Annotated in this window: 61 protein-coding genes (2 of these 61 cut by a window edge); 27 read left to right on the forward strand and 34 right to left on the reverse strand. The window is 68.5% G+C overall.

Annotated features, from left to right (window positions below; translation table 11 throughout):
- The 3 genes from QTI45_RS28725 to QTI45_RS28735 all read left to right on the forward strand — a co-directional run.
- Positions 1-236 carry the 3' portion of a universal stress protein gene (locus QTI45_RS28725; RefSeq protein WP_286656772.1) on the forward strand. It extends 208 nt beyond the left edge of the window, so only the last 236 of its 444 coding nucleotides appear in the window; its start codon lies off the left edge, out of view; the stop codon is at positions 234-236.
- A 7-nt stretch (positions 237-243) separates the two neighbouring features.
- Positions 244-1,482, forward strand: coding sequence for an NAD(P)H-dependent flavin oxidoreductase (locus QTI45_RS28730; RefSeq protein ID WP_286656773.1), 1,239 nt, complete (start codon positions 244-246; stop codon positions 1,480-1,482).
- A gap of 252 nt (positions 1,483-1,734) precedes the next feature.
- Positions 1,735-1,944: a DUF4287 domain-containing protein gene (locus tag QTI45_RS28735; RefSeq protein ID WP_286372266.1), complete on the forward strand. Its 210-nt coding sequence runs from the start codon at positions 1,735-1,737 to the stop codon at positions 1,942-1,944.
- A 52-nt stretch (positions 1,945-1,996) separates the two neighbouring features.
- Here QTI45_RS28735 and QTI45_RS28740 read toward each other — a convergent pair whose 3' ends face one another.
- The 3 genes from QTI45_RS28740 to QTI45_RS28750 all read right to left on the reverse strand — a co-directional run bounded on the left by QTI45_RS28740 (position 1,997) and on the right by QTI45_RS28750 (position 4,164).
- Positions 1,997-2,422 carry a hypothetical protein gene (locus QTI45_RS28740; protein WP_286656774.1) on the reverse strand — a complete coding sequence of 142 codons (426 nt, stop codon included), beginning with the start codon at positions 2,420-2,422 and terminating at the stop codon, positions 1,997-1,999.
- Positions 2,423-3,070: 648 nt separating this feature from the next.
- Entirely contained in the window at positions 3,071-3,496 is a 426-nt protein-coding gene (locus QTI45_RS28745) for a bacteriohemerythrin (RefSeq protein WP_286656775.1), read from the reverse strand.
- A 95-nt stretch (positions 3,497-3,591) separates the two neighbouring features.
- Positions 3,592-4,164 carry a helix-turn-helix domain-containing protein gene (locus QTI45_RS28750; RefSeq protein ID WP_286656822.1) on the reverse strand — a complete coding sequence of 191 codons (573 nt, stop codon included), beginning with the start codon at positions 4,162-4,164 and terminating at the stop codon, positions 3,592-3,594.
- A gap of 298 nt (positions 4,165-4,462) precedes the next feature.
- Between QTI45_RS28750 and QTI45_RS28755 the strand changes: the two genes are divergently transcribed.
- From QTI45_RS28755 to QTI45_RS28790, 8 genes are all read left to right on the forward strand, one after another.
- On the forward strand, positions 4,463-4,858 hold the full coding sequence (locus tag QTI45_RS28755; RefSeq protein ID WP_286656776.1) for a hypothetical protein: 396 nt from the start codon (positions 4,463-4,465) through the stop codon (positions 4,856-4,858).
- A gap of 32 nt (positions 4,859-4,890) precedes the next feature.
- The gene (locus tag QTI45_RS28760; RefSeq protein WP_286656777.1) at positions 4,891-5,253 is read left to right on the forward strand and encodes a VOC family protein; all 363 of its coding nucleotides are present in this window, start codon (positions 4,891-4,893) and stop codon (positions 5,251-5,253) included.
- Between the two features lie 53 nt (positions 5,254-5,306).
- Entirely contained in the window at positions 5,307-5,618 is a 312-nt protein-coding gene (locus QTI45_RS28765) for a hypothetical protein (protein WP_286656778.1), read from the forward strand.
- A 73-nt stretch (positions 5,619-5,691) separates the two neighbouring features.
- A complete protein-coding gene (locus tag QTI45_RS28770) occupies positions 5,692-6,081 on the forward strand; it encodes a GNAT family N-acetyltransferase (protein WP_286656779.1) in 390 nt (129 codons plus the stop codon).
- 92 nt (positions 6,082-6,173) lie between these two features.
- Positions 6,174-6,587 (forward strand): GNAT family N-acetyltransferase, encoded by a 414-nt coding sequence (locus QTI45_RS28775; RefSeq protein WP_286656780.1) that lies wholly within the window; start codon positions 6,174-6,176, stop codon positions 6,585-6,587.
- A 113-nt stretch (positions 6,588-6,700) separates the two neighbouring features.
- Positions 6,701-6,976: a hypothetical protein gene (locus QTI45_RS28780; RefSeq protein ID WP_286656781.1), complete on the forward strand. Its 276-nt coding sequence runs from the start codon at positions 6,701-6,703 to the stop codon at positions 6,974-6,976.
- 35 nt (positions 6,977-7,011) lie between these two features.
- The gene (locus tag QTI45_RS28785) at positions 7,012-7,455 is read left to right on the forward strand and encodes a DUF5990 family protein (protein WP_286656782.1); all 444 of its coding nucleotides are present in this window, start codon (positions 7,012-7,014) and stop codon (positions 7,453-7,455) included.
- Positions 7,456-7,715: 260 nt separating this feature from the next.
- Positions 7,716-9,182, forward strand: a complete 1,467-nt coding sequence (locus QTI45_RS28790) for a DUF1254 domain-containing protein (RefSeq protein WP_286656783.1) — start codon at positions 7,716-7,718, stop codon at positions 9,180-9,182.
- Between the two features lie 126 nt (positions 9,183-9,308).
- Here the strand turns inward: QTI45_RS28790 and QTI45_RS28795 are convergent, their stop codons facing one another.
- From QTI45_RS28795 to minC, 5 genes are all read right to left on the reverse strand, one after another.
- Positions 9,309-9,689 (reverse strand): RidA family protein, encoded by a 381-nt coding sequence (locus tag QTI45_RS28795; protein WP_286656784.1) that lies wholly within the window; start codon positions 9,687-9,689, stop codon positions 9,309-9,311.
- A gap of 438 nt (positions 9,690-10,127) precedes the next feature.
- Positions 10,128-10,367, reverse strand: coding sequence for a hypothetical protein (locus QTI45_RS28800; RefSeq protein ID WP_286656785.1), 240 nt, complete (start codon positions 10,365-10,367; stop codon positions 10,128-10,130).
- Positions 10,368-10,429: 62 nt separating this feature from the next.
- Entirely contained in the window at positions 10,430-10,702 is a 273-nt protein-coding gene (minE, locus tag QTI45_RS28805) for a cell division topological specificity factor MinE (protein ID WP_286372254.1), read from the reverse strand.
- A gap of 2 nt (positions 10,703-10,704) precedes the next feature.
- A complete protein-coding gene (gene minD / locus QTI45_RS28810; protein ID WP_286372253.1) occupies positions 10,705-11,517 on the reverse strand; it encodes a septum site-determining protein MinD in 813 nt (270 codons plus the stop codon).
- 66 nt (positions 11,518-11,583) lie between these two features.
- Positions 11,584-12,345: a septum site-determining protein MinC gene (gene minC, locus QTI45_RS28815; RefSeq protein ID WP_286372252.1), complete on the reverse strand. Its 762-nt coding sequence runs from the start codon at positions 12,343-12,345 to the stop codon at positions 11,584-11,586.
- Positions 12,346-12,648: 303 nt separating this feature from the next.
- Here minC and QTI45_RS28820 point away from each other — a divergent pair, with 303 nt between their 5' ends.
- On the forward strand, positions 12,649-14,727 hold the full coding sequence (locus QTI45_RS28820; RefSeq protein ID WP_286656786.1) for a carboxypeptidase regulatory-like domain-containing protein: 2,079 nt from the start codon (positions 12,649-12,651) through the stop codon (positions 14,725-14,727).
- Between the two features lie 83 nt (positions 14,728-14,810).
- Here QTI45_RS28820 and QTI45_RS28825 read toward each other — a convergent pair whose 3' ends face one another.
- Positions 14,811-16,175 (reverse strand): solute carrier family 23 protein, encoded by a 1,365-nt coding sequence (locus QTI45_RS28825; RefSeq protein WP_286656787.1) that lies wholly within the window; start codon positions 16,173-16,175, stop codon positions 14,811-14,813.
- 49 nt (positions 16,176-16,224) lie between these two features.
- Positions 16,225-16,653, reverse strand: a complete 429-nt coding sequence (locus QTI45_RS28830; protein WP_286372249.1) for a hotdog fold thioesterase — start codon at positions 16,651-16,653, stop codon at positions 16,225-16,227.
- Positions 16,654-16,769: 116 nt separating this feature from the next.
- Between QTI45_RS28830 and QTI45_RS28835 the strand changes: the two genes are divergently transcribed.
- Together QTI45_RS28835 and QTI45_RS28840 are read left to right on the forward strand one after the other, a co-directional pair.
- On the forward strand, positions 16,770-18,104 hold the full coding sequence (locus QTI45_RS28835; protein WP_286656788.1) for an AsmA family protein: 1,335 nt from the start codon (positions 16,770-16,772) through the stop codon (positions 18,102-18,104).
- A gap of 83 nt (positions 18,105-18,187) precedes the next feature.
- Entirely contained in the window at positions 18,188-18,580 is a 393-nt protein-coding gene (locus QTI45_RS28840) for a hypothetical protein (RefSeq protein WP_286372247.1), read from the forward strand.
- A 12-nt stretch (positions 18,581-18,592) separates the two neighbouring features.
- On the opposite strand, the gene QTI45_RS28845 is transcribed toward QTI45_RS28840, so the two are convergent.
- From QTI45_RS28845 to QTI45_RS28855, 3 genes are all read right to left on the reverse strand, one after another.
- On the reverse strand, positions 18,593-20,152 hold the full coding sequence (locus QTI45_RS28845) for a methyl-accepting chemotaxis protein (RefSeq protein ID WP_286656789.1): 1,560 nt from the start codon (positions 20,150-20,152) through the stop codon (positions 18,593-18,595).
- Positions 20,153-20,276: 124 nt separating this feature from the next.
- Positions 20,277-21,002: an OmpW/AlkL family protein gene (locus QTI45_RS28850; protein WP_286656790.1), complete on the reverse strand. Its 726-nt coding sequence runs from the start codon at positions 21,000-21,002 to the stop codon at positions 20,277-20,279.
- A 218-nt stretch (positions 21,003-21,220) separates the two neighbouring features.
- Complete coding sequence (locus tag QTI45_RS28855; RefSeq protein ID WP_286372244.1) at positions 21,221-21,679, reverse strand: FHA domain-containing protein; 459 nt, start codon at positions 21,677-21,679, stop codon at positions 21,221-21,223.
- 214 nt (positions 21,680-21,893) lie between these two features.
- Here QTI45_RS28855 and QTI45_RS28860 point away from each other — a divergent pair, with 214 nt between their 5' ends.
- Positions 21,894-22,535: a LuxR C-terminal-related transcriptional regulator gene (locus QTI45_RS28860; protein WP_286656791.1), complete on the forward strand. Its 642-nt coding sequence runs from the start codon at positions 21,894-21,896 to the stop codon at positions 22,533-22,535.
- A 111-nt stretch (positions 22,536-22,646) separates the two neighbouring features.
- Complete coding sequence (locus QTI45_RS28865) at positions 22,647-23,183, forward strand: DUF4136 domain-containing protein (RefSeq protein WP_286372242.1); 537 nt, start codon at positions 22,647-22,649, stop codon at positions 23,181-23,183.
- On the opposite strand, the gene QTI45_RS28870 is transcribed toward QTI45_RS28865, so the two are convergent.
- From QTI45_RS28870 to QTI45_RS28885, 4 genes are all read right to left on the reverse strand, one after another.
- Entirely contained in the window at positions 23,180-23,581 is a 402-nt protein-coding gene (locus QTI45_RS28870) for a surface-adhesin E family protein (protein WP_286656792.1), read from the reverse strand. The two genes, QTI45_RS28865 and QTI45_RS28870, sit on opposite strands and share 4 nt — an antisense overlap.
- 72 nt (positions 23,582-23,653) lie before the next feature.
- Positions 23,654-25,465: a feruloyl-CoA synthase gene (locus tag QTI45_RS28875; RefSeq protein ID WP_286656793.1), complete on the reverse strand. Its 1,812-nt coding sequence runs from the start codon at positions 25,463-25,465 to the stop codon at positions 23,654-23,656.
- Between the two features lie 38 nt (positions 25,466-25,503).
- Entirely contained in the window at positions 25,504-26,454 is a 951-nt protein-coding gene (locus tag QTI45_RS28880) for a 3-hydroxyacyl-CoA dehydrogenase NAD-binding domain-containing protein (protein WP_286656794.1), read from the reverse strand.
- 17 nt (positions 26,455-26,471) lie between these two features.
- Complete coding sequence (locus tag QTI45_RS28885; RefSeq protein ID WP_286656795.1) at positions 26,472-27,392, reverse strand: beta-keto acid cleavage family enzyme; 921 nt, start codon at positions 27,390-27,392, stop codon at positions 26,472-26,474.
- A gap of 102 nt (positions 27,393-27,494) precedes the next feature.
- On the opposite strand from QTI45_RS28885, the gene QTI45_RS28890 reads away from it, so the two are divergent.
- On the forward strand, positions 27,495-28,214 hold the full coding sequence (locus QTI45_RS28890; RefSeq protein WP_286656796.1) for a Crp/Fnr family transcriptional regulator: 720 nt from the start codon (positions 27,495-27,497) through the stop codon (positions 28,212-28,214).
- Between the two features lie 31 nt (positions 28,215-28,245).
- On the opposite strand, the gene QTI45_RS28895 is transcribed toward QTI45_RS28890, so the two are convergent.
- Positions 28,246-28,428 (reverse strand): DUF3606 domain-containing protein, encoded by a 183-nt coding sequence (locus QTI45_RS28895; protein ID WP_286372236.1) that lies wholly within the window; start codon positions 28,426-28,428, stop codon positions 28,246-28,248.
- Positions 28,429-28,609: 181 nt separating this feature from the next.
- Here QTI45_RS28895 and QTI45_RS28900 point away from each other — a divergent pair, with 181 nt between their 5' ends.
- Together QTI45_RS28900 and QTI45_RS28905 are read left to right on the forward strand one after the other, a co-directional pair.
- Positions 28,610-28,960 carry a hypothetical protein gene (locus tag QTI45_RS28900; protein ID WP_286372235.1) on the forward strand — a complete coding sequence of 117 codons (351 nt, stop codon included), beginning with the start codon at positions 28,610-28,612 and terminating at the stop codon, positions 28,958-28,960.
- Positions 28,961-29,007: 47 nt separating this feature from the next.
- Complete coding sequence (locus QTI45_RS28905) at positions 29,008-29,640, forward strand: class I SAM-dependent methyltransferase (protein ID WP_286656797.1); 633 nt, start codon at positions 29,008-29,010, stop codon at positions 29,638-29,640.
- A gap of 24 nt (positions 29,641-29,664) precedes the next feature.
- On the opposite strand, the gene QTI45_RS28910 is transcribed toward QTI45_RS28905, so the two are convergent.
- The 7 genes from QTI45_RS28910 to QTI45_RS28940 all read right to left on the reverse strand — a co-directional run bounded on the left by QTI45_RS28910 (position 29,665) and on the right by QTI45_RS28940 (position 36,689).
- Positions 29,665-30,015 (reverse strand): DUF3325 domain-containing protein, encoded by a 351-nt coding sequence (locus tag QTI45_RS28910; protein ID WP_286656823.1) that lies wholly within the window; start codon positions 30,013-30,015, stop codon positions 29,665-29,667.
- A 5-nt stretch (positions 30,016-30,020) separates the two neighbouring features.
- Complete coding sequence (locus QTI45_RS28915; RefSeq protein WP_286656798.1) at positions 30,021-31,643, reverse strand: PepSY-associated TM helix domain-containing protein; 1,623 nt, start codon at positions 31,641-31,643, stop codon at positions 30,021-30,023.
- On the reverse strand, positions 31,640-31,978 hold the full coding sequence (locus QTI45_RS28920; protein ID WP_444813320.1) for a DUF3649 domain-containing protein: 339 nt from the start codon (positions 31,976-31,978) through the stop codon (positions 31,640-31,642). The genes QTI45_RS28915 and QTI45_RS28920 overlap by 4 nt, the downstream gene beginning before the upstream one ends.
- Positions 31,975-32,601, reverse strand: coding sequence for a DUF4198 domain-containing protein (locus QTI45_RS28925; RefSeq protein ID WP_286656799.1), 627 nt, complete (start codon positions 32,599-32,601; stop codon positions 31,975-31,977). The genes QTI45_RS28920 and QTI45_RS28925 overlap by 4 nt, the downstream gene beginning before the upstream one ends.
- 38 nt (positions 32,602-32,639) lie before the next feature.
- On the reverse strand, positions 32,640-35,114 hold the full coding sequence (locus QTI45_RS28930) for a TonB-dependent siderophore receptor (RefSeq protein WP_286656800.1): 2,475 nt from the start codon (positions 35,112-35,114) through the stop codon (positions 32,640-32,642).
- Positions 35,115-35,212: 98 nt separating this feature from the next.
- A complete protein-coding gene (locus QTI45_RS28935; protein ID WP_286656801.1) occupies positions 35,213-36,163 on the reverse strand; it encodes a FecR family protein in 951 nt (316 codons plus the stop codon).
- Entirely contained in the window at positions 36,156-36,689 is a 534-nt protein-coding gene (locus QTI45_RS28940) for a sigma-70 family RNA polymerase sigma factor (RefSeq protein ID WP_286656802.1), read from the reverse strand. The genes QTI45_RS28935 and QTI45_RS28940 overlap by 8 nt, the downstream gene beginning before the upstream one ends.
- A 120-nt stretch (positions 36,690-36,809) precedes the next feature.
- Between QTI45_RS28940 and QTI45_RS28945 the strand changes: the two genes are divergently transcribed.
- The 6 genes from QTI45_RS28945 to QTI45_RS28970 all read left to right on the forward strand — a co-directional run bounded on the left by QTI45_RS28945 (position 36,810) and on the right by QTI45_RS28970 (position 42,396).
- A complete protein-coding gene (locus QTI45_RS28945) occupies positions 36,810-38,039 on the forward strand; it encodes an efflux RND transporter periplasmic adaptor subunit (RefSeq protein ID WP_286656803.1) in 1,230 nt (409 codons plus the stop codon).
- The gene (locus QTI45_RS28950) at positions 38,036-40,018 is read left to right on the forward strand and encodes a MacB family efflux pump subunit (protein ID WP_286656804.1); all 1,983 of its coding nucleotides are present in this window, start codon (positions 38,036-38,038) and stop codon (positions 40,016-40,018) included. The genes QTI45_RS28945 and QTI45_RS28950 overlap by 4 nt, the downstream gene beginning before the upstream one ends.
- A 20-nt stretch (positions 40,019-40,038) precedes the next feature.
- A complete protein-coding gene (locus QTI45_RS28955; protein ID WP_286656805.1) occupies positions 40,039-41,373 on the forward strand; it encodes an efflux transporter outer membrane subunit in 1,335 nt (444 codons plus the stop codon).
- A gap of 11 nt (positions 41,374-41,384) precedes the next feature.
- Complete coding sequence (locus tag QTI45_RS28960) at positions 41,385-41,576, forward strand: hypothetical protein (protein WP_286372225.1); 192 nt, start codon at positions 41,385-41,387, stop codon at positions 41,574-41,576.
- A 146-nt stretch (positions 41,577-41,722) separates the two neighbouring features.
- Entirely contained in the window at positions 41,723-42,067 is a 345-nt protein-coding gene (locus QTI45_RS28965; RefSeq protein ID WP_286372351.1) for a type II toxin-antitoxin system RelE/ParE family toxin, read from the forward strand.
- Entirely contained in the window at positions 42,064-42,396 is a 333-nt protein-coding gene (locus tag QTI45_RS28970; protein ID WP_286372224.1) for a helix-turn-helix domain-containing protein, read from the forward strand. The genes QTI45_RS28965 and QTI45_RS28970 overlap by 4 nt, the downstream gene beginning before the upstream one ends.
- A 23-nt stretch (positions 42,397-42,419) precedes the next feature.
- Here the strand turns inward: QTI45_RS28970 and QTI45_RS28975 are convergent, their stop codons facing one another.
- From QTI45_RS28975 to QTI45_RS29015, 9 genes are all read right to left on the reverse strand, one after another.
- A complete protein-coding gene (locus QTI45_RS28975) occupies positions 42,420-43,121 on the reverse strand; it encodes an ABC transporter ATP-binding protein (RefSeq protein WP_286656806.1) in 702 nt (233 codons plus the stop codon).
- A gap of 1 nt (position 43,122) precedes the next feature.
- Positions 43,123-43,869 carry an ABC transporter ATP-binding protein gene (locus tag QTI45_RS28980; protein ID WP_286372222.1) on the reverse strand — a complete coding sequence of 249 codons (747 nt, stop codon included), beginning with the start codon at positions 43,867-43,869 and terminating at the stop codon, positions 43,123-43,125.
- Positions 43,866-44,822, reverse strand: a complete 957-nt coding sequence (locus tag QTI45_RS28985; RefSeq protein WP_286372221.1) for a branched-chain amino acid ABC transporter permease — start codon at positions 44,820-44,822, stop codon at positions 43,866-43,868. The genes QTI45_RS28980 and QTI45_RS28985 overlap by 4 nt, the downstream gene beginning before the upstream one ends.
- On the reverse strand, positions 44,822-45,694 hold the full coding sequence (locus QTI45_RS28990) for a branched-chain amino acid ABC transporter permease (protein WP_286372220.1): 873 nt from the start codon (positions 45,692-45,694) through the stop codon (positions 44,822-44,824). The genes QTI45_RS28985 and QTI45_RS28990 overlap by 1 nt, the downstream gene beginning before the upstream one ends.
- A gap of 141 nt (positions 45,695-45,835) precedes the next feature.
- Positions 45,836-47,002, reverse strand: a complete 1,167-nt coding sequence (locus tag QTI45_RS28995; protein ID WP_286656808.1) for an ABC transporter substrate-binding protein — start codon at positions 47,000-47,002, stop codon at positions 45,836-45,838.
- A 109-nt stretch (positions 47,003-47,111) separates the two neighbouring features.
- Positions 47,112-47,912, reverse strand: coding sequence for an alpha/beta fold hydrolase (locus QTI45_RS29000; RefSeq protein WP_286656809.1), 801 nt, complete (start codon positions 47,910-47,912; stop codon positions 47,112-47,114).
- The gene (locus QTI45_RS29005) at positions 47,909-49,474 is read right to left on the reverse strand and encodes a benzoate-CoA ligase family protein (protein WP_286656810.1); all 1,566 of its coding nucleotides are present in this window, start codon (positions 49,472-49,474) and stop codon (positions 47,909-47,911) included. The genes QTI45_RS29000 and QTI45_RS29005 overlap by 4 nt, the downstream gene beginning before the upstream one ends.
- Before the next feature lie 40 nt (positions 49,475-49,514).
- Entirely contained in the window at positions 49,515-51,068 is a 1,554-nt protein-coding gene (locus tag QTI45_RS29010) for a 3,4-dehydroadipyl-CoA semialdehyde dehydrogenase (protein ID WP_286656811.1), read from the reverse strand.
- On the reverse strand, positions 51,065-51,529 hold the full coding sequence (locus QTI45_RS29015; RefSeq protein WP_286656812.1) for a 4-hydroxylaminobenzoate lyase: 465 nt from the start codon (positions 51,527-51,529) through the stop codon (positions 51,065-51,067). Before QTI45_RS29015 ends, QTI45_RS29010 begins: the two co-directional genes overlap by 4 nt.
- 159 nt (positions 51,530-51,688) lie before the next feature.
- On the opposite strand from QTI45_RS29015, the gene QTI45_RS29020 reads away from it, so the two are divergent.
- Together QTI45_RS29020 and boxC are read left to right on the forward strand one after the other, a co-directional pair.
- On the forward strand, positions 51,689-52,621 hold the full coding sequence (locus QTI45_RS29020; protein ID WP_286656813.1) for a helix-turn-helix transcriptional regulator: 933 nt from the start codon (positions 51,689-51,691) through the stop codon (positions 52,619-52,621).
- A gap of 132 nt (positions 52,622-52,753) precedes the next feature.
- Positions 52,754-54,157: the 5' portion of a 2,3-epoxybenzoyl-CoA dihydrolase gene (gene boxC / locus QTI45_RS29025; protein WP_286656814.1), read on the forward strand. The gene runs 264 nt beyond the window's last position; only the first 1,404 of its 1,668 coding nucleotides appear in the window; the start codon lies at positions 52,754-52,756; its stop codon lies beyond the right edge, outside the window.

Genomic DNA, 54,157 nt, shown 5'->3' on the forward strand with positions numbered 1-54,157 from the left:
ACGCGATGGTGGCCGCGATCGGCGAGCGGGCCAGCGCCAGCGGCGTCAGCTGCCAACCGCAGGTGGCGCACTCCAACCAGGTCGCCGAATCGATCATCGCCGCGGCCGAGAAGCACGCCAGCGACCTGATCGTGATGGCATCGCATGGCCGCAAGGGCATCGGGCGCCTGCTGCTCGGCAGCGAGACCCAGCACGTGCTGACCCATTCCACCCTGCCCGTGCTGGTGCTTCGCTAGGGGCCGGATGAGAGAGCCATCCAACGAAGCAGTCGACGCTGCCCGAAGCCTCGCGGCGCAGGCTTCGGCCTCGGGCCTTCGAAGCTGGACGCTGGCCGGCCGCGAGCTGCTGCCGGTGGTGCAGGGCGGCATGGGCGTCGGGGTCTCGGCGGGCCGGCTGGCCGGCACGGTGGCCGGCCTGGGCGGCGTCGGCACGGTGTCGTCGGTCGACCTCCGGCGCCTGCACCCCGACCTCTGGGCGCAGACCTCCGGCATCGAGGACGCTCCCGATGCCGGTCCCCGCATCGACGCCGCCAACCTCGAGGCCCTGGGCCGCGAGATCGCCAAGGCCCGGCAGCTGGCCGGCGGCCGCGGCCTGGTGGCGGTCAATGTCATGAAGGCGCTGACCGCCTACGAGGCGCAGGTGCGGCACGCGATGGCCTGCGGCGCCGATGCGCTGGTGGTCGGCGCCGGCCTGCCGCTGGACCTGCCGGAACTGGCGCGCGAGCATCCGGGGGTGGCGCTGATACCGATCCTGTCGGATGCGCGCGGCGTGCAGCTGGTGGTTCGCAAATGGGAGAAAAAGGGGCGGCTTCCCGACGCCATCGTGATCGAGCATCCGCGGCTCGCCGGCGGCCACCTCGGCGCTGCCCGGGTGGGCGACCTCAACGACCCGCGTTTCGAATTCGACGTCGTGCTGCCGCAGGTGCAGGCCTTCTTCAAGTCGGCGGGCCTCGAAGGCCGCATTCCCCTGGTGGCGGCCGGCGGCGTCGAGAGCCTCGAGGACATTCGCCGCCTGCAGTCGCTGGGGGCTTCGGCGGTGCAGCTCGGCACCGCCTTCGCGGTGACCACCGAATGCGATGCCGACCCGGCCTTCAAGCATGTGCTGGCCGATGCGGGCCCCGAGGACCTGGTCGAGTTCACCAGCGTCGCGGGCCTGCCGGCGCGCGCCGTGCGCACGCCCTGGCTCGACAAGTACCTGCGGCTGGAGCCGAGGCTGATGGCCAAGGTCCACCGTGAAACCGCGTGCACCATGCGCTTCGATTGCCTGGCCCACTGCGGCTTGCGCGACGGCACGCCGGGCTGGGGCAAGTTCTGCATCGACAAGATGCTGGGCCACGCGCTGGCGGGCCGCACCGGCCAGGGCCTGTTCTTTCGCGGCGCGGGCCGGCTGCCCTTCGGCAACCAGATCCGGCCGGTGCAGGACCTGATGCGCTGGCTGCTGGGGGGACTCGTGCCCGCAGAAACCTCCGGCGCTACTTTCTGAAATCGCTTCACGCGAACACAGCCTGTTCAAGCCTCCGGGAGTGCCGGCGCTGGGGATAATTTCCGCAGCGCCCGGTACGAGTCACCGGCTCGCGTGAGGCAGTAGCCTTCGGGTGCTTTCACAAAGACAAGCTTCGGGTTTGCAGCCTCGCTTGCGCGCCGGGTTCGTGAACACCCTGAGCCGACCGCCTGACCGGCCGGCTACAGTCAGCCCGAACCCGTCGTCCCTCTCACCTTTTTGAAGGAGTCCTCCGTGGTCGAGACAACCAAGGCAAAAGGACCTGCCTCGTACTTTCCTTCCATCGAAAAGACCTACGCCAAGCCGATCGCGCATTGGATGGATCTTCTTCAGAAGGCGGGTCCCCTGAAGCACATGGAACTCGTCAAGTTCCTGAAGGACCAGCACCAGATCGGACATGGGCATGCGAACGCCCTGGTGGCGGTGTTCCTGGCGAAGAAGTAGCGCGTCTGGCGCGAGGCGGGTACGTGATTGAGCGCTTCCGGCCGACCGCCGCCTACTTCTGCGAGGACCATCGGACCGTGAGGATGCATGCCGGCTGGACGCCAAAGGCACGATGAAACAGGCCTGGCCCCCAGATGACGAAGTCCCCGTGGCGACGCAAGGTGTGCGCCACGATGTCTGTCGCGAAGTCATCCGAGGCGGAGAACTCGATCCTGAATTCGCTGCTCGGGCTCACCAGGATCGACATCGTCCGCCCTTCGCTCAATGGCTTGTATTCGCCATTGGGATTCCCTGCCGGATGAGAGAACCACTTGACGCACAACCCGCCAGCAAGCTCCTCGGCCGGCACATGGCGAAGGTGGGTCGGAGGCTTCCGGGTCCAATCGCTGAACCCGACAAACCAGCCCGTTCCGTGGGTGTCCAGATCACCGGCGTTTCCGAACTCCACGTTCTGCGCGAGATGCTGCTTCGAGTGCATGCCGAATTCTGCCTCGGGACAGGACGCCTGATATCGGCTGGCTGCCGCGGCAACTAGTCCAAAGAGGCGCGTCGGTACTCCGCGTATGCCGTCGGTCGGAAGCTCGCCACCGGGACGGTTTGCTCCTCATCCGAAAGGACGACGCGGACGTTGGACTCTTCACGCGTCCAGCAACCACGCGCTGCCTGGCCATCCCAAGTCGCCAGGAAGCAGACTCGACCCGGCGCAGGGCATTCGCCTTGAGCATCGGTCAGTTGCAACATGCGAACCGGGCTTCCGTCGGCCACGAAGAGCACGCTGGGCGTGAGGTCGCAGCCGACCACACAGGCGCAACAGAGGCAAACGACAGGCCACAGAGTGGGGCTGCAAGCGGGGGTTGGGTCCGCTCGCGGCGGCCGATACAACCGTGCCAAAGAACCGAGATTGAACATGATTCAGGTCCAAAAAAGCAAAAAGGCAACGAGCTGAACTCGTTGCCTTTGAGGGGGCGACTGGCGAAGTGAGCGGGCTAACTGCCCAAGCAAATTCGACCGCGCTGCTCAAAGGCAACGAAGGTGCGAAAACTCGAAATCGACAGGTGCATGGACACGATGAATGCGTTCAATGTGACTGGGTTGCGGGCAGTCTATGCCGGCGGCAGGGAGTTGTCTACGTGAAAATTGCCACGCCACGCACACCTTCATCTCCCCGGTTCGCCGGCTCGAATCGCGCGCCCCGCAGATGCAGCGCCAGCGCCGCATCCATCGACTGCACGTGCTTGTGATACCAGTCGCGGAACTGCCAGGCCATCTGCCGGACTTGCAGCGACTGGCCCTCATGGGCCTGCACGATGCCTTCGCGCATGACCTCCAGCACCACCCGGTGCTGCAGCGTGTGGTCCTTGCGGCAGGAGAAGCGGGTGGCCTGCATCCACTCGTCCTCGCGCGCGAAGCTTTCGGCCGCCAACTCGACCACCCGCTGCCAAGCGGCCGGCAGCTCGGCGTCGCCGGCTTCGTCGACGCACTTCAACAGGACCGTGAACTGCTCGTGCGCCCGGTCCATGAAGGGCAATTCGAGCGAAAGCGAGGCTGCCATGTGAGATCTCCGCATTGAAAGACACAAGGCTAGCCCTCCCGTGCGCGGGACTCATTGACCTGCGACAAGCATCGCGGCTGGCCGCGAAAGCAGCCCTAGCTGCGCAAGGTGAAGACGACCGAGAGATACGACACAGGCTGCGTGCCGAGGTCCTCGATGCCGTGCATGGCGGCGGCGTCGAAGAGCAGCGAATCACCGACGCGCATATTCACGCGCCTTGGCCCATAGCGGTAGGTGACGTCGCCCGACAGGAAGTAGAGAAACTTCAAGCCCGGATGCTGAAAGGTCACATGGGGTTGGGCGTCGGCTTCGAGCATGACGAGGTAAGGCTCGACGAACAGGTTGCCCGAGAGCACATGGCCGAGCAGCTCGTAGCGGTAGTCCGCGACGGTGCCCAGGCGTTCGACCCGAAGGCCTTTGCCTGAGGGCACATGGCTGAAGTCGGTGCGGCAGCGCTGCTCGGCGAAGAGGCGCGACATCGGAACGCCCAAGCCGTCGGCCAGTCGAAGCAATGAGTGGAGAGAGGGCGATATCCGGCCGTTCTCGATGCGCGAGAGCATGGAGCGCGAGACGCCCGAGCGCTGTGTGAGCTGCTGACACGAGATGCCCGCGGCCTCGCGCAAGTGCCTCACCTGGGCACCCACGATCGCGGCGGCTTCGCTGCGGATGGGTTTGGCCTTGGGAGTGGGCAGGTAGAGCGACGGCGGCAGCCTGAGGGGGCGCGCGGTCGGGAAGGGGGAGGGGACTGGTTGGGTCTTCATGGCTCGGGCGTCCCTGTCCGAGCCTTGTCGTTGCAAGGCATTTGATCTCCTCCCTTTGGCACTGCTGGCAAGTCGCTTCGAAGGTCCGCCAACACGCGGGTGTTTGCTTGAGCGTCAAAGCATTCGATCTCACTCTAGCAGATGGATGGGAAATTTACCAATCTCGTGGGAATGATAAAAATCAACTGCTCATGACAATCGTCCGGTGCGATCCCGAGTCAAAGAAGCAGAATCCTTTTCCGAGCGCTTGCGTGTCGCGATGGCCAGGCGCGGCTACAAGGAATTCGGGGCAACGGCTCTCGCCGAAGCGTTGACGCCGGCTTTTCCTTCAGGGCTCAGCGTGCAGACCACGCACAACTGGGCATCAGGCAAGTCAGTCCCGCGACCGGATCGCATCGCCTTGATCGCGAAGATGCTCGATGTGTCGCCGCATTGGCTCCAGCACGGGCCAGATCCGCAAGGCGAACGAAAGAACCCCAAGACGCTGGATGGAGAGATCAGCGGGAAGGCGTTCGCTGAGCGGTTTCATGCGCTGACCGCAGAGCAGCGCCGGATCATGTTGGCGCTGCTGCATGAATTCGAGCGCGGCAGGTCCAGGTGAACTGCAACTCGGTCACTCAAAGTCCACGACCTATGGAAGCTTCGCTCGGTACCGTCATCATCTACGCGCGCGACATGCGGAAATCCGCGGACTTCTATGCCAGGCATTTCGGCTTCATCACCACCGGTGAAGTGATCGAGGGCCTCATCGAGTTGAATGCACCTCGTGCCGGCGCGGGGATACTCATCCACCAGGCGGCCAAGTCGGTACAGCTGGGCCAGGCCGGGGTCAAACTGAGCTTTCATGTACGTGACGTCGAAGCCTTCGTGGCCGAGGCCGCGGAGCGGGGACTCAAGTTCGGAGCTATCCACCGCGCGAACGGATATGCCTTCGCCAACTGCAAGGACCCGGACAAGAACTCTGTCAGTGTCTCCAGTCGCGCGCATCGGCTCTGATGTTCGTCGTCAGATGGTCACCACCAGACCTCCAGCAAAAAGAGGAGCCAACGATGCCTTCCGAACCGCGTGATTGGCCATTCGACAGCCCGCCCGACGTGGCTTGCCTGACGGTCCGGTCCATCGTCGAAGGCGTGAAGCCCGTTCTCATGGCTTCGAGAGACGCCAACGATGGCGCCTGGCAGCTTCTGACCGGCGACGCCTTCGACGCGGCGGAAGAGATGCGGGTCTCGTTGGCAAGCATGATTGGCCGCGACCCGACCCTGCTCCAGCTTGCCGACCTTCAGCCAGGCTGGATGGCATGGCGCGAGCATCTCGGAGCTCCCTGGAGTCGACACGCCGAGGCCGCGCAAACAGACGACTAGCACGGCGGGCAGGTTGCCGGAGGGCCAGACCTTCGCAAGCTCGGCCCAAGAGCGCATTTCCTGAGGAACAGCCATGCAAGTTCGCAGCACCACTGCTTCTGACCTCGATGCAGTGCATCGCCTGCTCTCGACCCATGGTTGGTCCCATCGGCTGGGTACGGTCGAAGACCTTGGCCGGCTGATTTCTGCATCCCAGAGGGCACTGGTTGCGGTGGAGGATGGCGAGATCGTCGGCTTCGCTCGCGCCATCACCGACGGCATCTCCAACGGGTACTTGTCCATGGTCGTGGTCGCTCAGCCCTTTCGTCGGCGAGGTATCGGACACGCACTCGTCGAGGGCCTCGTCGGGTCGGACCCGAACATCACATGGGTTCTTCGGGCAGGAAGAGAGGGCGCCGCCGAATTCTTCGCGAAGCTGGGCTTCAGCGCCTCGACCACTGCAATGGAGCGTCTGCGGCGCTGACCGCCTCTGGAAGGAAGGTCGATGCAGAAGCCAGGATGCTTGCAGGTGCGGACGTTCAAGACGTGGCTCCTGGTCGAGTTAGTCTCTCGATCATGAGCTACCAAATCTCGACCGCGCGAACGGTGACGTGGCAGGAATTCGCGGAGTTGATGGAATCGGTAGGCTGGGGCGGAGGCTATGACGAAGAATCGTTTGAGCGTTCGTATCGCGCCTATCCACTGGTCGTGCACGCTCGTGCAGATGACGGAGTGCTGCTGGGGTACGTCTCCGCTTTCAGCGACGGAGTGTTCTCCACGATGTTGGGCGAGCTTGTCGTGCGTCCGACTGCTCAGGGCTCAGGCATCGGACGCGCCCTCCTGAAGGCTGTGGAGGCAGAGTTTCCGGGTGTTCCCGTCTACGTGAAGGCCATGGGAGAGGCCAAGAGATTCTTCGAGGCATGCGGCTATCGCCGCCCGACCACCGAAATGACGGTCATGTTCAAGAAACCGTCGGCTGGCACGCGGTGAGCCGGGAGGGGCGACGACCTGAACCTGGTGAATGCGATGACCGTCGGAGTGCGGCCACGAGAGCTGCTGTGGCAGGATGCGGCCAGAACACTTTGCTCGACCAGGAATGGATGATGTCAATGCTCAAACGCCTCAGAGGTGAGCCCAGGGCTACCGTGTCCTTTCTCGGCCGGAACCTGACGCTCTATCGCCAAGGTTCCCGAGTTGGACTGTTCGCCGGACTCGCGACGTTCGTGGCCTTCAACTTGCCGTGGCATCTTCTTCCCGCCGGCGGTGAGATGCTTCGACTGCTGACGACGGTCGTCGGCTGCTACCTCGCCGCCACGCTGATGGCGTCACGAACAAAGGCAGAGATGGGTGCTGATGAAGCTGCTGCTCGCTGGCTCTGAGGCTGCGTTCGGCGAGAAGAAGAAGGAGGCGCGCTATGCGGACTGAACGTTTCGACCTGCCACTTTGCATCGTGGTCGAGGAGCCGATTCGCGGCCTTGCAATCGCATTGCAGCGGGGTCAAGCCGGCAAGGCGACACTCCTGCCGCCTGCACGCAACTCATTGGCTTCTGTGGCTTTCGAGCTTGAGGTGACGGTGGACGGAAGGCTCCCGGATGGGCGACCCCGGCTGCTCGGTCCCTTTGTTCAGGGACCACCCGACGCGCGCTTCGTTTATCTGGCTGTGGGCAAGAGGGCCGGCCAGGTTGACTTGCCGTGGGACGGTCGGGTCAAGGTGCCGCTCGGAGGGCTCGGGTGGGACCAGATAGAGGAGCTTGCTCCGAAAGGGCGGCTCGTCGCGCGAATTGCAGGTCAGTCGAAAAAAGGAACACCGGCACTCGCGTCCGTTCGGCTTCTGCCGCCGGGTTGGGCGGCGCAGTGAGAAATCGTGGCTCGATACTCGCACCGCTCCAACAGTGCCATCGCGAAAACTCGGTGTCGGCCAGCAACGGACCCTCGCGGCCCTTGTCATTTGTAACCGGCGCTCCAACGACATAGGCGAGCTTGCCCCGAAGTGCATGGCGGATTGCCCTTTCGGCCGATGTACACCGCCCGACGGGGCGCTCATCATCGTGGACCGCGCCCGTTTGCCCCGCGAAGGTGGGTGCCCCACATCGGGCGCTCCATTTGCAGGAGTGCGCGATGAAACGTATGCCTTTGCACAGTGTTTGCATGGGTGCCTCCATCGGTCCTGGAGGGCAGTCGGCTCCATCTGCCTCAAAGAGTACGGAACCGTTTGGCGGCCAGCCACCTCAGGGCACCCAGGCTTCCACCAAGGACCTGGACTATCAGCTCAAGTACCAGCGTGCTTTCGAGGCGACGCTCTGGGCCATTCCCGCCGCCGCCATCTACCGATTCCGCGGGGCGGCCTTCGACGACCTGGGCCTGAAAGACAACGACATCATTGTCTACAGCGCCCCGGCCACGCCCAAGCTTGAAGCGCTCACTGCCAACAGCAGCACGCCGTACATCACGGCTTTCACGGACTTGCAAAAGGGCCCCGCCGTGTTGGAGGTGCCAGCGGCGGGTGCCGATGGCAGTGTGTACGGCCAGGTGGTGGATGCTTGGCAACTCACGATTGCCGACGTCGGCCCGTCGGGCAAGGACCAGGGCAAAGGCGGCAAATACCTGCTGACCCCACCTGGGTACAAGGACGCGATTCCGGACGGCTACATCCACATACCGTCACCGAACTACCGTGTGGCATTCGCGTTCCGCTCGGTACCGGTGCCGGGAAAGACGACAGCCGACGCGTACGAGTACGCCAAGCGCCTGCGCATGTACTACCTGTACGAGGCGGAGAATCCACCGAAGCAGCGCTTCATCGACCCCATCAACGACCGCTACGCGACCCTGCCTTTCTACGACGAACGGATGTTCAAGGACATCCACGACATCTTCACCATCGAGCCGGTACGTCCCCAAGACAAGCTGATGATGGGCATGCTGAAGAGCCTGGGCATCGAGCGGGGCAAGCCTTATGCCCCCGGCGAGACGACGACGCGCGCGATGCGCCAGGGGGCCATCGATGCATGGCACTACCTCCAGGGCGTATTCGACAACTTCCCCACGGACAAGCTGTTCTGGCCCGACCGGCACTACGCATCGCTCATGCAGACCGATGACAACCACCGGTTCACCTACGACTACCCGGACCGCATCGACATCATCGCCCGTGCGGCCCAGTACGCGTGGTGCACCTATGTGCCCGAGGTCTTGAGCGATTCGCCAGCCACGCAGTACACGGTTGCCATCGCTGACAAGAGCGGCAAGCCCCTGGACGCGGGAAAGCTCTACAAGGTCAACGTGCCGCCCAAGGTGCCGGTCAAGCAGTTCTGGGCGTTGACGGTGTACGACCGGGCCACCTTCTCTTTCATTTACAGCGAGAGCAACCGCACCACGCTTTCCTCCTTCGACCTGGAGAAGATGACGAAGAACGCGGATGGCGGCGTGACAATTTATGTTGGCCTCACGGCCCCGCAGGGGCTGGAAGCAAACTGGATTCCGACCTCTGGAAAGCGGCCCATGCCCATGTTCCGCTACTACGGCCCGACCGACGAGCTCAACCAAAAGACGTTCAAGATGCCGGATTTCGAGCTGGCTGAATGACCGCTTCGTAGAGCATCAGACTTCGGCTTCGGGGACCGAAGCGGACCTCGTGCTCTCCCCAAAACCTGACCTCGACCCATGCGTTTGCGGACCGAAGCGTTCGCTTCCGGCGTCTGCCTGGCAGGGCTAAGCCTCAGCAATCGCTGCGATGGACACTTTGAGTCCCGGAATGCGAGCGGGCAGCTTTGCACCCTGGCGGGCAGGCGGGTCGGAGGGAAACCACTTCAGCCATTCCTCATTCATGCCAGCGAAATCGTCTTCATCGGCGAGCACCACTGTCATGCTCGCCACCTTGTCCATCGAGCTGCCGGCTTCTTCGAGGATGGCACGTATGTTCGTCAGACATTGGGCAGTCTGCTCCTGAATGGTGGTGCCTCTGATTGCGCCGGTGGCGGCATCAATCGGCGCAGTTCCGGAGACGAACACGAGCCCGGCCGCCTTGACGGCTTGGCTGTAGAGCGCCGGCGGCTTGGCAGCCTTGGTGGTGAAGACAATCTGACGCGCCATTTCATATTCCTCTTGGAAGGCGAAAAGTCCCAGGAGGTTGACTCGTAGAACTCATTCGCGCAAGGCTCCCTGTCTTCCGACTGAAGCGCGCCTAGGCTTCTTCGCCTGACCTGGAAGCGCCGACGCGGCGCCACAGTCCAAGTGTGAGCTTGGCGACGGCCCACCATGTGACGGTCCACACGGCGACGACCGCTGTCCATCCAAGAAACGATGGAGCGGCCCAGCCTCCGGATTCGCCATAGCCGAAGACAGGGATGCCCATTTTCTGCAGCGGCATGAGCGGCAAGTACACCGAAGCTGCGATGAGAGGCGCCAACGGACCTGGCGCAAACAGCAGGCCTGCCGCGTGGAGAAGTGCGAGCGCTGCGAAGAGCTGCCAGCTGCGATTGGAGCTCAACATCGAAGGTCCGGGGTCGGTCGCGAGCCGCGCTGCGGCCGCTACTGCAGCCAGCGAAGGTTGGCCCAGAAGCTGTCGCCGAAGTGGGCGGCGCTGACGCCGCAGGCAACCATGGCGATTCCCACCAGCACGCACGCGCCCAGGGTGCTCAGCGGCGACAGGCCAACGCACATGCCGAGGCCGACGACCAGGCCCAGCAGTGCCCCGCAAGCAAATCGCACCTTCATCTCGAAAGCATCGGGCTTCCTGCCCGCGAGCGTCGGTCCTGATTCAATCTTCATGTCGCCGACCTTGGGGACTCATCGACCTGCGGCATACACAGCCGCAGGTCGCGAACCGATCCCTACCCCCGCGCCGCCAGCGCGTCCGGCAGCTCGATCTTCACCTCCAGCACCTCGAGGTCGTCCTGCTTCTCCAGGTGCACCTTGATGTCCTCGGCCTTGATCGACACGTATTTCGAGATCACCGCGATCAGCTCGCGCTGCAGTTCCGGCAGGTAGTCGGGCCGCTTGGCGCCCAGGCTGCTGCGCTCGTGCGCCAGGATGATCTGCAGCCGTTCCTTGGCGACGCTCGCCGTCTTCTTCTTCTCGCCGAGCAGAAAGGAAAACAGGGACATGGCTACCTTCCGAAGATGCGTTTGAAGAAGCCCGGCTTCTCGGCGTCGACGAAGCGCATCGGCTTGTCTTCGCCCAGGAAGCGCGCCACCACGTCGCTGTAGGCCTGCGAGACGTCGGTGCCGGTGTCGTGGATCGCAGGCACGCCCTGGTTGGAGGCCTGCAGCACGGTTTCGGATTCCGGGATCACGCCGATCAGCTTGATCCGGAGAATGTCCTGGATGTCCTCCAGCGACAGCATCTGGCCGCCGGCCACGCGGTTCGGGTTGTAGCGCGTGATCAGCAGGTGTTCCTTGATCGGCTCGCCGCCTTCCTTGGCACGCTTGGTCTTGGAGCCCAGCATGCCGAGGATGCGGTCCGAGTCGCGCACCGACGAGACCTCGGGATTGGTCACGATCAGCGCCTCGTCGGCGAAGTGCATGGCCATCAGCGCGCCGGTCTCGATGCCGGCGGGCGAGTCGCAGACGATGTAGTCGAAGCCCTGCTCGTCGAGGTCCTTGAGCACCTTCTCGACGCCTTCCTGGGTCAGCGCGTCCTTGTCGCGGGTCTGCGAGGCGGCCAGCACGAACAGGTTGTCGCACTGCTTGTCCTTGATCAGCGCCTGGTGCAGGTTGGCTTCGCCCTGGATCACGTTGATCAGGTCGTACACCACGCGCCGCTCGCAACCCATGATCAGGTCGAGGTTGCGCAGGCCGACGTCGAAATCGATCACGGCCGTCTTCTTGCCCGCCAATGCCAGTCCCGATGCAAAGCTCGCGCTCGTGGTCGTCTTGCCGACGCCGCCCTTGCCCGAGGTCACCACCACAATTTTGGCCATGCCATTCCTTCTTCGTTCGTTCGTTTCAGTTGTTCGTTCTTTGCCGCCTGCGAGCGCATCCGTCGATCAGAGGATCGGCGCCATGACGATTTTCTTGCCGTCGAGCGAGATCTGGGCCGGCTTGCCGGAGATTTCGGCCCCGAGTGCGACTTCCGACGTGCGGTAGATGCCGGCGATGGCCACCAGCTGCGCTTCCATGCAGGTGGTGTAGATGCGCGCCGCGGTGTCGCCGCGGGCGCCGGCGATCGCCTTGCCGCGCAGCGGTGCGTAGACATGGACGTTGCCGTCGGCGATGACTTCGGCGCCGAAGCTCACGACCGCGGTGACGATCACGTCGCCGCCGCGGGCATAGACCTGCTGGCCCGAGCGCAGCGGCTTGTCGATGACCAGCGTGCCGTTGGCCGGCACCGGCACTTCGCGCACGATCTGGGGCGCCTCGGCGGCGGCTTCGGCCGGCGCAGCGGCCGGGCGCGGGGCCGGCGCCACCGGCATCGCGGTGACCGACAGCCCGGCGGCGCGGGCCGCGGCGTTCTGGACGTCGCTGCCGCCGCGCACCGCCACCGGCTGGGTCTGGTGGCGCGCCAGCAGGGCCCGCAAGGCCGTGAAGTCGAGCGTGCTGCCGCTTTCGGCGTCGCCTTCCTGCAGCAGCGAGAGGTCGATGACCACCGGCTCCTGCTCGAAGAAGTCGGGCGAGTCCGCCAGTTGGGCGTCGAGCGCTTCCGCCAGCACGTCGAGATCCGCCGTCTTGAGGATGACTGCGATCAGCGGCAGCGTGGCGCTCTTGAATTCGAAAACCGCCCTGGTGCGCGCGGCGGATGCATCTGCCATGGAAAAGCTTGGTGCGAAAAGCGTTGGAGTCTAACGGGCACTGGGCTTGGCGTCGCAAAAGGGCGCGGCAAACCGCCCGCCGGACAACATTTCTTGCACTGCGTTGCACTTGGCGCCGCGGCCCGGGAGGGCCTCCCGTGACATCCCTCACGCTGGCGCGCCCCGGCTGCGCCGTCTTAGTGCAATTGCACTATTCGTGGGATTGCCCCCCGCAGACAGACTCGCCGCACCGCTGTAACAGTTCGTTAGCGGGCCGAACAACCGAGGAGTTTGATCTTGTTGCGCATCCCACAGAAGACACGAATGGCCCTTTCGACCGCACTGCTGCTGTCCCTCGCCGCATGCGGCGGCGGTGGCGGCGGCAGCGGGGGCTTCCTGCCCACCGGCGGCACCGGCACGAACACGGGCAGCGCAGGGACCGGCGCGGCGACGGGCGGCGACAGCGGCAGCACCGCGACCGCCACCCTGAGCGGCATCGCCGCCACCGGCGCCGCCTTCGCGGGCGCCAAGGTGACCGTGGTCGACCAGCGCGGCGTCACCGTGTGCAGCACCGAGACCGACGCCAAGGGCGCCTACGAATGCCCGCTGCCGGCCGGCACCAAGGCGCCGCTGGTGGTCACGGCCACGCGCGACGACCAGATCCTCTACAGCACCACCGCGAGCGCCGCGGGCGGCAATGTCAACGTCACGCCGCTGACCACCATCATCGTTTCGCGCCTGTCGCCCAACGGCGATCCGGCCAGCCTCGCCGGCGCCATCGCGACCCGGCCCGACGTGGTGACCGAGAGCACGGTCAAGCAGCAGGTGGCCGAGCTGGTGGCGGCGCTGAAGCCGCTGCTGACCCTGCTGGGCGACGCACTGGACCCGATCAGCGGCGCCTTCACGGCCGACGGCTCGGGCCACGACCGGCTGCTGGACTCGATCGCCGTGAGCGTGCGCCCCGACGGCAGCGCCGCCAACATCGAGATCACGGTGAAGAGCGTGCCGACCAACGGCGAGGAGCCGGTCTCGATCGCCTTCCGCAGCGACGCGACCCTGCCCGTGCTGCCGCCCGAAGTCGCCACCGCGACGCTGGCGCCGGCCGGGGCCTCGCTGTCGGTGGCGGCGCTGTTCGCCCGCATGGAGCAGTGCTTCGCGCTGCCGCTGTCCAGGCGCGTCAATGCGCCCAACGACACGGCGGCCGTGACCGGCGGGCCGAGCGACGTCATCGCGCCCGAGTGCCGCACCCTCTTCGCCGGCGACGACCCGGCCAGCTTCCGCAACAACGGCGCCACCGTGGGCCGCAACAGCAACAACCAGGGCGCCTTCGCCGGCCTGTTCAGGCCCGGTGCCACCGGCCTGAAGTACGACCGCGGCCAGCTGGAGTTCTTCCGCTCGAACGGCGACCTCGTGCTGAGCTACCGCAGCGTCGACAGCGTCGGCGGGGTGCAGAACCAGACCATCGTGGCCAAGGATGTCGGTGGCGTGCTCAAGCTGATCGGCAACCAGTACCGCTACGTGGTCAACGTCGCGCCGACCGTGCAGGAGCGCGACTTCCTGAATGCCTCGGCCTTCAACTACCTGAGCGTGTCCTACGACGTCTCGATCCCGAAGCAGAACGATGGCGGCGGCAACGCGATCGACCATGTGGTGGTGAAGGCGCCGAACGGCGTCAGCTACACCTACAAGCCGCAGCCGGGCAATGCCAACCTGCAGCTGGAGCGGGTCGACGGCAACGGCACCGCCAACACCACGCTGCTGCGCCTGGGCTCCGGCTTCCGGGACGCCGCCAAGTCGGGCAGCCCGTCGCTGATCGAGGGCTCCTACTTCCTGGCGCCGCAGCTGAGCGACGACCAGCTTCGGCTGCTGCCCGAGCAGGGTGTGTTCACGGTCGATTTCAGCTTCGTGGGCGGCGGCACCGCGACCCAGACGCACCGCATGATCACGCGGGTGCCGACCATCGCCGAGGCCCGGCAGCGCCAGTTCGCCGAGCTGTCGCCCACCTTGCGCGAGGAGCTGAAGGCCGAGGTGGCGTCGAACCAGGCCATCGTCTTCGACGCGCCGAACGCCAACGAGCCGAGCCTGATCGACTTCAGCGCCGCCGGCGACACCGACGGATGGACCGTTCCCGCGGGCGCTCCGGTGCCCACCGCGCTCACGGTCTTCGGCCGCTCGGCGACCAGCGTGGCTTTCGAGGACCGCGCCGACTTCAACGGCTCGGCGCGCAAGGCGAAGATCTTCTGCAGCACGGAAGCCGGCGGCGGCGACGACCATTGCACGACGATCAACGGCAACTCGCTCTATGCGGCCGGCACCCGCATCACGCTGTTCCAGCTGTCGGCCACGGATGCGCAGCAGGTGCTGTACCTCAAGGGCTTCGCGACCTACCTGCCTGCCAACTGAAGCAAGTTGCTGCGGAGCCTTCGGGTTCCGCGGTTTTCGGAGCCCCGCCCGCGCGGGGCTTTTTTCGTTCTCGCGCGGGAGGCTCAGGCGCGCGAGCGCGACAGCAGCGCGTACAGCAGGATCGCGCCGAAGGTCGCGGTGCCGATGCCGCCGAGCGCGAACTGGCCGAACTTGAGCGTGAAGTCGCCGGTGCCGAGGATCAGCGTGATCGCGGCCACGATCAGGTTCTTGTTCTGCGAGAAGTCGACCTTGTTGTCGACCCAGATCTTGGCGCCCGCGACCGCGATCAGGCCGAACACCACGATGCTGACGCCGCCCATCACCGGCAGCGGAATGGCCTGCACCAGGGCGCCGAACTTGGGACTGAAGCCGAGCACCAGGGCGATCAGCGCCGCGACCACGAACATCGCGGTCGAGTAGATCTTGGTCGCCGCCATGACGCCGATGTTCTCGGCGTAGGTCGTGACGCCGGTGCCGCCGGCGGCGCCGCTCACCATGGTGGCGACGCCGTCGCCGATGAAGGCGCGGCCCAGCAGGGGATTGAGGTCGCGGCCGGTCATCGCGCCGACGGCCTTCAGGTGGCCGAGGTTCTCGGCCACCAGGATGATCGCCACCGGCGCGATCAGCAGGATCGCGTTGACCTCGAACACCGGCTTCGAGAAGGTCGGCAATCCGAACCAGGGCGCCGCCGCCAGCGCGCCCAGGTCGATCGGCTTGCCCAGGCCCATGCCGTTGGTCAGCACGGCATAGACCAGGCTGGCGACGATCAGGCCCATGAGAATCAGCAGCCGCTGCACCATGCCGCGCGCATAGACCGCGATCAGCCCGACCGACAGGAAGGTCACGGCCTGCATCCAGGTGTCGAAGCCGGTCGGCGCCATGTTCTTGATCGGCACGCTCGCGAGATTGAGCCCGATCACCGCGACCACCGCGCCGGTGACGACCGGCGGCATCAGCCGCTCGATCCAGTGCACCGCGACGTCCTGCTCGACCTCGTCCACCTCGAGGCCTTCGAGGCCCTTGACCGGTGCCGACCGGGTGTGGCGCTCGTTGGTGAGGGCCACCAGCACGCCGATCAGCGCGTAGACCGCGCCGCAGACGATGATGCCGCCGAGCGCGACGCCCAGGTTGGCGTTGGGCCCGGTTCCCGAATAGCCGCTGGCCGCGATCACGACGCCGATGAAGGCGAAGCTGGAGCCCAGGTAGCTCGGCACGCGGCCACCGGTGATGAAGAAGAACAGCAGGGTGCCGATGCCGCTCATCAGGATCGCGATGTTGGGATTGAAGCCCATCAGGATCGGCGCCAGCACCGTGGCGCCGAACATCGCGATCACGTGCTGCACGCCCATCGCGGCGGTCTGCGGCCAGGGCAGGCGCTCGTCGGGCGCGACGACGGTGCCCGCCGTCGCGCTCACCTTGCGCCAGCGGGGCAGGTAGGAATCGCTCATTTCTTCTTCTCCTCGGTTGTTGTTCTTGGACGGCGCCGGGCGCCTCGGCTCAGCCGGCCTGCGAGGCCAGCACCGCCATGGTGATGCGCGAGACGCAGGTCAGGTCGCCGGCGTCGTTGGTCATGTCGATCTGCCAGACCTGCGTCGTGCGGCCGCGGTGCACCGGCCGCGCCGTGCCGGTGACCCAGCCCGAGGTGACCGAACGGATGTGGTTGGCGTTGATGTCCAGCCCCACCGTGCGCTGGTCCTCGGGCGCGGAGTAGTGGGCGCCGCACGAGCCCAGGGTTTCGGCCAGCACCACCGAGACGCCGCCGTGCAGGATGCCGTAGGGCTGCACCGTGCGCCGGTCCACCGGCACGCGGGCCCGGATGGTGTCGTCGCCGATCTCCAGGAATTCGATGCCCAGCAGCGACACCGCGGTGTTCGCGTGCGACAGGGTCAGGGCTTCGATCGAGATGTCTTTCTTCCAGATGCGCATGAATTGGCTCCTTGTCGGGATTGTCAAAACTATAGCGACAGCTTGCGCCTGCCGGCGTGGCGTAAACGCGCCCGTGGCTGACAGCGCCCGCGGCCGGGCTGGGCGAAGCTGTGGCCATGACGCGCCCCGCACGATGGATCGCCGGCCTGCTCGCCGCGGCAGCCCTCCTGCTGGGCGGGGGCTTTCTGGCGCTCAACCTGCTGCTGCCTTCCGATGGCGAGCTGGCGGCCGAAGTCGGCGCCCGCTTCCAGAAGGCGTCCGGCATCGGGCTCAAGGTCGGCTCGGCGCACTGGTCGCTGCGGCCATCGCCGGTGGTGGTGCTCAACGAACTCGCCACCGACCAGCCGGCGCCGATCACGGTGCGGCGGGTCGAGCTCCGGCCGCGGTTGGCTGCGCTGTGGCGGCGCAGCATCGCGATCGAATCGCTCGAGATCGAGGGCGCGGTATTGCCGAGGGCTTCGGTGCGCGCATTTCGCGGGCGCTGGAATACCGGTGCGGCCGGTGCCGCCGGTGGCGCCGATGCGGCCGACCTGGCGCTGGGCGCCGCCTGGGCCCTGACCGACCTGCCGATCGAGCGCCTGCGCCTGCGCGACGTGGTCTGGATCGATCGCCGCGGCGTGGCGCTGGCCTATGACGCCGACGTGCGCTTCGACGCCGGCTGGCGGCCGCGCGAGGCCGAGCTGTCGCGTGCCGGCGTGACGCCGCCGGCCAGGCTGCGGCTCGAGCGCGAAGGCGACCAGGATCGCTGGCGCACCGCGATCGATGTCGGTGGCGGCACGTGGAACGGCCGCACCGAACTGCAGCCGCGGACCGATGGCCGATGGCGCCTGACGGCCGAACTCGAACCCCGGGGCGTGGATGTCGCCGCGCTGGTTCGCAGCTTCGGGCGGCGCGCCGCGGTCGAAGGCAAGCTCGACGGCCGGACCACGGTCGACGCCGAAGGCACGGATGCGGGCGACCTGTTACGGCATCTTCACACCCGCACCCGTTTCTCGGTCGCACCCGCGACCCTGGCCGGCTTCGACCTGGCCCGCGCGGTGAGCAGCGCCGGCGTCAGCCGCGGTGGCCGCACGGTGCTGGACAGCCTCGAGGGCACGCTAGACACCCAGGCCGGCGAGGACGGCGTGGTGTTGCGCTACAGCGGCATCAAGGCGCGTTCCGGCGTGCTGACCGCGAGCGGCAGCGCGACCGTGCTCAACCGCCGGCTCGACGGCGAGATGGCGGTCGACCTGGTCGATGGCGTGGTCGGCGTGCCGCTCAAGCTCGGCGGCACGCTCGACGCACCCGAACTGTCGCTGACCGGCGGGGCACTGGCCGGAGCCGCCATGGGCTCGGCCGTGCTGCCGGGCGTCGGCACCGCGATCGGTGCCCGCATCGGACAGCAGATGGAGAAGCTGTTCGGCAGCGGCGAGAGCAGGAAGCCCGAGAAGCCGGCGCCCCGATCGCCTTGAAGGCGCGGCGCTGCAGCGGCGAGAATCGCGCGGGCGCCCAGTCCGCGCTTTTAGTCAGTCCGCTCTTCCCGAGGTTCCAGCCCATGCAGTACAGCGATTCGGTCTTCACGGAAACGACCTTCTGGCTCATGGTGGCGGTCTCGGTGGTGCTGCCGTTCGGGATCTACGCGGTGATGATCTCCAAGCAGGCGATCTCGCGCTGGACCGTGCTGGTGCTCGGCTTCACGCTGGTCGCGATCGCGGCGGTCAACGTCTACTTCCTGCAGCGCCTGGCCACCATCGCCGCAGCCACACCTTCACTGGCCGACAACGTGCTGTTCGTGTCGGAGCTGCGGGTGGCGCTGTACCTGCTGCCGGCGCTGTTCGCCGGCATCGGCATCAACCTGATCTCGCACGTGCTCACCACCCACCTGAGCACCGCGGAAAGGCGGTTCAGCGAAGAGCATCCCGACACGGGCCAGAACGAGGACGTCTAGGCCCTGTTCAGGCTAGGCCCGCGCTCCTTCGAGCCTGAAGGCGCCCACCACCTGCGACAGGTTGCCCGCCTGCTCCTGCAGCGACTGCGCAGCCGCCGAGGCTTCCTCCACCAGCGCCGCGTTCTGCTGCGTCACCTGGTCCATCTGCGTGATCGCCTGGTTGATCTGCTCGATGCCCGAGGTCTGCTCCTGGCTGGCCGCCGTGATCTCGCCCATGATGTCGGTCACCCGCTTCACGCTGTCGACGATCTCCTCCATCGTGCGACCCGCTTCGGCCACCTGCTTGCTGCCTTCCTCGACCTTCTCCACCGAGTCGCCGATCAGGGTCTTGATCTCCTTGGCCGCCGCTGCCGAGCGCTGCGCCAGGCTGCGCACTTCGGAGGCCACCACCGCGAAGCCGCGGCCCTGTTCGCCGGCACGTGCAGCTTCCACTGCGGCATTGAGCGCCAGGATGTTGGTCTGGAAGGCGATGCCGTCGATCACGCCGATGATGTCGACGATCTTCTTCGACGAGGTGTTGATCGCGGTCATCGTGCCCACCACCTGGCTCACGACGCTGCCGCCCTTGACTGCGACTTCGGAAGCCGAGACGGCGAGTTGGTTGGCTTGGCGGGCGTTGTCCGCGTTTTGCTTGACCGTGCTGGTGAGTTCTTCCATCGAGGCCGCGGTCTGCTCGAGCGAGCTGGCCTGCTCTTCGGTGCGCGAGGAAAGGTCCTGGTTGCCCGTCGCGATCTGCGTGCTCGCGGTCGATACGTTGGCGACCACGCCATGCACCTGCTGCAGCGAAGTCTGAAGGGCCGTGCGCATGCCGTCGATCGCGCGCAGCAGCAGGCCGGTCTCGTCCTTGGCGTAGTGCGTTTGCGCCGCGCCGCTGAGGTCCATCGCGCCGATCTCCTGCGCCGTGGCCTCGGCCTGCTTCAGCGGCAGCGTGATGCTGCGCGAGAGTCCCCAGGCCAGCAGGCTGCCGAGCACCAGCGACACCGCGGTGCAGACCGCCAGCAGGGTGCTGGTCTGCGCCCGCATCGCCTCGGCCCGCTGCGCGGCGGCGTCCAGACCCGCACGCTGCAGGTCCACCATCTCCTGCACGCCGGCCAGGTAGCTGACCGAGGTCGGCTCGAAGCGCGCGCTGAACACGCGGTTGGCGCCGTCGAGATCGCCGGCGAGCTTGAGCTTGCTGACTTCCTCCCGCGCCGCCAGGTATTCGCGGCGCAGATCGCCGACCTTCTGGAACAGCGCCTTCTCCTCGGGCCGGACCATCTGGCCTTCGATGAACTTCTGCAGCGCGTTGGTGTCCTTGATCGAGGTCGCGGTGGCCGGCGCGAAGTAGGCGATCAGGCTCGGGTCGCTGCTCTTGGCGATGGCCGCCGCGCGCTGCACGCCCGAGGTCGTGTGGCGCAGCCAGTCGGAGCCGGCGCGCTCGGTCTTGACGTTGTCGTTCACCATGCCCTCGATCTCTGCCCCGAGGGCATGCAGTTTCAGCACCGCGAACACGCTGCTGGCGAGGAACAGGGCCAGGATGGCGCCCAGCACGAGGGCCAGGCGCCTGCCGATGGAAAGATTGCTCAGAAACATGATCGTGATTCCAGATGGGACGGAGGGGGAACGCTGAGGTATATCGGCAGCAAACCGAAAACCTTGAGGCCGCGCTCTCTCCGCCCGGATCACGCATGTCGGGCGAGCTCGGGTCCGGACCGACCTAGAACTTGTAGGTGACCGCCAGGTACGGAACGATCGGATTCAGCTTCAGGCTGGCCTCGCTGGTCGCCACCGGGATGCCGCGGGCGGTGGTGGTCAGCTTGGCCGTGGTGCGCAGCGGAATATAGGAGACCGAGAAGGCCATGCCCCAGTGCGGGTCGAACTGGTAGGCGACGCCGGCGTTGAACACCGCCGCGAACGAACTGGCGAGCTTGGCCGTGGTCGCCGACAGCGCCGATGCGGGCAGGCGCAGCCGGCTCGCCAGCGCGCCCTGCATGCCCGGCGTGAGGTTCACGTCGCTGTACCAGACATAGGTCGCGCCGAGGCCCACATACGGGCGGAATTTGGCCTCGCCGTCGTTGAAGTAGTACTTGGCCAGCAGCGTCGGGCTCCATTGCCTCGCGCTGCCGAGTTCGCCGATCGGCCCCAGCGTGCCTTCGCCCTCGAGCTTGAACTTCGGCGGCACGCCGAGCACGCCTTCGACCGCCCAGCGGCTGTCGATGAAATAGGTGAGGTTCATGCCGAAGGTGTCGGAACTGCCGACGCTGGCGCCGGAGCCCGGTACCACGGCGGCCACCGGCGAGGTGAAAGTGAGGGGCTTGCTCGAGTCTTGCGGTGCAAAGTGCAGCCAGCCCGCACCGACCTGCCAGTCGCCGGCCTTCTGCGCGAAGGCGCTGCCGGATGCGAGGGCGGCGACGCTCGCCAGTGCCAGGATGCTTTTCTTCATGAATGAGGTGTTGTGATTGAAGATTGAAGGAAGGACCTGGGATCGGACTGCGCCGCCAGGGTTCAGTCCGCCGGCGCCGTTCCTGTCGCGGTGGCGACTCCGCCAAAAAAATGGCCCGCACGAGGCGGGCCGAATGATCTCTGGTGAGAAGATCCCTGGAGAACCAGCCTTGATATCGACAGTTCGCCGGAAAACTTGAGGCATGAGCGTCGATGCCCTCAGACGCGGCGCTCGCCGCGGCCGTTGCGATGCGCGTCGCCGTGCTTCGCCCTGCCGCCCTGGCGGAAGAAGGTGGCCCAGTCGCTGCGTTCGCGCACCACCGCATCGATGTCGACCAGGTCGTCCGACAGCGTGATCAGCCGCAGCGCCTCGTCGTTCGGCAGCAGGCGGTTGTCGTAGAGAAAGCGCAGCTGGCAGTCGCCGGTGCTGATGGCGTCGCCGTTGGCCAGCGCCCGCTCGCGGATGCGCGTCTTGTTGACGAAGGTGCCGTTGCGGCTGGACAGGTCGGTCAGCACGAAGCGGTCGCCGGTCCAGTGGATGGCGGCGTGATGGCGGCTGACACCGAGGCTGTCGATGTGGACGCCGCAGGACGGGTCGCGGCCGATGGTCGTGATCGGCCCCTTGATGTTGACCTGCCGCACGCTGCCGTGACGGGTCAGGACGATGAGTCTGGACATTGCTATCTCGCAGTCGAATGGTTGCAGTCACCGCATTTCGGCAAGCGGGACGACTTTATGAAGTCAACGAAATCCCGAAAACTGAGACATTCGTCGCGCTCGCCGCGATTGCGATGCCGCCAGGGGCCCCTCCGCGGTTGTTTCGTCCACTAACCTCTGCGCTCTTGGCGAAACGAATCGCCGCGACCTGTCGAGCTGTTGAAAGAACCCGGTAATGAGAAAAGCGCGCAATGTCTTCTACGTGGTCGACGACCATCCGATGATGAGGGACGCCATTGCATTGATGCTGCGGCGGCTGCAGCCGGCCGCGGGCATCGTCGAGATCGACCGGCTCGACAAGCTGGCGGGTGCGGTCGAGCGCAACGGCGCCGCGGACCTGATCTGCCTCGACCTGAACCTGCCCGACACCAAGGGCTGCGCGGGCGTGCAGACGGCGCGGCGCGAGCACCCCGAGGTGCCGATCGCGGTGTACTCGGCACTGCCTGCGGCCGACATGGAGGCGCTGTGCCTGTCCGCCGGCGCCAACATCTACATCGAGAAGGCCTCCGATGCCGCCGGCCTGATCAAGGGCCTGCGCAGCGTGCTGAAGACCGGCGACGACAAGGACGAGGCCCCCACGGCGGCGCCCGAAGCCGGCGCCCGCCTGACGCCGCGCCAGGTCCAGCTGGTCCAGCTGATCGCCGAGGGGCTTGGCAACCGCGAGATGGCCGAGCGGCTCGAGATCAGCGAGGACACGGTCAAGGTCCACATGTGGCGGCTCTACCGCCGCATCGGCGTCAACAGCCGGACCCAGGCGCTGCACTACGCGCGCACCAACGGCCACCTGTCGGGCGCCGGAGCGGCAGTCGCGGCGTAGCCTGGGGGCCAGGCCGCCGCCGGGCCGCCCCAAGGCGGCCTGCGGCCCCCTCGGGCGCCAGTTACCATCCTGCTGCATGCGTCCGCCGGACGCGCGCTCACAGGAGAACACATGATCGGACGACGAATCCTCACCCTCGCCCTGGCGACCCTGCTGGCGGCCTGTGCGAGCCCGGTGACCGTCAAGACCGACTTCGACGCCAAGGCCGACTTCTCCGGCTACCGCAGCTACAGCTGGATCGCCCAGTCTCCCGGCGACGGATCGCTGGTGCCGCAGACCATCATCCAGGGCATCGACGCCCGGCTGCAGGCGCGCGGCTGGAAGCGGGTCGCCGACGGCGACGTGCATGTCGCGGCCCATGTCACGACGCGCGATGGCCAGACCTACAACACCTTCTACAGCGGCATCGGCCACGACCTCACCTGGCTCGGCTTCGGCCCGGTGCCCGACAGCGTGACGATGTCGACCGACCCCTACCGGGCCGGCACGCTGGTGGTCGACATGTTCGACGGCAAGAGCCGGCGCGCGATCTGGCGCGGCAATGCCTCCGGCATCCTGCCCGATGACCCGGCGCGGCTCGACGCCTCGGTGCAGCGGACTTTGGACCGCCTGTTCGCAGGCTTCCCGCCGAACTCCGCCAAGCGCTAGCTGGCGCCCACGCGGCAGGCGGCGCGGATCAGGCGCTGGGTCGGGTTCGGCTCGACATCGCGGAACAGCATCGGCCGGGGGTTGGCGCTGTAGTCGATGACCGGCTTGGGCGTTCCGCGCCACAGCGGCTCGGCATAGAAGGTGGCTTCGATGTAGGAGGCCTTGCGGGCCCGGCAGTCGAAGATCACGCGGGATTCGTAGGAGCGGTAGGGCAGGCCGTCCCAGTTGCGCCGATCGGTGGCGCGGCTCACGCGGACATTCATGGTCTTCAGCTCGCCTTCGGAGCGGATCGCGACCGGATCGACCTCGACCGTGTCGACGCCGGGGTCGGCCCGATTGCCCGTGACGGTGAACCAGGGCGTCTGCGCCTCGGCCTGGCAGGCGATCAAACCGAGCAATACCAACCACCTTCTCACGTCGACCCCCTTTGCTGGCGCAGCGCCGTGGATTCTAGCCAGCCGTCGACGCCCTCAGTCGAGCCGGACCACCTCCGGATCGTCCAGGCCGGCGTGCAGCCGCTCGACCTCCGGTGCGCGCCGCGAGAGCACGGCGCGCTGGTTGATGTAGCCCTTGTCGGTGATCTCGCCGGCGTCGATGTCGGGCGGCGTCGTGAGCACCAGCGCCCGCACCGGGCATTGCGACGAGCCGGCGCCGGCATCGCGCAGCTCGCGCATCACGCCCAGCAGGGCGGCGTGCAGGGCGGCGCGCGGCTGAGCCGCGGCCTGCGGGCTCGGGAAGACCAGCAGGCCGATCTCGCTGCGGTCATGGCCGGTGACGACGATGTCCTGCACCAGCGGCGCGAGCCGCGAGACCAGCTCGACGCGCAGGGTGCCGACCGAGACCCAGGTGCCGCTCGCGAGCTTGAAGTCCTCGGCCACGCGGCCGTGGAAGATCACGCCGCGCTCGGGCCGGTCGCGGTCGGCGAGGAAGCCGGCATCGCCGATGCGGTAGTAGCCCTCGTCGTCGAAGGCCTCGGCGCTCTCGCGCGGCGCGTTGACGTAGCCCGGGAACACCGAGACGCCCTTGACCCGCATCTCCAGCTTGTCGCCGTTCGGCACGAACTTCAGCTCCAGTCCCGGCAGCGGCGCCCCGATGCAGCCGGCGCCATCGAGCCGCCAGTGGGCCGAGGTGATGGCCGGCGAGGTCTCGGTCGCGCCCCACGAGGTGGTGAGCCACAGGGGCCGGTCCGGCCGGGCGCGCCGGGCCACGGCTTCGAGGCGCTGCCAGGTCGACGGCGCCAGCGCCGCGGCGGCATAGAAGGCCAGCCGCAGCCGCGACATCAGCTCGGCGGCCAGCGCAGCGTCGGCCTCCAGGAAGGGCAGCAGCATGTCGAAGCCGCGCGGCACGTTGAAGAGCAGCGTCGGGCGCACCTCGCGCAGGTTGCGCACCGTCTTGTCGATCAGCCCCGGCGCCGGCCGGCCTTCGTCGATGTAGAGCGCGCCGCCATGGCACAGCACCATGTTGAAGTTGTGGTTGGCGCCGAAGGTGTGGCTCCATGGCAGCCAGTCGACCAGCACCGGCTTCTCGCGATCGAGGAAGCGCCAGGTCTGGCTCATCATCTGCTGGTTGGCGCACAGCATGCGGTGGGTGTTGATCACCACCTTGGGCCGGCCGGTCGAGCCGGAGGTCAGCAGGTACTTGGCATGGTCGCCGGGCAGGATCGCATCGAAGGCCTGCATGACGGCCGGCGTCTCGTCGGCCTGCATCAGCCGGTCGAAGGAGAGGGCGCCGCGGCGGGTCTCGGCATGGCGGCTGAACACCATCGGAACCTCGAGTCCGCAGCCTTCGAGCGCCGCGCCGTAGACCTTCGCGTCCGAGGCGTAGACCAGCGCCGGATCGAGTGCGCGCAGCATGCCGTGCAGCCGTGCCGGGTCCTTCGCCATGCGCGAGTAGGCGCTCGACAGCGAGCAGGCGGTGCGGCCGATGTGCATCGCGGCCAGCATCAGCACCGCGTGGTCGATCGCGTTGTCGGACAGGATCACCACCGGCCGCTGCTTCGGCACGCCGAGGTCGAGCAGGCCCTGCGCGACCGCGCCGACCGCGCGCCGCAGCGCCGCGTAGTCGAGCTTGCGCCAGGCCTCGCCGCTGTCGTCGCGTTCGGCCAGCGCCAGCGCATCGGGCGTCTCGCGCGCCCAGCGCTCGAGCCACTCGCCGACGCAGCGCGCATGGGGCTTGAGCGCGGCCGGCGAGCGCAGCGCGAAGGAGCCGTCGTCGAAGTCGATGCGCACCGTGCGCGGCGGCGCGAGCAGGCTTTCGTCGTCGAAGAAGACGTTGCTGTCCATGGTCTTGTCCCCAGGCCCTGGGCGGGCCTTGTTGTTTGCTATTCGAGGGTGCGCGAGGCTGCCTTGGCGCGGATCAGGTCGAGCAGCAGCGCGTCGCGCGCCGCTTCGAGATCGGCGCTGCGGCGTCCGCCGAGTTCGGCCGCCATGCCCTCGGCCACCTGCTGCTTGAGCTCCGGGCTCATCGACGGCGCGCCGAGGTCCTTCCACCAGTCCTCGATCGGACCGCCGAGGTGGTCGAGCAGATGCGCGATGCCGCCGGCGCCGCCCGACAGGTGCAGGTTCATGAACGGCCCCATCAGCGCCCAGCGCAGCCCGGGGCCGTGCGCGATCGCGGTGTCGATGTCGGCCACCGACGCCACGCCCTGCTCGACCAGGTGGAAGGCCTCGCGCCACAGCGCCGCCTGCAGCCGGTTCGCGATGTGGCCCTTGACCTCGCGCCGCACGTGGATCGGGCGCTTGCCGATCGCAGCGTAGAAGGCCATCGCGGCCACGATGGCGGCGGCCGAGGTGTGCTCGCCGCCGACCACTTCGACCAGCGGGATCAGGTGCGGCGGGTTGAAGGGATGGCCCAGCACCACGCGCTCCGGGTGCCGGCAGCCGGACTGCACCGCGCTGATCGCCAGTCCCGACGAACTCGACGCCAGCAGCGTGGCCGGCGGCGCGGCGGCGTCCATGCGGCGGAACAGGTCGATCTTGATGTCGATCCGCTCGGGGCCGTTCTCCTGCACGAAGTCGGCCTGGGCCACGGCGTCCTCGAGCCGCGCATGAAAGCGCAGCCGGTCGGGCGATGCGCCTTCGGCGAGTCCGAAGCGGGTCATCGTCGGCCAGTGCTGGGCGACGGCATCGCGCAGGCGCGCTTCGGCGCCGGGCGAGGGGTCGGTGGCATCGACCTCGAGGCCGCGGGCCAGGAAGTACGCGGTCCAGCTGGCGCCGATGACGCCGGTGGCGACCACCGCCACGCGTCTCACGTCCGATGGCGTGTTGCTCATCTCGGGGCCCGTCGCGTTCAGCGCGGCGCGAACTCGGGCCGCGGCGCGCCGACTCGCGGCAGGCCCATGATCTCGCGCGCCTCGGCCGGCGTGGCCGGCTCCATGTCCATCTCGCGGATGATCCGCACGATGCGCTCGGTGAGCTGCAGGTTGGTGGCGAGTTCGCCGTGGCGGTAGTAGAGGTTGTCCTCGAGGCCGACGCGCGCATGGCCGCCGAGCAGCAGCGCGGCGATGTTGGCCTCGAGCTGCGACGGCCCGATGCCGCTGACGCCGAAGATCGCGCCCTTGGGCAGGGTGTCGACCATCATCTGCAGGTTGCGCGGCGAGTAGGGCATCGCGTTCTGGAAATTGCGGTGCACGTTCATCACGAGGTTGATGAAGTAGGGCTCGTCGTCCAGCCCTTCCTGGATCAGGGTGGTCGTGTCCTGCAGGATGTGGGTCGGGCTGAACACCTCCCACTCGGGCTTGATGCCGCGCGCCTTCATGCCGGCCGCCAGGGCACGGCCCTTGGTGAGCGGCGTGTCCATGAGGATCTCGCGGCCCTCGAAGGACAGGTTCAGCGTGGTGGCGTCGAGCGTGCACATCTCGGCGCCGGCATCCATGCCTTTGATGCGCTCCTCGAAGGCGATCTCCCAGCGGTCGCCCGGCAGCGGCTTGACCATGTCGCCGTGGACGCCGCCGCCGGTCGAGTTGTTGATCACGATGTCGCAGCCGGCCGCGCGGATGCGGGTGTTGATGTCGCGGTAAACGTCCGCGTTGCAGGTGGCGCCGTCGTCGGGCCGGCGCGCATGCAGCGCGACCACGCTGGCGCCGGCGCGCCAGCAGGCCACGACATCGGCGGCGATCTCGGCCGGCTGGGTCGGGAGGTGGGGGTTCTGCGACTTGTGGGCCATGCCCCCGGTGGGGGCGATGGTCACGATCACCTTGCGCTTCGACATCGTGGAGTCTCCTTTGAACAGCGGAGTATTATTTTTGGCTGCCCCGGCCGGTGCAGTCATCGCGACGACATTTGGGCTCAGGGTTTACGAGGCGCACACTTCATGCACAACAAGCCGGCCCGCAGCCAACACGATGCCCTGTCGCTTTCCATCCCGGGGCTGCTGGAGCTCTCGGGCTGGTACGACCAGCTCGACCCCGAGGCCCAGGCCCGCGTGCTGGACGAGATGCGCGAGGAGCAGGTGGCCGCCGGCGCCGCGCTGTGCCGGCGCGGCGAGACCCCGCTGCACTGGTACGGCACGCTCGAAGGCCTGCTCAAGTGGTCGATCACCTCGGACGACGGCCGCTCGGTGACCTTCGGCGGCCTGTCGGTGGGCAGCTGGTTCGGCGAGGGCACCCTGCTGCGCGCCGTGCCGCGCTCGGCCGACATCATCGCGCTGCGCGACAGCCGGGTGGCGGTGCTGCCGATCGAGACCTTCGAATGGCTGCACCGCACGCAGATGAGCTTCAACCATTTCCTGCTGGTGCAGATCAACGAGCGGCTGCACTGGTTCATGGGCAACTATGCGGCGCAGCGGCTGCTCGATGCCGACAGCCAGGTGGCGCGGGCCATCGCCGGGCTGTTCCACCCGTGGCTGCATCCGCTCGGCCAGGCCCATCTGGAGACTTCCCAGGAAGAAATCGCCAACCTGTCGGGGCTGTCGCGGCAGCGCTGCAACGCGGCCCTGAACCGCCTGCGTGCGGCCGGCCTGCTGCAGATCGAATACGGCGGCATCACGGTGGTGGACCTGGAGGGCCTGCGGCGCTTCGTGGACCAGATCTGAGGGTGGCGGCGCCTGGCGTCCCGGCCGCGAATCAGCCGCGCGACGCGAGCTGTTCGCGCACTGCCGCCACGTGATTGCCGACCTTCGAAATGGTCTCGCGCAGCTTCGCGTCGGTGCATCGAAGCTCCTTGCACCAGTACTGCATCTCCAAAGCGTCGTCCTCGAGGATCCGACCTGGATCCAGCGGCTTGAAATTGCTCAGGTCATCAGGCATACGGCCTCCTCGGGCTGTGTAGCCGGTTCTTTATAGGCGCGTGCGAAGCGCTCCGCAAGGCGGTCGGGGAGGGCTGGGTGCAGACCATTGCCCTTCGCTTCGCTGCGGCGTATCGTGTCCGGCATGAAGGAGGCCGCCTATGCCTTCAGGAAGACAACTCGGACGCGAAGCAACTCGGGGCATGCCTGCGATGCCCCTGGGCTCGCTGGACCACGACGAGGCGATGGCGCCGCCATCCGATGCCGAGTTGTGCGAACGCGCGGTGCTGGCGATCTGGCGCAGCCTCGACGAGCATGACCTGGTGGACGAACGCGTGCGAAACCAGCTCGCGGCGGTGCTCGAGCCGCTGACCGCGCTGCCGCTGGGGAACCGTCCGCAGCGGCTGATCAACACCCTCAGGCTGCCCAACCCGATCGATCCCTCGAACCTGTACTGGCTCACGCGCCGGCTCCTGACCCTGGTGCCGGAACTGCAAGCTGCCGCGCAGGCGTCGGCGCAGCCCGGCCGCAGCCTGCCGCCCCCGCTGGCCTGAGGCACCGCGGCCACGCAAGCCCCGCGGGGATCTGCGAGGATGCGGCCATGCCCCTGTCATCCGAAGACCTCGAGCGCATCGCTGCCGTCACGCTCCAGCACTACGACCAGAGCGCGGAGGCCTTCTGGGAAGGCACGCGCGATCACGACGTCAGCCAGAACATCGCCGCGCTGCTCGGGCATATCGAGGCGGCTCCGCCGTACGCGATCCTGGATTTCGGCTGCGGGCCCGGACGGGACCTGAAGGCGTTCAGCCGGCTCGGGCACGTCGCGACAGGCCTCGAAGGGTCCGGGCGCTTCGCCGCGATGGCGCGGGCGCACAGCGGGTGCGAGGTCCTGCAGCAGGATTTCCTCAAGCTGGACTTGCCGGCCGGCCGCTTCGACGGCGTGTTCGCGAACGCATCGCTGTTTCACGTGCCGACCCAGGAACTGGCGCGCGTGCTCGGGGAGCTTCATGCGGCGCTGAAGCCGGGCGGCGTGCTGTTCAGCTCGAACCCGCGTGGCAACGGGGAGGAGGGCTGGAACGGCGCCCGCTACGGCAGCTTCCTCGACCTCGAGGCCTGGCGCCGGTACCTGGCGGCCGCCGGGTTCTCCGAGCTGACCCATTACTACCGGCCGCCCGGCAAGCCGATCGAGCAGCAGCCCTGGCTGGCGAGCGTCTGGCGCAAGCCGGTCGCTTGAGCTGCGAGGCGAACCGCCCGCCGCTCAGGCCGCGATCAGCAGGCCAGGCGCCAGGCAGGCCACGGCCAGCAGCGCCGCAGCCATGCCGATGCGCGCGGCCCGCCGCGGCGCGTAGCTCGCGATGCCGGCGGCCGCGAGCGCCGCCGCGGTGAGCATGCCGAACCACAGCACCCAGCCCCGGGTCGGGCCTTGCAGGCCGAGGCTGGCGCCCAACGAGAGCACGAGCATGGCTGCGCCTGCAGCGCGCAGCCATGGCCTGCGTCGGCCGGGTGTCGTGCCGCGGCCGTAGGCGTCCTCGTGGTGCCGGTCCATGGCCAGGCAAAGCGACAGGAAGCCGCCCAGCGCTCCCGCGCCGGCCGAAAGCACCAGCCACATGGCGCTCACGAGGCCAGCCCCGCGTTGCCCGCAGCCGCGGCCTTCGCCCTGGGCCGCGGCTTGCCGGCCAGCAGCGCCGCCGCCGCCAGCGCCAACCCCAGGGCGAGCGACACCAGGTCGAAGCCGGCCACGCTCCACAGTCCTTCGCGCAGCGAGACGCCGAGGTGGGTGCGGGTGGTCAGTGCATTGAGCAGCGGAATCGCCGCGAACAGCAGCGCGCCGACGCCCAGCTGCAGCTGCCACATCCGGCGCGTCGGCCGCGCCAGGCCGGCCAGCGCGGCCACGCCCCAGGCGATGAAGAACCAGCGGATCTCGGCCGCGGCGCGTTCGTCGATGCCCACCGGCAGCAGCCGGTTGGCCCAGAAGTAGGCGCCGAAGGCGATCGGCACGCCCGCGAGGGTGCCGAGGTTGAGCCCATCCACCAGCCGCAGGCCGAAGCCGATGCGGCCGCCGTGCTTCACGACCTTGGCGTATTTCTGCCTTTCCTTCACGGCCCACAGCAGGAGGCCGGTCGCGACCATCAGGCAGCCGGCCAGGCCCGAGAGGAAGAACAGCGCGCGCAGCAGCGGATTCGAGAAGCGCGCGATGTGCAGGCCATACAGCACGCCGCGGGTCTCGGCGGCGGGCCCAGTCTGGTCGCCGGCGGTCGACAGCAGCGTGCCGGTCACGCCGTCGAACAGCATCGAGGGCTGGTTCTGCGACATGCTGCGGCCTTCCTGGCGCGAGATGCTCACGGTGGCGGCGGCATCGTTCGGGTGGTTGACCACCACCCGCCCGGCCGCTGCGCCGTCCCAGTGCGCGCTGGCCTGCGCCAGCATCGGCGCCAGCGGTGCGAGCGCCGCCCGCTGGCCGGAGGCCTTGGCGTCGCGCGGCCCGCCCGAGGGGAAGACCTCGGCGAAGAAGCTGTCGATGCCGCCGCGGTCCTTGTAGGCGGCCTGCGGTCCCCAGGGCATGTACATGAACATCAGCGTGACCAGCCCGGTGTAGGTGATCATCAGGTGGTAGGGCAGCGCCAGTACCGCGGTGGCGTTGTGGGCGTCGAGCCAGCTGCGCTGCCCCTTCTTCGGCCGGAAGGTGAAGAAGTCCTTGAAGATCCGCTTGTGCGTGACGATGCCGCTCACGATCGCCACCAGCATGAACATGGCACAGAAGCCGACGATCCAGCGGGCCCAGATCGCGGGCATGTAGTGCAGGTCGAAGTGCAGCCGGTAGATGAACTCGCCGCCCCGCGTGGCGCGCGCGGCGCTCGCGGCCTGGCCGCTGGCGGGGTCGAGTTCGGCGTTCTCGAAGCGCTGGCGCCGGCGCTTTTCGCCGGGCGCGGCCGGCGGCTGCGGCGGGCCGCTCCAGAACATGCGGACGGTGGGTTCGCGCGCGGTCGGCAGCGTGATGAACCAGCGCGAACTGTCGGGGGCGCGCCGCTGCAGCAGGTCCACCGCGTGCGCGAGCGCCTGCGCCTGCGGCACCGGCTGGCCGAGCGCCTGGTGCAGCTCGGGCTTCATCCAGAAGGTGATCTCGTCGCGGTAGTAGGCGGCGGTGCCGGCCGTGAACACCAGAAACAGCACCCAGCCGACCAAGAGGCCCGACCAGGTGTGCAGCCACGCCATCGACTGGCGAAAGCCTTCCTTCATGCCTGGCTCCCCGCCTGGCGCGCCAGCAGCAGCACGCCCAGCAGCGCGGCCGGCACGGCCAGGCCCAGCCAGGCCCGCCATGCGCTGCGCGCCGCGAAGACCCACATCACGGCGCAGACATGGATCACGAAGGAAGCCAGTGTGGCGGCCAGTGTCGCTTCCACCCGCTCGAGCGGCAGCCAGAGCGCGAGCACCGCGGCCGAGAGGGCGGCGACGGCATAGCCGCCGCCGATCGCGGCGAGCGCGCGCGAAGCCACCGCCAGCCGCACGAGCAGGCCTTCGCTGCCGTGCGACAGCCAGCGGTGGCGACGGATCGGCGCCGCGTCGTTCGTCACTTGGCGATGAAGCTCAGGGTCGCGACGTGGCGGGTCTGGGTGTAGGGCTTGCCGTCCCAGGTGCCGGTCGCTTCCTTGTCGAGGTGCGACACCTCGGCCACGTACTGGCCGGGCCAGGGCGTCTGCAGCGTGAGCTTGCCGGTGTCGTCGCTGTAGAAGCTCTTCTCCCACTTCGGCGGTCCGAAGACGACGACCTTGGTCTTCGCCAGCGGCTTGCCGTTGAGCAGCAGCGAGAAGCTGTTGCTGCCGGGCGCCTGCGGCACCAGCTCCAGCGCGTGGCGGGCCGTGGTCTCGGTGCGGCCGGTGCGGGCCTGGTAGAGGCTCACCACACCCTTGTCGCTGACATAGCCGCCGACCAGGCGCGCATCGCCACTGGCATCGGCCTTGACCGAGAAGTGATCGTTGTGCCGGGTTGCCGGCAGCTCCTTGCCGTCGGCGCCGATGCCGCGCGGCGCGCTCACCAGCTTGAGATGGCCGGCCTCGGTCTCGCGCAGGTCGTCGGCCCATTCGCCGAAGTAGGCCTTGGCCTCGCCGCCCGCGGCGGGCTCGAGCCAGACGAAGTGGGCATGGGCCGCGCCGGACAGCGCCAGCGCCAACGTGAGCAGGGTTTTCTTGAGAGTCATGGGCGTGTTCCTTGAAAGGAGGGAGGGGATGCGGCCACTCAGAAGCTGCCGCGCAGCGTGACCATGAAGTTGCGCGGTGCGCCGTAGAAGCTGCTGGTGGTGCTCGTGTAGTAGGTCTTGTCGAAGACGTTGTTGAGCGCCACCGCGATCGACATGCTCTTGTTGACCTGGTAGCGGGCCATCAGGTCGACCGTGGCGTAGCTGGATTGCGTGAAGCGCGCGTTGCCGAGCGGCCCGAGGTTGCTGCTGTATGTCTCGTTCTGCCAGTTGACGCCACCGCCCACGGTCAGGCCGTTGCCGATGCTGGCGATGCGGTAGGTGGTGAACAGCTTGAACAGGTTGTTGGGCACCTGCGTGTTGAGCCGCACCCCCGCGGCGTCGCGCGCCACGCTGCGCGAGAAGCCGGTGCCGATCTGCCAGCCGCTCATCACCTCGCCGGCCGCTTCGAGCTCGTAGCCGCGCGACTGGGTGCCCTGCGCCGCGCGGTAGGCCGCCGAGCCGTCGGGCGCGAACTGGTTCGGGATCAGCACCGGCAGGTTGTCCTGGTCGATCTGGAACACCGCCGCGCTGACGTTCAGCTGGTCGTTGTAGAACGAGCCCTTGACGCCGGCCTCGTAGGCGATGCCTTCGAGCGGCTCGAGGTTGTTGCCGCTCAGGTCCTTGTTGGTCTGCGGCCTGAAGATGTCGGTGTAGCTGGTGTAGACCGACCAGTGGTCGCCCAGGTCGTACACCAGGCCGGCATAGGGCGTGACCACGCCGTTCTCGCTGCGCGAGCTGAAGGTGGCGCGGCCCGTGTAGGGGATGCGGCGCGTCTTTTCGCTCCAGTCGCTGACGCGGGCGCCGAGGATCACCGACAGCGCGTCGGTGGGCCGCAGCCGGGTGGTGGCATAGAGGCCCGACTGGTTGGTCGCGGTCTCGTTGGTGCCGGTCTGGGGATTGAAGGCCTCGGCCGGATAGCTGCCGTTCCAGAGGTAGAAGTTCGGGATCGCGGCGTTGTAGCCCGGGATGTTCCAGTTGGTGAAGCTCGGCGGCTCGTCGACGGTGCGCGAGATGTTGTAGCCGACCACCAGCTCGTGCTTGCGGCCGAACAGCTCGAACGGCCCGGTGGCATGAAAGTCGGCCGCGTTCTGCACCGGCTCCGACTTCCAGCGGTTGGGCCACAGCGACAGGCCGGTGCCGGTCGTGCGGTTGACATAGCCGCGCGCGGCATAGCCGATCACGTCGTCGTAGCCGCGCCGCGACTGGTTGAAGGCCGCATGCGCGGTCCAGCCGTTGTCGAAGCGGTGGTCGAGCGCGACGAAGAACTGGCGCTGGTCCTGGTAGGAGTGCGCCCAGCTCGCCGCCGCGCTGGCCGAGCGGTCGTAGTTGGCGAGCGAGCCGTCGCTGAAGAACAGCGGCAGGCCGCTGCGCGCCGACGCGTCGTTGTCGTGCTGCTGCAGGTCCAGGCCGGCGGTGAGCCGGGTGGCGGGCGTGAGGTCGGCCTCGACGATGCCGTAGAAGACTTGCTTCTTCTCCTTGTAGCGGTCGATCCAGGACTCGTTGTCCTGCACCGCCGCGACGATGCGGCCGCGCACCGTGCCGGCCTCGTTGAGCGCACCGCCGATGTCGACCTCGCCGCGCAGGTAGTTCCACGAACCCGCGCTCAGCGACACGTTGGCCTGGAACTGCTGCGTCGGCCGTTTGCGCACCAGGTTGATGGTCGCCGCCGGCGTGCCCACGCCATTCATGAGGCCGGTGGCGCCGCGCACGATCTCAACGCGGTCGTAGGGCGCCAGGTCGCCGGTCTGCGTCAGCCAGCTGCCCAGCTGCGGGATGCCGTCGATCTGGTAGTTCTCGACCTGGAAGCCGCGCGAATAGACCGAGTTGGCGTCCGTGCCGGCGTTGCCGCTCTGCACGAAGCTCAGGCCGGTGGTGTTGCGCAGCACGTCGCTGACCTGGCGGATGCTCTGGTCCTCCATGCGCTGGCGCGTGATGATCGTGACCGACTGCGGCGTCTCGCGCAGCGTCAGGGGCAGGCCGGTGGCGGTGCCGATCGGCGCATCGGTGGTGAAGGAGCCGGTGCCTTCGGTGACCGTGTCGCGTCCGGCGGTCACGGTGACGGTGTCGAGCGAGCCGCCCGATGCGGGCGCTTCGCTCGCCGTCTCGGCGCGCGGCCGCGGCGTGGCGGTGCGCACGGTATAGCCGCCGGAGGCGCCGCGCGCCGCTTCGAGCCCGCTGCCTTCCAGCAGCATCAAGAGCGCCTGGCGCGGCGTGTAGCGGCCCTCGATCGCGGGCGCCTGCTTGCCGCGCACCACGTCGGCGTCGACCCCGACCAGCAGGCCGGTGTGGACCGCCAGCGCGGTGAGCGCGCTGCCGAGCGGCTGCGCAGGCTGGTGCCATTCGATCGCCTGGCCTGCGTCCGCGGCGGACGTCTGGGCCCATGCGCCGCCTGCGGCCAGGCCCAGCGCGAGCGCGAACGCCGAGAGGCGATGGCACGGACCGGCTCGGCGGCCGAGCTTCTTGCTTTGATTCATTTCCGGCTTCCTGTCATTTGGGTGAACTCCTTCTCACCACCAATGACAATCGGCTCGCGGATTCGGGTAGGGCCAGTCGAAGATTTTTCCAACGCGTGCTAGCGCGCGGCCGGGGCCGACACGCGAACCAGCCAGGGCGAGAGCCGCGACACCTCGATCGGCAGCGCCGCCGCCAGCAGCGCCAGCGCCTCGTCGCTCTGGCGCGCCGGCAGCACGCCGGTGAAGCGAAGACCGGCCAGCGCCTGGTCGTCGGCCAGCAGCAGGCCGGGCCGGTAGCGTGCCAGTTCGCGCAGCACCTCGGCCACCGGCGCATCCTGGAACACGACCCGGCCCTGCCGCCACGCCAGGGCACCCGGTGCCACCGAGCGGGTGGACTGCGTGATGCCGTTGCGGTCGAAGCGGACCTGCTCGCCCGCGGCCACTTCGGTGGCCTGCTCGGGTGCCGCGCGCGGGCGCACGAGCACGCGCGATTCGGTCACGGTGACCAGCGTGTCCTCGGCATCGCGCCGCACCGCGTAGCGCGTGCCGAGCGCGCGCGCCGAGCCGTCGCGGTCAATGACGACGAAAGGCGCACTGCCCTTCGCCACCTCGACATAGACCTCGCCGCGGCGCAGCCGCAGCCGGCGCTTGTCGCCCGACAGGTCGATGTCGATCGCGCTGTCGCTGTTGAGCGTGACCAGGCTGCCATCGGCCAGCGTGATCTGCCGCACCTCGCCGACCGCGCTGCGCTCGTCGGCCAGCCAGATGCGCCAGGGCAGGGCGCTGCCCAGCCACAGCAGGCAGGGCAGCACCACCAGCAGGCCGAGCGCATGGCGGGAGGCGCGCCTGCGCGTGGGCCGCCGCTCCGGCGCCGGCACTGGCGTCTGCGGCGTGACCGACTGCCACATGCGGCGCATCGTCTCCAGCGCCCGTGCGTGCCGCGGGTCCTCGGCACACCATTGCGCGCAGGCGGTGCGGGCCGCCTGGTCGGCCGGATCTTCATCGAGCGTGACCACCCACAGCGCCGCCTGCTCCTCGATGCTCGGCGGCGCCAGGGCCGCGTCACTCATGGCTGGGTGCCGGCGCGGCCGAGGCGCTCGCCATGCGGGTGTGGAAGTGCAGCAGCACCTTGGCCAGGTACTGCTTGACGCGGGTCTCCGAGACGCCCAGGTGGGCGGCGATCTCGCGGTACGAGTTGCCGTCGACCCGCGCCATCAGGAAGGCCGTGCGGCTCTTCACGTCGAGCTCGTTGGCCAGCATCGCCAGCACCTGCCCGAGCAGCTGGCGGGTCGAGGCCTGGTCCTCGGCACTGGCCGCCTGGTCCTGCTCGGCCATCCAGCCGATCGTGCGCAGCACCTCGGCCTCGATCGTCATGCGGCGGTAGCGGTTGATCATCAGCCGGCTGGCCACGACCTGCAGGAAAGCGCGCGGCTGGCGCAGCACCGGGGGCGCCGGCTGCTCCATCAGGTTGATGAAAGTGTCCTGCGTCAGGTCGGCGGCCGTGAAGCTGCAGCGCAGCCGGCCTCGCAGCCAGCCGCGCAGCCAGCCGTGGTGGGCCACGTAGAGATCATGGAATTCCTGGTGGTGCGGGGACACGGTCAGCTTTCCGGGCGGGTTTCTATGAATGCAATTGATAACGATTCGCATTATATGGATTGCTTCCGTCCGTGCAGCCGCCCGGGCTACCCGAATCCCGGGCTCGTGCGTCATCCCTGCATGAGCTCACCCGAATCCTTGCCCCCCGGAACCGCGGGCCGCGGCCGAAGCCGCGCTGCCCGCCTGCGCCGCACCGGCCTGCTGGCGCTGCTCGCGCTGCTGGGTGCGGCGGGACTGTGGGCCGCGAACCGCGATGCGGACGGCGGCTTCGACACCGTGACCCTCGGGCGCGGCGACATCGAGGCCACTGTCGATGCGATCGGCACCCTGCAGCCGCGCCGCTACGTCGATGTGGGCGCCCAGGTCTCCGGGCAGGTGCGGCGCCTTTACGTGCGCGCCGGCGACGTGGTCGAGCAGGGCCAGAAGCTGGCCGAGATCGACCCGACGGTGCAGCAGGCCACCGTCGACGCCAGCCGGGCCGCGCTCGCCGGCCTGAAGGCGCAGCTGGCCGACCAGCAGGCCCGCCACCGGCTGGCGCAGCACCAGCATGCGCGCCAGTTGCAGATGGCGCGCGACGGCGCCACCCGCGACGAGGACGTGCAGGTGGCCGAGGCCGAGAGGGCCTCCACCGCGGCCCGCATCGACCACCTCAAGGCGCAGATCGACCAGGCGCAGTCGACCCTCCAGGGCAACCTGGCCCAGCTCGGCTACACCCGCATCGACGCGCCGATGGCCGGCACCGTGGTGTCGCTCGACGCCCGCGAAGGCCAGACGCTCAACGCCGCCTACCAGACGCCCAACGTGCTGCGCATCGCCGACCTGTCGACGATGACCGTCTGGACCGAGGTGTCCGAAGCCGAGGTGCGCCGGGTGCGCGCCGGCATGCCGGTGCACTTCACGACGCTCGGCGGCACGCCGGGCCAGGCCAAGCGGCGCTGGAGCGGCACGGTGCGCCAGGTGCTGCCCGCGCCGCAGCAGCCCGAGGGCAAGGCGGCCGGCACCGCGCTGGCGCCGACCACCAGCAAGGTGGTGCTCTACACGGTGCTGTTCGACGTCGCGAACGCCGACGGCGAGCTGATGCCGCAGATGACGGCACAGGTGTCTTTCGTGACGGCCGCGGCCCGCGGCGTGCTCACTGCGCCGCTGCCGGCCCTGCAGCCCGTGAGCGGCCAGCCCGGCCGGTACAAGGCGCGGGTACTGGACGCCGACGGCCGGCCGCAGCCGCGCGAACTGCGCATCGGCGTGCGCGACCGGCTCACGGCCGAGGTGCTCGAAGGCCTCGCCGAGGGCGACCGGCTGGTCACTGCCGAGCGCAGCGCGGGCAGCGGCGTGCGGAGATTCCAGTTTTGAGCGGCGCCGGCGAAGCGGCGGCGGCCCCGCCGCTGATCGCGCTCGAGAACCTGCGCAAGCGCTACGGCGGCCGCGGCGGCGCGCCGGCGGTGGAGGTGCTGCGCGGCGTCTCGCTCACCATCGAGGCCGGCGAGTTCGTGGCCATCGTCGGCGCTTCGGGCTCCGGCAAGTCGACGCTGATGCACCTGCTCGGCTGCCTCGACCGGCCGAGCGACGGACGCTATCTTTTCGCCGGCCAGGATGTCGCCACGCTGGACGCCGACGCACTGGCCTGGCTGCGGCGCGAAGCCTTCGGCTTCGTCTTCCAGGGCTACCACCTGATCGTCACCGAGTCGGCGCAGGAGAACGTCGAAGTGCCGGCGATCTATGCCGGCCTGCCCGAGGCCGAGCGCCATGCGCGGTCGCGCGCCCTGCTCGAGCGGCTCGGGCTCGGCGACCGCCTCGACCACCGTCCGCACCAGCTGTCGGGCGGCCAGCAGCAGCGGGTGTCGATCGCGCGCGCCCTCATGAACGGCGGCCGCGTGATCCTGGCCGACGAGCCGACCGGCGCGCTCGACTCCCGCAGCGGCGCCGAGGTGATGGCGCTGCTCGAGGAACTGGCCGACGCCGGCCACACGGTGATCGTCATCACGCACGACCGCGAGGTCGCCGCAGCGGCCCGCCGCGTGATCGAGATCCGCGACGGCCAGGTCGTCGCCGACTCCGGCCGCGCCGGCCCGCCGGCCGCGGCGGCCATGGACCGGCCGCCGCGCTCCGGCGCCGGGCGCGGGCGCGAGCACCACGGGCCTTCGCTGGCCACCGAGCTCGCGGACGCCTGCCGCGCCGCCTGGCGCGTGATGTGGATCAACCGCTTCCGCACCAGCCTCACGCTGCTGGGCATCGTGATCGGCGTCGCCTCGGTCATCGTGATGCTGGCGGTCGGCCTCGGCACGCGCCAGCAGGTGGTGGCGCAGGCCAGCGCTTTCGGCGCCAACCTGCTCTACATGAGTTCGGTCGGCGCCAGCTCGCGCATCCCCGGGCGCAGCGTCACGCTGGCCGACCTGCAGGCCGTGGCCGAGCTGCCGCAGCTGGCCGAGGTGCTGCCCAACGTGACCGGCAACAAGGTGGTCCGCTTCGGCGAGAAGGACCTGCAGACCTATGTGCGCGGCACCGGCGCCGCGATGCCCGAGGTGCAGAACTGGCCGGTGCGCCTGGGCGGCTTCTTCAGCGCCGAGGACGACCGCGACCTGGCCGCCGTGGCGGTGCTCGGCCACAAGCTCGCGCGCGACCTGCTGCCGGACCATCCGAACCCGGTGGGCCGCCGCATCCTGATCGAGAACGTGCCCTTCCAGGTGATCGGCGTGATGGCCGAGAAGGGCGCGGCCGCCGGCGACCAGAGCTACGACGACCTGCTGCTGATGCCTTTCGCGACCGCGGGCGTGAAGGTGTTCGGCCAGCGCGAGCCCACCTACACCGCGATGACGGTGCGCGAGGGAGCCAGTGTCGATGCTGCCGAGAAGGCGGTCGATGCCGTGATGTTCGAACGCCATGGCATCCGCGACTACCGCATCGGCAACGCCGCCGCCGCGATCGCGGCGAAGGCGAAGACCGAGGACACGATGACCCTGCTGCTGGGCCTGATCGCCGCAGTCTCGCTGCTGGTCGGCGGCATCGGCGTGATGAACGTGATGCTGATGACGGTGCGCGAGCGCACCCGCGAGATCGGCATCCGGATGGCGACCGGCGCCCGCCGCAAGGACATCCTGCGGCAGTTCCTGACCGAAGCCGTGCTGGTCTCGGTGGTCGGCGGCAGCGCCGGCGTGGTGATCGGGCTGGCGGTCGGCGGCGTGCTGATCGCCGCGGGCGTGCCGGTGATCTTCTCGCTGCGCGCGATCGCCGGCGCCTTCCTGTGCGCCACGGCCACCGGACTGGTGTTCGGCTTCATGCCGGCGCGGCAGGCCGCCGGACTCGATCCGGTGGTCGCGCTGTCGAGCGAATGAAGAGAAGAAGGACGAATCACTTGCTGCGCATCCTGACGATCCCCCTGCTGCTGGCGCTGGCCGCCTGCGCCGCCGCGCCCGCGGTCCCCGAACCGGCTCCTGCGCTGCCCGTGCACGCGGCCTGGTGGAACGCCTTCGGCAGCGCCGATCTGCGCGCGCGGGTCGAGGAAGCGCAGGCGCAGAACCTCGACGTCGCGGCGGCCGGCGCGCGGCTGCAGCAGGCCGAGGCGCTGGTCCGCGGCGCCGATGCGAACCTGTGGCCGAGCGTCTCGCTGGCGGTCGGCGCCAGCCGCGAAGGGCGCTGGAGCGGCGATGCCCCGGTCGCCGGCAACGCCCATGCGGCGACCCTGGTGACGCGCTACGAGGTCGACCTCTGGGGCGGCCAGCGGGGCCTGCGCGAGAGCGCGAAGGCCGACCTCCGTGCCAGCACCTTCGACCGCGACGCGGTGCGGCTGGCGGTCGGCGCCGGGACCGCGTCGGCCTGGCTGCGCACGGTCGGACTGCGCGACCGGGTGGCGATCGCCGAACTCAACCTGGCCGATGCCGAGCGCCTGCTCGGCCTGGTCGAGGCCCGCCAGCGCGCCGGCGCCGCGACACCGCTGGAACTCGCGCAGCAGCGCGGCATCGTCGCCACGCAGCGGCGCGTGCTGCTGGCGCTGCAGCGCGAGGCCGCCGACAGCCGCGTGCTGCTGGCGGTCTGGCTGGGCCGGCAGGCGGCGACACCGCCGGTGGCGGGCACGCTCGACGAGCTGCGGGTGCCGCCCTTCGATGCCGGCCTGCCATCGGACCTGCTGGCGCGCCGGCCCGACGTCGCGCGTGCCGAGGCGCGGCTGGCGGCGGCCGATGCCGACATCGAGGTCGCCCGCGCCGCGATGCTGCCGAGCCTGTCGCTGTCGGCGGGCATCGGAACCGGCGGCGGCCGCTGGCGAGACCTGTTCGAGTCGCCGCTCTACACGCTGGCCGCCGGCCTGGCGGCGCCGATCTTCGATGCAGGCAAGCTGGCGGCGGGGCGCGACCTGGCAGTCGCGCGGCGCGAGGAACTGCTGGCCGGCTACCGCTCGAGCATCGTGGCCGCCTTTGCCGATGCACAGGCGGCCCTGCAGGCGCTGGCCAGCCTGGACGCCGAGCGCGTGGCCCAGGCCGAGGTGCAGAAGCAGGCGCGCCAGGCGCTCGCGATCGCCGAGTCGCGCTACCGCGCCGGTGCCGAGACGCTGCTGACCCTGCTCGATGCCCAGCGCACGCTGTATGCGGCGCTCGATGCCGGCTCCCAGCTGCAGCTGGCGCGGCTGGAGGCGTCGGTGGGCTTGTACAAGGCGCTGGGGGGCGGGTGGGGGCTGGGCGCCGCCACCCTGTGACTCGATCCTGAGTGAACGCCTACGGCGGCGAGTCGAAGCTCAGCAAGCACGTCGGACCCTCGGGGTCTTCGACCACGGCGGTGCCTGCCGGAACAATCGAGCGCCAGAAATTCAAGCCGGATGCATTGCTGCCAACAACCTCGATTCGCCAATGGCCGGAGTGCGCCGCCAAGACCTTCAGCGCGGCCTGCCGGCCCGCGTAGAGCCGACGGAATGCGATGCATACGAGGTGTTGCGTGGACGTCGGGCCACTGCGATTTAGGCTGGTCACGCCTCCATTCGGATCTCTGAACTTTCTGAATCTTCCGTCTTGTCCGGCCGCTTGTATAAAATCTTGTACATTCCGGCGATGAACGACGACAGGGAGATTCGCTGGGTTGGCTCGGCTTACGATGACTTGTTGGCCTTCCCCCTGGACTCGCGGCGCGACGCCGGCTTTCAGCTCGGGAAGGTGCAGGCCGGGTTGGATCCGACCGATTGGAAGCCCTTCGATGGCGTGGGATCGGGCACCAAGGAAATACGCATCAGGGATGCGAGTGGAATCTACCGCGTGATGTACATCGCCAAGTTCGAGGAAGCGGTCTATGTCCTGCATTGCTTCCAAAAAAAGTCCCAGGGAACGAGCAAGCATGACAAGGCCATTGCCGCGGCGCGCTATCGCGCTGTGGTGAGCGCACGAAAGACAGAGCAATGAAGATCGACACCGAAATCCGTCATGTCACGAAGGCAGGGGCCAACCTTTTTCTGGAGCTTGGCTTCTCGCCCGAGGAGGCCAGGCGCCTCGAAGCGGCCTCGCGCAAACAGATCAACGACACCCGCCTGCTCAAGCAGCAACTGATGGAAGCACTGGCGGCCTGGATCAGCGAGCACCACCTGAAGCAGGCGGAGGCCGCCGTGATTCTCATGGTGTCCCGGCCTCGCGTGTCCGATGTGGTGAACAAGAAGGTCGCCAAGTTCACCATCGATGCGCTGGTCGAAATGCTCAGCCGCGTGGGCAAGCCCGTGAGGCTGGCCATCGGCTGATCCCGCGCCGCGAGTCGAGTCGCTCAGACCCCCAGCAACTCCTCCAGCACAGCCGGCTCCGCCACCAGCTCGGCCGACGGCCCGTGCCGCACGATCTTGCCTTTTTCCATCACCACCGCGCGGTCGGTGTGCGCCAGCACGCGGCGCCAGTCGCGGTCGACGATCAGCGTGGCGATGCCGGTCGAGCGGATGCCGGCGATCACGCGCCAGATCTCGGCCACGATCAGCGGTGCCAGGCCTTCGGTGGCCTCGTCGAGGATCATGAGCCGCGGGTTGGTCATCAGCGCGCGGCCGATCGACAGCATCTGCTGCTCGCCGCCCGACAGCTGCTGGCCGCCGTGCGAAAGCCGCTCGGTCAGCCGCGGGAAGGTCGCCATCACGCGATCGAAGGTCCACTCGCGCTTGCCGTCGATGCCGGCGCGTGCGCTCATCACGAGGTTCTCGCGCACCGACAGGTTCGGGAAGATGCCGCGGCCTTCGGGCACGTAGCCGATGCCGCGCCGCGCCATCTTCTCGGGCGTCCAGCCGGTGACCTCCTGGCCGTCGAGTTTCACGTGGCCGGAGGCCGGGCGCACGTAGCCCATCAGCGAGCGGATCAGCGTGGTCTTGCCCATGCCGTTGCGCCCGAGCAGGCCGACCGAGGTGGCAGCGGGCAGCTCGACGTCGACGCCGCGCAGGATGTGGCTGTCGCCGTAGTAGGTGTTGAGGGCTTCGATCTTCAGCATCTCAATGGTCCTCGCCCAGGTAGGCGGTGCGCACGTCGGGATTGGTGCGGATCGATGCCGGGTCGCCGGTCGCGATCACCGTGCCGTTGACCATCACCGTGATGCGGTCGGCGATGCGGAACACCGCGTCCATGTCGTGCTCCACCAGCAGGATCGCGTGCGAGGCCTTGAGCTTCGCGAGCAGGCCCAGCATGCGCTCGGTCTCCTCGGCGCCCATGCCGGCCAGCGGCTCGTCGAGCAGCAGCACGCGCGGCTTGGTGGCCAGGCACATCGCGACTTCGAGCTGGCGCTTGGCACCATGGCTCAGGGTGCCGGCGATGCGCTCGGCCACGCCGTCGAGGCCGGCCGCGGCGAGCGCTTCGCGCGCGCTGGCGTTGCTCTCGGCGCAGCGGCTGGAGGACTGCCAGATCGCCCACGGCCGCGGCGTCGCGGCCTGTGCCGCGAGGCGGCAGTTTTCGAGCACCGTGAACTCCGGGAAGATCGTGGTGCGCTGGTAGCTGCGCCCGACACCGGCCAGCGCGCGGCGGAACTGGGCCCGCGTCGTGATGTCCTCGCCATCGAGCGCGATGCGGCCGTCCGAGGCATCGATCTCGCCCGAGAGCATGTTGATCAAGGTCGACTTGCCGGCGCCGTTGGTGCCGATCACCGCGTGCACTTCGCCGCGGCGCAGGTCGAGCGTCACGGCATTCACCGCGACCAGGCCGCCGAAGCGGCGCGTGAGTGTTTCGACTGCGAGAAGGGTGCTCACGATGCAGCCCCCTTCGGCGACAGCCGCGCCGTGATGCCGATGATGCCCTTGGGCAGCAGCGCGACGAAGGCGATGATCGCCAGGCCCAGCGACAGCTGCCAGTGGTCGGCCATCGGGCCGACCAGCGCATGGGTCGAGAGCAGCTCCTTCAGCAGCGTGAACGCGACGGCGCCGATCACCGCGCCGCGCAGGTGGCCGAGGCCGCCGAGGATGATCATCAGCAGCACCTCGCCCGAGTTGTGCCAGGCCAGCAGCTCGGGGTTGACCACGCCGTCGCGGGAAGCGACCAGGAAGCCTGCGAGCCCGGCCAGCGCGCCGGCGATCACGAAGGCCGCCAGCTTGTAGCCGTAGACCGGAAAGCCGGCCGCACGCATGCGCTGTTCGTTGACGCGGATGCCGGCCAGCGCGGCGCCGAAGCGCGAGCGCCGGATCAGCGCCAGCAGGCCGTAGGTGGCCGCCAGCGCCGCCAGCACGAAATAGAACTGCGTGTAGCGGTTCTCCATGTCGAGCGCGCCCAGCGTCGGGCGGATGTACATGTAGATGCCGTCGCTGCCTCCGCCCAGGGCGGTGTCGTGGAAGACGAAGAAGGCCATCTGCGCGAAGGCCAGCGTCACCATGATGAAGTAGACGCCGCGGGTGCGCAGGCTCAGTGCGCCGACCGCCAGCGCATAGGCCGCGGCACAACCCATGGCCAGCGGCAGCAGCAGCGCGATCGAGCCGCCCTCCTTGCCCGAGCCGAGCACCGTGGCGTAGGCCCCGATGCCGTAGAAGGCCGCATGGCCCAGGCTCACGAGGCCGGTCATGCCGACCAGCAGCTCGAGGCTCAGCGCGAAGATCGACAGGATCATCACCTTGACGACCAGGTCCGACATGTAGGGACTCAGCATCGGGCCGAGCAGCGCCAGCGCGATCGCACAGGCGAAGGGGAGCCAGTGGTTCAGTTTGTTCATCATCAGCCTTTGCGTCCCATGAGGCCTTCGGGCCGCCATATCAGGACGATCGCCATCAGCACGTAGACGCCCATGCCGCTCAGCTCGGCGAAGAAGACCTTGCCGAAGGTGTCGACGAAGCCGACCAGCAGCGACGCGACCAGCGCGCCCGTGATAGAGCCGATGCCGCCGATCACGACCACCACGAAGCAGATGATCAGCACGCTCGAACCCATGCCCGGATACACCGAGGACATCGGCGCCGCGATCATGCCGGCCAGCGCCGCCAGCGCGACGCCGGCCGCGAACACGATGCGGTAGAGCCGGCGGATGTCGATGCCCAGGCCGCGCACCATGTCGCGGTTGCTGGCGCCGGCGCGGATCATCATGCCCAGCCGCGTGCGGTTGACCACGAAGTAGAGGCCGACCGCCAGCAGCACGCAGGCCGCCGAGGCGAAGAGCCGGTACCACGGGTAGCTCATGAGGTCGCCGAGCGCGAAGCTGCCTTCGAGCCAGGGCGGCGCCTTGACGCCGTGCACGTCGTTGCCGACCAGCAGCGAGCGCAGCTCTTCGAACACCAGGATCAGCCCGTAGGTCATGAGCACCTGCTGCAGGTGGTCGCGCTGGTAGAGGTAGCTGAAGAAGGCCCACTCGAGCAGATAGCCGAACACCGCGGCCAGCACCACGCCGGCCGCCAGCATCACGATGAACTGGTCGCCGAACAGCGGCGACAGCGCGAAGGCCATGTAGGCCCCCAGCATGTAGAAGCTGCCGTGCGCCAGGTTGATCACGCCCATGATGCCGAAGATCAGCGTCAGTCCGGAGGCGACCAGGAACAGCAGCAATCCGTACTGCACGGAGTTCAGGCACTGAACAAGAAAGGTACCGAAGTCCACAGGCAGTCTATTGGTTGAAGTCGTTGGCTACCGGGATCCCTCGCGGGAAACACCGCGGAACTGGCTTTGCCAGGCCGCTGGTGTTGCCCCCGGTAGGGGGTGGGCGCCCGGACACGAAGTGCCGGGCAACCTGGGGGCGAGTTAAAGCTTGCAGCCGCGCGCCGGGTCGGCCAGGCCCTTGACCGCGATGTTCACCATCTTGTTCTCGTTGCCCTCGACCTTGCGCAGGTAGACGTCCTGCACCGGGTTGTGCGACTTGCTGATCGTGAAGGCGCCGCGCGGGCTGTCGATCTTCGCTTTCTCGATGGCGCCTGCGAACTCGGCCTTCTTGCTGATGTCGCCCTTGACCGCGGCCAGGCCGATGGCCAGCATCTGCGCCGCGTCGTAGCCCTGCACCGCGTACACGTCGGGCTGCAGCTTGAAGGACTTGGCGTAGGCGGTGCGGAAGGCGGTGTCGCGCGGCGTGTTGAGGCCGTCGGCGTAGTGCAGCGTGGTCAGCATGCCCTGGGCGGCTTCGCCCTGTGCCTCGAGCGTGCCGTCGGTCAGGAAGCCGGGGCCGACCAGCGGGATGGTCTTGTTGAGGCCGGCCGCCGCGTAGTCCTTGACGAACTTGACCGCGCCGCCGCCGGCGAAGAAGGAATACACCACGTCGGGCTTGGCCGCCGCGATCTCGGTCAGCAGGGCCTGGAACTCGACGTTCGGGAACGGCACCGTGAGCTGCTTCTCGACCTTGCCGCCGGCCTTCTCGAAGCCTTCCTTGAAGCCGGCCACGGATTCATCGCCGGCCGCGTACTTCCAGGTGATCGTCATGGCCTTCTTCTTGCCCTGCTTGCCCGCGACCTCGCCCATGGCGTAGGCCGGCTGCCAGTTCGAGAAGGAGCTGCGGAAGATGTTCTGCGCGCACATCGGGCCCGTGACCGCGTCGGCGCCGGCGTTCGGCACGATCAGCACGGTGCCGCTTTCCTTGGCCGCCTTGGCCATCGCCATGGCAACGCCGGAGTGCACGGTGCCGATGATCACGTCGACGTTGTCGCGCTTGATCAGCTTGTTGACGTTGTCGGTGGCCTTGGCCGGGTCGGACTCGTCGTCGACCTTGACGAACTCGATCTCGCGGCCGCCGAGCTTGCCGCCCTGTTCCTCGATGCGCAGCTTGAAGCCGTTCTCGATGGCGACGCCGAGCGCGGCATAGGTGCCGCTGAACGGCAGCATCAGGCCCACCTTCAGCTTGCCCTGCTGGGCATGGCCCAGGGTGGCGATACACGCCAGCGCCAGGGCTGTGAGGGTGGTGCGTGCGATGCGGTGGCTCATGGGAAGGTCTCCTTCGGTTGATTGGAAATACTTTACTGCTAAACTATTCACGACTCAAGTAAGAGTTTCCCCCAGCATACCCGGCTAATCCTGCGTGCAGGGCGGCGGGTCAAGAGGACTTCTCTGACTTGATGAATGAAACGGTCGCCACTATCGCCGTTTCGGGCTGATCGCGATGCGGGGAATGCCCGCAGTCCGGGATCTCCAGCAGCCGGGTCTGCGGCACGCGCTCGGCGATGCCGCGGATCTGCCGCAGGGTGCCGTACTCGTCGTCGATCCCCTGGATCGCGAGCACCGGGCAGCGGATGCCGCCGATCTCGTCCTCGATGGACCATTGCCGGAACGGCGGATGCAGCCAGATCCGGTTCCAGCCCCAGAAGGCGGAGTCGACGTCGTCGTGGTAGCGGCCGAGCTTCTGGCGCAGGTCGGTCTCCAGGTAGGCCTGGCGCGCCAGCTCGATGTTGGCGACCGTCACCTCCTCGACCAGGATGTGCGGCGCCATCGCGACCAGTCCGGCCACGCGGTCGGGAAAGCGCGCCGCGTACAGCAGGGCGATCGATCCGCCATCGCTGTGGCCGAACAGCCAGGGCTGCTCGGCGATGCCCAGGGCCTCGAAGAAGGCCGGCAGCACCTCGTGCGCCTGTCGGTGCATGAAGTCCACGTCCCAGGTCTCGTCGGCGTCGCGCGGCGTCGAGCGGCCGTAGCCGGGGCGCGAGAACACCAGGCCGCGAAAGCCCCCGGCCGCGCACAGGCGCTCGGGGAAATCCTTCCACATCGAGATCGAGCCGAGGCCTTCGTGCAGGAACACGACGAGCGGAGCATCGGTGCGCTCGGGGGCGATCAGCGCGTACTCGACGCGCACATCCTTGCCCCGCCAGCGGATGGCGGCGAATTCGGAGGGGGAAATCACGCTTTCTGCTCTCTTTCGCGCAGGCGGAAGCGCTGGATCTTGCCCGTGGCGGTCTTCGGCAGTTCGTCGACGAACTCGATGAAGCGCGGGTACTTGTAGGGCGCCAGCCTCTCCTTGACGAAGGCCTTGAGCTCGTCCTCGTCGACCGCCTGGCCGTCCTTTCGCACCACGTAGGCCTTGGTCTTGGTCAGGCCGTCCGCGTCTTCCTTGCCGATCACCGCGGCCTCGAGCACGGCCGGGTGCTGCATCAGCGTGGCTTCGACCTCGAAGGGCGAGACGTAGATGCCGCTGACTTTCAGCATGTCGTCGCTGCGCCCGGCGTAGGTGTAGTAGCCGTCGGCATCGCGCGAGTACTTGTCGCCGCTCTTGGTCCAGCCGTCGCGGAAGGTCTCGGCGCTTTTCTCGGGGTTGCCCCAGTACATCAGCGCGGTGCTCGGGCCCTTGATGTAGAGGTCGCCGACCTCGCCGACCGCGACCGGCTGGCCGTCCTCGCCGCGCAGTTCGATCTCGTAGCCTTCGACCGGCTTGCCGGTCGTGCCGTAGCGGATGTCGCCGGGCCGGTTCGACAGGAAGATGTGCAGCATCTCGGTCGAGCCGATGCCGTCGACGATCTCGCAGCCGAAATGGGCCTTGAAGCGCTGGGCGATCTCGCCCGGCAGGGCCTCGCCGGCCGAGGAGCACATGCGCAGCGCGACCGCCTCGCGCGCCGGCAGCCGGGGCGAGGCCAGCATGCCGGCGAAGCCGGTCGGGGCGCCGAAGAAGACCGTCGGCTTGAGGCCGGCCTGGCCGGTCCAGCGCTTGAAGGTGGCATCGGGTGTCGGCCGCTCGGCCATCAGCAGCACCGTGGCGCCGACCGACAGCGGGAAGGTCAGCGCATTGCCCAGGCCGTAGGCGAAATACATCTTTGCGGCCGAGAAACAGACGTCGTCTTCGGTCAGGCCCAGCACCGGCTTGCCATAGAGCTCGGCGGTCCACCACGGGTTGCCGTGGGTGTGGACCGTGCCCTTGGGCTTGCCGGTGGAGCCCGAGGAGTAGAGCCAGAAGGCATGGTCCTGCGGCGCGGTGGCGGCCGGTGCGGGGAGCGGCTCGCTGGCCGAGATCGCCGAGTCGAAATTCTGCGCGCCATCGGGCAGGGGCCCCGCGGGCTGCGAGACGAACAGGGTGCGCACGAGCGTCGATCCGCTCGCTTCCTTCGCGATGGCCTCCTGCAGCACCAGCAGCAGCGCGCCCGACACCAGCGCCGCGGTGGCGCCGCTGTTGGCGAGCATGTAGGCGTAGTCGTCGGCCGTGAGCAGCGTGTTGACCGCCACCGGCACCACGCCGGCGTAAAGGCTGCCGAGGAAGGCGACCGGCCAGTCGCTGCTGTCGAGCATCAGCAGCAGCACGCGGTCCTCGCGCTGCATGCCGCTGGCGAGCAGGGCGGCGGCGAGCCGGCGCGACCGGTCCTCGAGCTGGCCGTAGCCGAGCGCGCCGCGGTCATCGACATAGGCCGCCTTCGGGGCACGGCCGCGGTTCAGCGCGAACAGGTGCTCGGCGAAGTTGAAGGTATCGGGCAGGTTCATCGTGTGTCTCCTCGGGTCCGGTCTTGTCTGCGGCCTCGGCTCACTGAAGGCCGAGCTGCGCCAGCACCGCGGGGCTGGCCTGCACCGCGCTCCTGCGGTGGTAGAAGTCCAGCGCCCGCAGCCCGCCGAGCTCGGCGCCGCCGCCGGCACGGCCCGGACCGCCATGCATCGACATCGGCATCACGTTGCCGTGGCCGGTCTGCGCCTGCGCCGCCTCGGGCGAGATCACGTGCACGCGGCCATGGCTGGCGGCGAGCTGCACCGCGGCCTGGCCCAGTGCCGCATCGTCCGCGCCGTACAGCGAGGTCACGAGCGAGCCCTGGCCGCGATGGGCGAGCGCGATCGCGTGGTCGAGGTCGCGGTAGGGCAGCAGCGTCGCCACCGGGCCGAAGACCTCGATGTCGTGCACGCGGCCGGCCGTATCCGGATCAGGCGCGCCCAGCAGCACCGGGCCGATGCAGGCCGCGATCGCCGGGTCGGCGTCGACCAGTGCCTTGGCGCTGCCGTCGTGCAGCACGGTGGCTTGCGTCTTGAGTGCTTCCAGCCCCTCGCGCACTGCGACCAGCTGCGCACGGCTCACCAGCGAGCCCATGCGCACGCCCTCGTTGCGCGGATTGCCGACCGTGACGCCCGCGAGCTTCGCGCCGATGGCTTCAGCCGCGGCGCCGTAGAGCGCGGCGGGGACCAGGATGCGCCGGATCGCGGTGCATTTCTGGCCCGACTTCACGGTCATCTCGCGCACCACCTCGCGCACCAGCAGGTTGAAGGCCTCGCTGCCGGGCGTGGCGTCGGGCAGCAGCAGGGCCGAGTTGAGGCTGTCGGCCTCGATGTTCACCCGCGCCGAGCGCTGCGCCACCGCCGGGTGCGAGCGGATCACCGCGCCGGTCTCCGCGGAGCCGGTGAACGACACCACGTCGAAGGCTTCGAGCTGGTCCATGAGCCCGGCCGAGCTGCCGCAGATCACCGACAGGGCGCCGGCCGGCAGCACGCCGGCCTCGACCACGTCGCGCACCATGCGCTGCGTCAGCCAGGCGGTCGAGGTGGCGGGCTTGACGATCACCGGCACGCCCGAGAGCAGCGCCGGCGCGGCCTTTTCCCAGAGGCCCCAGGACGGGAAGTTGAAGGCGTTGATGAACAGCGCCACGCCGCGTGTCGGCACCTGCAGGTGCTGCGACAGGAAGACCGGTTCCTTGCCGAGCTTGACCGCGTCGCCGTCGGGCAGCGCGCGCAGGTCGCCGAGCGCATCGCCCCACTTGGCGTACTGGCCGAGCGTGAAGATCGCGCCGTCGATGTCGACCGCCGAGTCGTTCTTGACCGTGCCCGCATTCGCGGTGGCGATCTCGTAATAGACGTCGCGATTGGCCTGCAGCACCTTCACGATCGCGGCCAGCAGTCCGGCCCGCTGGCGGTAGGTCAGGGCGCGCAGCGCCGCACCGCCGGTGTCGCGTGCGAAGCGGAAGGCGCCCGGCAGGTCGAGCCCGGTGGCGTCGACCCGCGCCAGTTCGGTGCCGAGCACCGGGTCGAAGAGCGCGGTGCCGTCGCCGCTGCCGGCCTGCCAGCGGCCGCCGACGTAGTTGGGAAGAAGTTCGGTCATTTGCTGAATTGGATTTGCCCTTCGGGCAGCAGGTAAAGGACCAGCGCGCGGCCTTGGGCGACGGTGGGGTGATGGGCGCTGCCGGGCGGGTAGACGCACCAGCCGGCCGGCCGGCCGTCGAAGGTCGCGTCGCCCTCGAGCGGCATGATCAAATCGATCTCGCCGTTGGGATGCGTGTGGTGCGGCCCGGCAAGGTCGCGCATGTCGACCACGTCGACCGAGAATCGGCTCAACGCGTCCTCGGCCTTGAACACCCGCCCGTAGCGGATGCCGCCGCCTTCGCGGTCGCACAGCCAGCCTTCGGCGACGCCGTCGATGCAGGCCTGCCGGAACTTTTCGAAGCTGGCGCTGCCGGCGCCGTGCTGGCTGTTGAGCCACTGGTCTAGGTCCTGGTCGAGCGGACGGCCGGCGATCTGGTCGGTGAGGTCCGCAACGAGTTGGTGGAAGCTGTCTTTGGACATGGGCGTGTTCATGCGTGGAGTTGAACTTGCGGCAATCGGCTGCGTGCAGTATCTTGCCTGTGAGCGAACCATAAGCACCGACTACCGAGGTGTCAAGCAATATAATGCATGTACTGGTGTTAACCCTGAGCCGAACCGCCGGCCGAGCGAAAGCGAGTCATGAATCAGCGAGCTGAGGAGGCGGTGCTGTCCGCCTCTCCCGAAGTCCCGGCGCCGGCCGAGGAAGCCAAGAATCCCTTGCTGGCGGCGCTCGGCGAGCGGGTGCGCAACCTGCGCGCGCGCCGCGGCCTGACCCGCAAGGCGGTGGCGCTGGCGGCCGACGTGTCGGAGCGGCACCTGGCGAACCTCGAATACGGCATCGGCAACGCCTCGATCCTGGTGCTGCAGCAGGTCGCGACCGCGCTCCAGTGCTCGCTGGCCGAACTGGTCGGCGACGTCACGACCATTTCGCCCGAGTGGCTGCTGATCCGCGAACTGCTCGAGAACCGCAGCGAGGCCGACCTCCGCCGGGCCCGGGTCGCGCTCGGCGAGCTGCTCGGCACCGCGGCCGGCGACCCGGCGCGACACCGGCGGATCGCGTTGATCGGCCTGCGCGGCGCCGGCAAGTCCACCCTGGGCCAGATGCTGGCCGACGATCTCGACGTGCCTTTCATCGAGCTGAGCCGCGAGATCGAGAAGATCGCCGGCTGCAGCGTGCGCGAGATCCACGACCTCTACGGCACCAACGCCTACCGCCGCTACGAGCGCCGCGCGCTCGAAGAGACCGTGCAGATCTACAGCGAGGTGGTGATCGCCACGCCGGGCGGGATCGTCTCCGACCCGGCCACCTTCAACCAGTTGCTGGCGCACTGCACCACGGTCTGGCTGCAGGCCGCGCCCGAAGAACACATGGGCCGGGTGGCGGCCCAGGGCGACACCCGGCCGATGGCGGCCAGCAAGGAAGCCATGGACGACCTGCGGCGCATCCTCAGCGGGCGGGCCGCGTTCTATTCGAAGGCCGACATCAGCGTCGACACCGGCGGGCAGGACCTGGCGCAGAGCTTCGCGCGTTTGCGAGGCGCAGTGCGCGAGGCGATGGCGCAGGCCGACTGAGGCCGGGTTCAGGAAGTAAAAAAGTCTTCGAAGGGTTGACGCGCGCCAGAACATGCAGCATGATGCATGTTCTGGCGATCGACAAATGCATTATTGTTCCTAGCCAGCCCCCGACACCCCCAGGAGACCTGCATGACCGACAGCACCCAAGCCCTTCGCGTTGATTACCGCACCGACCCCACCCAGTACCGCCACTGGAAACTCAGCGTCGAGGGCTCGGTGGCCCGCCTGTCGCTCGACATCGCGGAAGACGGCGGCATCCGCCCCGGCTACAAGCTCAAGCTCAACAGCTACGACCTGGGCGTCGACATCGAGCTCAACGACGCGCTCAACCGCGTGCGCTTCGAGCATCCTGAAGTCCGCTCGGTGATCGTCACCAGCGGCAAGGACCGCATCTTCTGCTCGGGCGCCAACATCTTCATGCTCGGCGTCTCCAGCCACGCCTGGAAGGTGAACTTCTGCAAGTTCACCAATGAGACCCGCAACGGCATCGAAGACACCTCCAAGCACTCGGGCCTCAAGTTCGTCGCCGCGGTCAACGGCGCTTGCGCCGGCGGCGGCTACGAGCTGGCGCTGGCCTGCGACGAGATCATCCTGGTCGACGACCGCTCGTCCTCCGTCTCGCTGCCCGAAGTGCCGCTGCTCGGCGTGCTGCCCGGCACCGGCGGCCTGACCCGCGTCACCGACAAGCGCCGCGTGCGCCATGACCTGGCCGACATCTTCTGCACCAGCGTCGAAGGCGTGCGCGGCCAGCGCGCGGTCGACTGGCGCCTGGTCGACGCGATCGCCAAGCCGGCCCAGTTCGGCGCCGTGGTGCAGGAGCGCGCCGCCAAGCTGGCCGAGGGCAGCGACCGCCCGGCCGGCGGCAAGGGCGTGAGCCTGACCCGCCTGGCACGCGAAGACGGCGCCGACAGCCTGCGCTACGAGCATGTCTCGGTCGACATCGACCGCGCCCGCCGCACTGCGACCCTGACCGTGAAGGCGCCCACCGGCGCGCAGCCCACCGACATCGCCGCGATCGAAGCCGCCGGCGCCGCCTGGTGGCCGCTCGCGATGGCGCGCCAGCTCGACGACGCGATCCTGAACCTGCGCACCAACGAACTCGACATCGGCACCTGGCTGCTCAAGACCGAGGGCGATGCCCAGGCCGTGCTGGCCAGCGACGCCACGCTGGTCGCCCACAAGGACCACTGGCTGGTGCGCGAAACCATCGGCGCGCTGCGCCGCACGCTGGCGCGGCTCGACGTCTCGTCGCGCAGCCTCTTCGCGCTCATCGAAGAGGGCTCCTGCTTCGCCGGCACGCTGGCCGAACTGGCTTTCGCGGCCGACCGCGCCTACATGCTGGCGCTGCCCGACGCGCCTGAGAAGGCCCCGAAGCTGACCTTGAACGAACTCAACTTCGGCTTCTTCCCGATGGTCAACGACCAGAGCCGCCTGCAGCGCCGCTTCTACGAAGAGACCGCCCCGCTGGAAGGCGCGCGCGGCGCCGCCGGCCAGCCGCTCGACGCCGACGAGGCGCTCAAGCTGGGCCTGGTC

This window comes from Variovorax saccharolyticus (assembly GCF_030316765.1).
GTDB classification, from domain to species: Bacteria; Pseudomonadota; Gammaproteobacteria; order Burkholderiales; family Burkholderiaceae_C; genus Variovorax; species Variovorax saccharolyticus.

Coding starts and splice junctions, on each gene's coding strand:
- QTI45_RS28730 (WP_286656773.1), top strand. CDS start 244: ATGAGAGAGCCATCCAACGAAGCAGTCGACGCTGCCCGAAGCCTCGCG.
- QTI45_RS28740 (WP_286656774.1), bottom strand. CDS start 2,422: ATGCACTCGAAGCAGCATCTCGCGCAGAACGTGGAGTTCGGAAACGCC.
- QTI45_RS28745 (WP_286656775.1), bottom strand. CDS start 3,496: ATGGCAGCCTCGCTTTCGCTCGAATTGCCCTTCATGGACCGGGCGCAC.
- QTI45_RS28760 (WP_286656777.1), top strand. CDS start 4,891: ATGGAAGCTTCGCTCGGTACCGTCATCATCTACGCGCGCGACATGCGG.
- QTI45_RS28765 (WP_286656778.1), top strand. CDS start 5,307: ATGCCTTCCGAACCGCGTGATTGGCCATTCGACAGCCCGCCCGACGTG.
- QTI45_RS28770 (WP_286656779.1), top strand. CDS start 5,692: ATGCAAGTTCGCAGCACCACTGCTTCTGACCTCGATGCAGTGCATCGC.
- QTI45_RS28775 (WP_286656780.1), top strand. CDS start 6,174: ATGAGCTACCAAATCTCGACCGCGCGAACGGTGACGTGGCAGGAATTC.
- QTI45_RS28780 (WP_286656781.1), top strand. CDS start 6,701: ATGTCAATGCTCAAACGCCTCAGAGGTGAGCCCAGGGCTACCGTGTCC.
- QTI45_RS28785 (WP_286656782.1), top strand. CDS start 7,012: ATGCGGACTGAACGTTTCGACCTGCCACTTTGCATCGTGGTCGAGGAG.
- QTI45_RS28790 (WP_286656783.1), top strand. CDS start 7,716: ATGAAACGTATGCCTTTGCACAGTGTTTGCATGGGTGCCTCCATCGGT.
- QTI45_RS28795 (WP_286656784.1), bottom strand. CDS start 9,689: ATGGCGCGTCAGATTGTCTTCACCACCAAGGCTGCCAAGCCGCCGGCG.
- QTI45_RS28800 (WP_286656785.1), bottom strand. CDS start 10,367: ATGAAGATTGAATCAGGACCGACGCTCGCGGGCAGGAAGCCCGATGCT.
- minE (WP_286372254.1), bottom strand. CDS start 10,702: ATGTCCCTGTTTTCCTTTCTGCTCGGCGAGAAGAAGAAGACGGCGAGC.
- minD (WP_286372253.1), bottom strand. CDS start 11,517: ATGGCCAAAATTGTGGTGGTGACCTCGGGCAAGGGCGGCGTCGGCAAG.
- minC (WP_286372252.1), bottom strand. CDS start 12,345: ATGGCAGATGCATCCGCCGCGCGCACCAGGGCGGTTTTCGAATTCAAG.
- QTI45_RS28820 (WP_286656786.1), top strand. CDS start 12,649: ATGGCCCTTTCGACCGCACTGCTGCTGTCCCTCGCCGCATGCGGCGGC.
- QTI45_RS28825 (WP_286656787.1), bottom strand. CDS start 16,175: ATGAGCGATTCCTACCTGCCCCGCTGGCGCAAGGTGAGCGCGACGGCG.
- QTI45_RS28830 (WP_286372249.1), bottom strand. CDS start 16,653: ATGCGCATCTGGAAGAAAGACATCTCGATCGAAGCCCTGACCCTGTCG.
- QTI45_RS28835 (WP_286656788.1), top strand. CDS start 16,770: ATGACGCGCCCCGCACGATGGATCGCCGGCCTGCTCGCCGCGGCAGCC.
- QTI45_RS28840 (WP_286372247.1), top strand. CDS start 18,188: ATGCAGTACAGCGATTCGGTCTTCACGGAAACGACCTTCTGGCTCATG.
- QTI45_RS28845 (WP_286656789.1), bottom strand. CDS start 20,152: ATGTTTCTGAGCAATCTTTCCATCGGCAGGCGCCTGGCCCTCGTGCTG.
- QTI45_RS28850 (WP_286656790.1), bottom strand. CDS start 21,002: ATGAAGAAAAGCATCCTGGCACTGGCGAGCGTCGCCGCCCTCGCATCC.
- QTI45_RS28855 (WP_286372244.1), bottom strand. CDS start 21,679: ATGTCCAGACTCATCGTCCTGACCCGTCACGGCAGCGTGCGGCAGGTC.
- QTI45_RS28860 (WP_286656791.1), top strand. CDS start 21,894: ATGAGAAAAGCGCGCAATGTCTTCTACGTGGTCGACGACCATCCGATG.
- QTI45_RS28865 (WP_286372242.1), top strand. CDS start 22,647: ATGATCGGACGACGAATCCTCACCCTCGCCCTGGCGACCCTGCTGGCG.
- QTI45_RS28875 (WP_286656793.1), bottom strand. CDS start 25,465: ATGGACAGCAACGTCTTCTTCGACGACGAAAGCCTGCTCGCGCCGCCG.
- QTI45_RS28880 (WP_286656794.1), bottom strand. CDS start 26,454: ATGAGCAACACGCCATCGGACGTGAGACGCGTGGCGGTGGTCGCCACC.
- QTI45_RS28885 (WP_286656795.1), bottom strand. CDS start 27,392: ATGTCGAAGCGCAAGGTGATCGTGACCATCGCCCCCACCGGGGGCATG.
- QTI45_RS28890 (WP_286656796.1), top strand. CDS start 27,495: ATGCACAACAAGCCGGCCCGCAGCCAACACGATGCCCTGTCGCTTTCC.
- QTI45_RS28895 (WP_286372236.1), bottom strand. CDS start 28,428: ATGCCTGATGACCTGAGCAATTTCAAGCCGCTGGATCCAGGTCGGATC.
- QTI45_RS28900 (WP_286372235.1), top strand. CDS start 28,610: ATGCCTGCGATGCCCCTGGGCTCGCTGGACCACGACGAGGCGATGGCG.
- QTI45_RS28905 (WP_286656797.1), top strand. CDS start 29,008: ATGCCCCTGTCATCCGAAGACCTCGAGCGCATCGCTGCCGTCACGCTC.
- QTI45_RS28910 (WP_286656823.1), bottom strand. CDS start 30,015: ATGTGGCTGGTGCTTTCGGCCGGCGCGGGAGCGCTGGGCGGCTTCCTG.
- QTI45_RS28915 (WP_286656798.1), bottom strand. CDS start 31,643: ATGAAGGAAGGCTTTCGCCAGTCGATGGCGTGGCTGCACACCTGGTCG.
- QTI45_RS28925 (WP_286656799.1), bottom strand. CDS start 32,601: ATGACTCTCAAGAAAACCCTGCTCACGTTGGCGCTGGCGCTGTCCGGC.
- QTI45_RS28930 (WP_286656800.1), bottom strand. CDS start 35,114: ATGAATCAAAGCAAGAAGCTCGGCCGCCGAGCCGGTCCGTGCCATCGC.
- QTI45_RS28935 (WP_286656801.1), bottom strand. CDS start 36,163: ATGAGTGACGCGGCCCTGGCGCCGCCGAGCATCGAGGAGCAGGCGGCG.
- QTI45_RS28945 (WP_286656803.1), top strand. CDS start 36,810: ATGAGCTCACCCGAATCCTTGCCCCCCGGAACCGCGGGCCGCGGCCGA.
- QTI45_RS28965 (WP_286372351.1), top strand. CDS start 41,723: ATGAACGACGACAGGGAGATTCGCTGGGTTGGCTCGGCTTACGATGAC.
- QTI45_RS28970 (WP_286372224.1), top strand. CDS start 42,064: ATGAAGATCGACACCGAAATCCGTCATGTCACGAAGGCAGGGGCCAAC.
- QTI45_RS28975 (WP_286656806.1), bottom strand. CDS start 43,121: ATGCTGAAGATCGAAGCCCTCAACACCTACTACGGCGACAGCCACATC.
- QTI45_RS28985 (WP_286372221.1), bottom strand. CDS start 44,822: ATGATGAACAAACTGAACCACTGGCTCCCCTTCGCCTGTGCGATCGCG.
- QTI45_RS28995 (WP_286656808.1), bottom strand. CDS start 47,002: ATGAGCCACCGCATCGCACGCACCACCCTCACAGCCCTGGCGCTGGCG.
- QTI45_RS29005 (WP_286656810.1), bottom strand. CDS start 49,474: ATGAACCTGCCCGATACCTTCAACTTCGCCGAGCACCTGTTCGCGCTG.
- QTI45_RS29010 (WP_286656811.1), bottom strand. CDS start 51,068: ATGACCGAACTTCTTCCCAACTACGTCGGCGGCCGCTGGCAGGCCGGC.
- QTI45_RS29015 (WP_286656812.1), bottom strand. CDS start 51,529: ATGTCCAAAGACAGCTTCCACCAACTCGTTGCGGACCTCACCGACCAG.
- QTI45_RS29020 (WP_286656813.1), top strand. CDS start 51,689: ATGAATCAGCGAGCTGAGGAGGCGGTGCTGTCCGCCTCTCCCGAAGTC.